The sequence below is a fragment of the Providencia zhijiangensis genome (genome assembly GCF_030315915.2).
Taxonomy (GTDB): Bacteria; Pseudomonadota; Gammaproteobacteria; order Enterobacterales; family Enterobacteriaceae; genus Providencia; species Providencia zhijiangensis.
In genome coordinates, this window is sequence record NZ_CP135990.1 from 1095756 (window position 1) to 1153426 (window position 57671).

The following is a 57671-nucleotide window of genomic DNA, read 5'->3' on the forward strand; positions in this document are numbered from 1 at the left end:
AATGGTGGTGTTAGTGACTTCTAAAGTCGCCGCCAGTGGGAAGAGGATCATTTGGAAAATGACGGGCATGATCAAAATAATTCGCGTCTGTTTTTCCTGCAATAGTGATTGCAACTCTTTCATAATTAAGGTGTAAAGACGATAAAACATATTTCACCTCAATCCAAACGGCGACGCGTTTTCAGCGCCGTTAAGCCAATGAATAATATCGCTGAAGCAATCAGCAATAAGAAATCGGTGAGTAACACCAAATAGATATCTCCCGCTAAAAATAAGGTTTGTAAGCTGCTGACAAAGTAGCGAGCGGGAATGAAGTAAGTCACTACTTGAATAAATACAGGCATACTATCAATTTCAAAAATAAACCCTGAAAGCATAATCGCTGGCAAAAAGGCTGCATTTAGCGCCACCATTGCCGCATTGAACTGATTGCGGGTAATGGTTGAAATCAGTAATCCCATCCCTAATGCGGTGGCTAAATAGAGGCTGGTTATCACAAATAAAATCAATAAAGAGCCTCGATAAGGAATATCGAGCACGAATGTCGTCACCAACATACAGAGCACCATGACGAACGACCCAAGAATTTGATAGGGCAATAATTTGGAAAGTAGTAATTCAGTACGAGTTATTTGGGTGGAAAGTAGAGCTTCCATGGTGCCTCGTTCCCATTCTCGAGCTATCACCAGCGAGGTCAAAATCGCGCCCACAACGGTCATAATGATGCTAATGGCGCCGGGAATAATAAAATGTTGGCTGAGTGCCGCTTCGTTAAACCAATAGCGCATATTGAGTTCGATAAGCGGGTCGGTGGGATAACCTTGGTTTTCACCTTGTTGGATAAGCCATGTATGCCAAACTCCTTTGGTGTAGGCTTGCACAAAATTGGCGGTATTGGGTTCACTTCCATCGGTGATCACTTGGAGCGCCGCATGTCCATCAGGGCGAGAAAGTTGCTCAGCAAAATTGACGGGGATCACCACAATGCCGCGAATTTCTCCCGCTTGCATTTTATTAATCAATAAATTGCGATTATCGCTAATGGTGGCATCAATAAAGGGGGAACCGGTAAACGTATCGACCAATTCACGAGCCGGTTGGCTTTGTTGATCCATTAGGATACCGACCCGTAATTTACTGGAGTCCAGATTGATCCCATAACCGAAAATAAACAGCAGCATCAGAGGAATAACAATGGCAATTAAGGCGCTGCTAGGGTCGCGAATTATTTGCTTACTTTCTTTCCAGCAGAGGGCTTTAAGTCTGCGCCATGAAAAACCAGAGGCGGTTGTCTTCATTGTGCCTCCCGCTGTTTATCGTAGTTGAAAATTAATTCAATAAAGGCATCTTCCATCGATGGGTTTGGATTTTCTGTGCTGGAGACCTGTTTTTTAAGCTCATCTGGAGTGCCTGCAGCAATAATTTTTCCGTGGTAAACCAACCCGATACGATCGCAATATTCAGCTTCATCCATAAAGTGGGTAGTAACCATAACGGTGACCCCCTTGTCTACCATGCCATTAATATGTAGCCAAAATTCTCGCCGAGTTAGTGGGTCAACCCCTGAAGTGGGTTCATCCAAAAACAGGATATCCGGTTCATGCATCAGTGAGCAGGCGAGGGCAAGGCGCTGCTTATAACCCAGCGGGAGTGAGTCAGTAATCTGGCTGATAATGGGCGTAAAATTAAACGCGTTAATCATCTCCTGCATTTTGGTAGCTTGCTGTTTATGATGCAAACCGTATACGCCGGAGAAAAATTTTAAGTTTTGCCCAACTTTGAGGTTGCCATAGAGGGAGAATTTTTGTGCCATATACCCAAGGTGCTGGCGGGCTTTGTTTGAACTGGTTTTTAAATCCATACCAAGCACCAGAGCTTGTCCATCCGTGGGTTTCATTAATCCACACATCATTTTAAAGGTAGTGGATTTGCCTGCACCGTTAGGCCCTAATAATCCAAAAATTTCACCCCGTTTTACTTGAAAGTTGACGGTATCCGTCGCAGCAAAATCCCCAAATTTTTTGGTCAGATTGCGGGCTTCAATGACGGTTTCATTGGGGGCGGGGGGAATTTGTGGCACGATAGCGGCGAGTTCAGAACGATGGGATGGCCCACCACCTAAAAGGTCAATAAACGCATCTTCAAAGCGCGGCTGGGCTTCAATCAGCGTTTGGTTTCCCATATTTAAGGCATTAAGTAAATTCTCTTGGGATGCGTGAGGCTTTAAAATTAAGCGAATATAGCGACCTTGGATCACGCCATCAGTGGTTTCAGGTAACACTAAGGCATTTTGCAGAATGGTACGTTTTTGCGTTGCGGGAACATCGAGTAAAAATGAGCGTCCCGCCATCTTTTGGGTGAGGTGCTCGGGTTTTCCGCTGTACAGTAACTTGCCTTCATTGAGTAGCAGCACCTCTTTGCACTGCTCAGCCTCATCCAGATACGATGTGCTCCAGAGGATCAACATTCCATCGTCAGCAAGGGTGTGTACCATTTGCCATAGTTCTCGTCTGGCAATAGGATCCACGCCGACACCCGGCTCATCCAGCAGTAAAACTTTCGGTTTACCTAATAGGGTGCAGGCGAGCCCCAATTTCTGTTTCATTCCCCCAGAAAGCTTACCGGCAAGGCGAGCGGTAAAGGGGGCTAGGCTAGTAAAGGCGAGTAATTGTTTATAGGTTTGTTGGCGCTCTACACCAATAACGCCGCGCAGATCGGCATATAAATCAAGGTTTTCTTGAACCGTTAAATCTTCATATAGGCCGAATTTTTGCGGCATATAACCGAGGTTTGCCCGCACTTCGATACTGTCTTTAATTGGGTCTAATCCCATTAAGCGGATTTGCCCTGAATCGGGTTTGAGTAGCCCAGCCAGCATGCGCATCAGCGTCGTTTTCCCTGCACCATCGGGACCGACTAGCCCCGTCACGGAGCCGCCGTGAATTTCGGTAGTTAGGCTTTCAACCGCAGGGTTATCCAGTCCAATAAAGCGTTTTTCGACGCTGTTTAACGAAATAACGCTGTTTAATGAGTGAGTATCTTGCTGAGCCATAATGCGCCCTATTGCTGAGGTGCCGCAAACTGAACGGTGACGGGCATTCCTTGACGCAGCTTATCATTAGGATCATCGACAATAATTCGTAATCGATAGACTAAGTCGGTGCGTAAATCCGGTGTTTGTACACTTTTAGGGGTAAATTCGGCAGTGGGGGAGACAAAACCAATCGTGCCATGATAAGGGGTATTGGGCTGGCTATCCGTAAAGAGTAAGACTTTACTTCCGGGAACTGCATCACCTAAGTGAGCCTCACTCACATAGGCACGTACCCAAACAGGGTGAGTTAATGTCACACTAAAAACGGTATTGCCCGCACCAATGATGGTGCCAGGTTCGATGGCACGAGTCAGGATTGTACCGTCAGATGGGGCGATAAGCTGTGTGTCTGAGAGGTCAAGCTCCGCTTGAGCAACGGCGGCTTCTGCTTGTAGCCATTCCCCTCGGGCTGCTGCTATCTCTTCTTGGCGAAATCCGCTCTGATATTGATTTAGTTTATCTTGGGACGCTTTTAGCGCCGCAAGAGTTTGATTGCGATTGTTTTTGGCATTATCTAAATCATTGGCAGAAATCAGTTTTTGAGCGGCTAAGCCTTGCTGACGTTTATAAAAGTTATCTGCATATTGCCAAGCAGCTTGGTGCTGAGCCACTTCAGATTCGACTTGCGCAATTTCTTGTGTTCGGTAGCCTTTTTCTTTGAGGGCTAACTGGGCTTTGGCGCTATCACGCAATCCTTTGGCTTTATTTAATGCGTTGATGTAAGGCGCATCATCCAATTTCCCGAGTAATTGTCCCGCAGTGACTTTCGCCCCTTCATCAACATCTAAAGAGGCGAGTTTACCATTGACTCGAAAACTAAGGTTAACGGTGCGCACATCCACATTCCCGTATAAGGCGAATGTTTTATCTTTAAGTGACTGATAATAGTAGCCCCCTGCAATGGCGGCAATCAGCATGATAATCAGTAAAATAACCAGTGCACGGCGTTTTGTGTTCATAGCTAACCTTAGTGACGGATAAAAACATTACTCAGGATTATGATTCAATTTTATCCATATATCATATCACTTTTCTGCTAGTTGGCGATGACGTAACCCCAATAATAAAATGTCGATATGCTCAATAAGAACCTGATTAATAATTTTAAATTCGTTTTCGTTGATGTGTTTCCAACCTGTTTGCCTGAGTAATGTTTCTCGCGCAATACGGAAAGAGAGGGTTTCCCCCAAAATGGCATGCGTGTGGATCAAGGTCGCTAGATTATTGGGATCCGCGCCAATATAGATGGAAATTAAGCGATTAAGCCGTGAGTGAATAGGTCCTAACGCTTGTTCGTGGATCAATCCGTATGCTTCAGTTGGGTTCAGTTGTTCGCGAGCTAGAATGCGTGAAAAGCTTAAGTTTTCTTTTTTAAGTTGAAAAAAATTGTACGAAATAATGGTTTCTTTGAATAATTCGAGCGCTTCTTCAGAATTTTGTAACTCTGCAGGTTGATTAATAAAGTTATCTATTTGAGTGATACTCTCAGCGAAACTCTCTTTGATATTGTTAGCAATTTGCTGAGCAACGGCGAGATATAAACCTTCTTTAGATCCAAAATAATAAGAAATGGCTGCGATGTTTTGCCCTGAGGCTTGGGCAATTTGGCGGGTGGTAGCCCCGTCGATGCCTTGTTCTCCATAAACATCGGCAGCGGCGAGAAGAAGTTGGAGTTTGGCGCTCTCTCCGCGTAATGTTGGCGACGAATTTGTGTTCATAAACATTCCTTTTGATTCAGAATTAAATAATTTTTAGCATGCTCTTAGTTGGCATTTATTCATTGTGCAGGATGAAAACGGATGTATCTTTAGTTTTGTGTACGTATATATACTATATAAAACAGATTTTGTATTAGTTTATTCATCAATCTAAATTAATATATTTATCACGGTCAAATGATGGTAGAATTTTTGCGTGTCGCATGGCAGTTTGCGCTTTTCTTCTATTGAATATCGAATCTTCCCCCCTAGAGCTGCCCAGTAAATTGAAGCGGTGGAGCCCGGAGTAATTAATTTGACTAGTTTTTCTGACCTCGCGTTAAACGAGGAAATCTTGCGTGCCATTAATGAATTAGGCTATGAAAGCCCTACGCCTATTCAACAACAAGCTATTCCTGCTGTTTTAGCGGGCAAAGACCTATTAGCCAGCGCTCAAACAGGTACGGGTAAAACTGCTGGTTTTACTTTACCTATTTTGCAAAAGCTGGTGGACAATCCACGCGGTAATAACCGTCGCCCTATTCGCGCATTGATTTTAACCCCGACCCGTGAACTTGCGGCTCAAGTGGCTGAAAATGTAAAAGAATATAGCCGTCATTTGAGAATTCGTTCATTTGTTGTGTTTGGTGGTGTCAGTATTAACCCGCAGATGATGAAATTGCGCGGCGGTGTGGATGTGTTGATCGCAACACCCGGTCGTTTACTGGACTTGGAACATCAAAACGCGGTGGATTTATCACAGGTTGAAGTTTTCGTCTTGGATGAAGCTGACCGAATGTTAGATATGGGCTTTATTCACGATATTCGCCGTGTAATCACGAAATTACCTAAAAAGCGCCAAAATCTCCTGTTCTCAGCGACGTTCTCCGATGAGATCAAACAGTTGGCGAGCAAGTTATTGAACAATCCGGTTTCCATTGAAGTGGCTCCACGTAACTCAGCGTCTGAGCAAGTGACGCAATATGTTCATTTAGTGGATAAAAAACGTAAAGCCGAATTGCTGTCGTTTATGATTGGCCGTGAAAACTGGCAGCAAGTGCTAGTATTTACACGCACTAAGCATGGCGCTAACCGCTTAGCTGAGCATTTAAATAAAGATGGCGTAAAAGCAGCGGCGATTCATGGCAATAAGAGCCAAGGTGCGCGTACCCGTGCTTTAGCTGATTTTAAATCAGGGGATATCCGCGTTTTAGTCGCAACAGATATCGCGGCTCGTGGCTTAGATATCGAACAACTGCCTTACGTAGTTAACTTTGAGCTACCGAATGTGGCAGAAGATTACGTTCATCGTATTGGTCGTACTGGCCGCGCAGAAGCCACGGGTATGGCGGTGTCTTTAGTGTGTATCGATGAAGCGAAACTGCTTAAAGATATCGAGAAATTATTGAAGAAATCCATCCCACAGATGGAGATCGAGGGCTACGAGCCAGACCCATCAATCAAAGCTGAGCCGATCCAAAAGCCTTCTCAGCGTAATGATCGTCGTGGTTCTGATAGCCGCCGTGGGTCTGATAACCGTCGTGGTTCGGATAATCGCCGTAGCTCTGAGGATAGCCGCGGTGAGCGCAGCAATCATTCAGGTCATAACAGTAATAAAGGCCCAAGCCGTCCTCGTCGCCAAAATGCAAATTCCGAGAAAGGTCAATCTGAATCGACTTCAGGTTCACCGTGGAAAAATGCACAGAAGCGCGTTAGACAAGGGCGTAATGATAGCTAATGCGTGTACTACTCGCCCCGATGGAAGGGGTACTCGATTCTCTGGTTCGCCGATTATTGAGTGAGGTGAACGACTACGACTTGTGCATTACTGAGTTTGTGCGAGTTGTCGATACCTTGTTGCCGGCAAAAACGTTTTATCGGTTATGTCCGGAATTGCAACAGGGTAGCCGAACGCCATCGGGAACATTAGTGCGAGTGCAGCTATTAGGGCAATATCCTGAATGGTTGGCTGAAAATGCCAACCGCGCAATTGAATTAGGCTCTTGGGGCGTCGATCTTAATTGTGGTTGTCCATCAAAAACGGTGAATGGCAGTGGTGGCGGTGCGACGTTATTGAAGCAGCCGGAGCTTATTTATCACGCAGCTAAAGCTATGCGAGCGGCTGTACCGAAAGATTTACCCGTTTCTGTGAAAGTCCGTTTGGGTTGGGATAGCAGCCAATTTGCTCATGAAATTGCAGATGCTGTACAGCAAGCCGGAGCAACCGAACTGACGGTTCATGGGCGCACCAAGGAAGATGGCTATAAAGCGGAATGTATTAACTGGCAGGCAATTGGTGAGCTTCGCCAGAAACTGTCGATTCCGGTGATTGCCAATGGCGAAATCTGGGATTATGAAAGTGCTAAACGCTGTATGGAAATCACTGGGTGCGATTCGATTATGATCGGTCGAGGTGCTTTAAATACACCGAATTTGAGTCGTGTGATCAAACACAATGTCGCGAAGATGCCTTGGGAACAGGTCGGAAAAATCCTCTTTAAATATACAGAGCTAGAAAAACTGGGCGATACAGGGCATTACCATGCGGCTCGTATTAAACAGTGGCTGAGTTATTTACGTAAAGAGTATCAGCAGGCGGATGAACTGTTTTCTCAAGTGAGAGCGTTGAAAACAGCGGAACAAATCGCCGATATTATTGCACTGCATGTGGAGCAGCTTTCTGTCGCATCACCTTAACATGATGAAATTTGCCAAAATTTGAGATTAGGTCTTTAATTACAATGTACGGTGGTGATTAATTCAAAATACTGTCATCACCGTATGTAATGATTAAAGAGTCTATATCGTGTAACAAAGTTATCGTGCTAGGAAATTTAGAGCAACAGAGATATTGGAGGCCTCAAATGGGCGTTATTGCTTGGATTATCTTTGGTTTAATCGCAGGTGTTTTAGCTAAATGGTTAATGCCTGGAACCTATCAAATGGGTTTTATCATGACGACCGTATTGGGGATCGTCGGGGCGGTTGTCGGGGGATATATCAGCACATTCTTTGGTAAAGGAAAGGTGGATGGCTTTAACTTCGGTAGTTTTATTGTTGCCGTGATCGGTGCCATTGTCGTGCTCTTCCTTGCGGGAATGTTTATTAAGTAGTGTTTTTCAAATAGCTACTATGCGGAAAAACGACTTTCAACCGCACAATCAAATATTTATTAAAGCCACCTATTATGATGTTCGCTAAATAATGAGTGGCTTTAATTTTTTAGTTTTCACATGATTCCATGAATTTATGTATTGATGATTTATCAAATGCAGTAATTTCAAATAGCTGAGTTAATAGTCTATCATCATGAAATGTATTCCAAGTGATGCAGTTATTTTCAATTAATGTAAGAGAAAATTTCACTACAGAATTATGTGTCTCAGTGTAATGATTAAAATCAATAGTACGATATGAGTATAAGTAGAAAGCCATGTTATCTAAGTTCGTTGTATTATAACATCCGAGAATGCAAAAATTTGGAGACTGGTTAATGGCTGGATGGATATCTTTTGTTTGCTCCCATTCTATTTGGCGCTTTAGGCTTTTTAAAAATACGTTAGATATGACTTTGCGTTCTGTTGGACTCATTAGTTTTTCCTCATATTTTTCTAGCTGAAATATCAATGATATTATCAAGATAATTAAGTAGAAGATTTACTTCATCTAACATATCAAAACATAGGTTAATATCTAAATCATGATGATCTTTTATTGATGTTATTTTTGTGGTTTTTCTTTTATATTGTTTTATTGATGATATTAGTTTTTTATCTTTAGAGTCAATGAATAGAATATAATGGTGTAATGATTGAATTCTACTATGTAACTTCCTTCTATGCATTTCTTCATGAAAGGTGTTTTTATTATGAACTTCTGATAAGTGTTTATAATAATCATTAAGTAGCTTAGATAGCTTTTCTTTATGAAAATAAATAGAAGCCTTACGATTAAATTTAATCGTTAATCTTGATGTTTGTAATAGAACCCATAAAGTTGCTGCTGTACCTACAAAGGTAGACAGTGTCCCTAGGTTTATTACCCAGAGTTCCCATATTGTATTCATTAATTATTAGCTCCATAAAAATAGAGTAATAGAAATTCTAATTAATTTAATTAACTTTTTATAATATTATATTTAAATAGAATAAATAAATCCCCTCATAATTAACGTTTATTTATGAGGGAATAAAAAATGATTAAGGTTCGATTGGTAACCCGTTGTCTTGCCCCCATTGCGCCCATGAACCATCATAGAGGCGCACATGTGGATTACCTAATAATACCAATGCCAGTAAAACTACGGCAGCCGTCATGCCAGAGCCACAGGTTGTGACTGTAGGTGCGGTAATATCAACACCTTGCTGCGCAAAAATAGCTTTTAACTGTTCAGGAGATTTATATTCTCCATTATCCACTAATAAATCCCAAGGCACATTTTTACTGCCTGGAATATGACCCATCCTTAAACCTGGACGAGGTTCAGGGGCTTGAGCCAGAAAACGGGCAGCTGCGCGCGCATCAATAATTTGGGTTTTACCTTCAGTGGCAACCTCTAACATTTGCTGTTGATTCAGCGCATTAGCATCTTGTCTATCTGCAATAAAGGTTTGAGCCTCGGGTGGGGTGACTTTGCCAGATTGGGTTGCGAAACCCGCTGCTTTCCAGGCGTTAATTCCGCCTGCTAAAATTTTAACCTGTTTACAGCCTAAAGTACGGAAAGTCCACCATGCACGCGGGGATGAAAATAAGTTATTTTGTGCGTAAATAATGACTTGGGTTTGATTGTTAATCCCCATAGCCCCAACAGCTTGGCTAAATGTGGTGGCATCAGGGAGCATATGGGGTAAGTCGCAGCTCTTATCGGCGACTTCATCTTGATTAAAAAATTGAGCTTGGGGAATATGCTCATCAAGGTAGCTTTGGTAGCAATCATAAGGGGCGGTAGGTGGTGGCGTAGAGACATCAAGCACAATAATATTACTGTCTGAAAGGTGTGAATTTAACCACTCTGGTGTTACAAAATAATCGTTGTACATCATAACTCACCGTCCCGTTTGATTAATAATGGATGATTACTGGATCTGATTAGGTGCAGGTAATATCGATGGCGATTGAGCCTGATTTTGCTCTATAGGTGTCGTGGAGCGGGTGTAAATATTCATCCCAGCAAGCACAATACCCCCAATAGAACTCAATGCGCATAATGCGCACAGTGCGATGACGACTTTTTTCATTTTTATTAGCCTGATTTGACACGAAGATGCCAAAGTATAACTGGATGGTGATAGCAAACAAGTTTTACGGGGTATTTTCTTGGCTCGATTTGGTGTTTTGCGAAAGGCTTTCCAGAATTTGTGTATAATGGAAATTAATACAGTAGTTTTGCGAAGGGTTTCGCAAAAGAGAAATAGGGGCTTTCCAGCCTCTTTTTTGATTGATTATCATCTCCTTTTTACTTGGTCTTCTGCGTATCTATGTCTCTGTCAAATAAAATCAAAGAACAAATAACTCAATGGTATAAGGGGTTATCTAATCAAATCGAGGGGTTCGTCTCTCGGGCACCTCAGCGGCAGATGATTGCTGAAGTGGCGAAAAATTTGTCGGATGCGCAGGGGCGTCATTTAGTTATTGAAGCACCCACAGGGGTGGGAAAAACCTTATCCTATTTGATACCAGGCATTGCGGTTGGGCGCGAAGAAGGCAAAACCTTGGTCGTGAGTACCGCCAACGTCGCCCTACAAGATCAAATATTTAGTAAGGATTTGCCATTACTGAGCAAAATTATCCCTGACTTAAAATATACAGGCGCATTTGGGCGAGCGCGTTATGTGTGCCCCCGAAATTTAGAAGCTATCTGCGCTGCGGAAGGGGAACAAATAGATTTAATGCTGTTGGTGGAAGACAAAACTGAAATTGCCAACAGCGAAGAGAGAGCGCAATGCCAGCAATTACGCAATGATTTTCATAGCTTTGCTTGGGATGGCTTGCGTGACCACCATAAAAAAGCATTTAGCGATAGTCTATGGCGTAAAGTTAGCACCGATAAGATGAACTGTCTTGGGCGTAATTGTCAGTTTTATCAACGATGTCCCTTTTTTATTGCCCGTCGTGAAATTGAAGATGCAGATGTGGTTGTTGCTAACCACGCTTTAGTGATGGCGGCAATGGAAACAGAATCGGTATTGCCGGATCCCAAAAAATTATTGTTAGTTCTTGATGAAGGGCATCACGTTCCCGATGTGGCGAGAGATGCCTTAGAAGTGGAGGGGGAAATTACGCTAGTTCAGCTTACCGCACAGGTGGATAATTTTATTCACCATGTGGGGCAGTATGTGGCGCAGTTCCGCCCTGCAAAGCCACCTAAGTTAACTAATCCCGATAAGCTACAGCAACACGCCGAAAAATTGCGAGAATGTTTCCGTGATTTTTCATTGTTAGCGAACGGGCTATTACCGGAAACATCCAAAGAGTCAGAATATTTGTTCCCAATGGGGATCTTGCCCGAGGTCATGCAGCAATGTTGCCAAGAGCTATTTAAGCTCACAGATGCATTGCGTGGGCTATCAGAGGCGATTCTTAGTGACTTAACGGAACAAACGGCAAAGCAAGATATTGTGCGTTTACACCGTTCAATTTTAGTGACAAGCCGAGCTATGGGTTATTTTGAAAATATGACCAAATTGTGGCGCTTAGCCTCACTTGATCAAAGCTCGGGTGCACCTGTTTCGAAATGGCTTAGCCGCCGTTATGAAAAAAATCAGTCCCGGATTTTTATGCATTGCGCAGGGATCCGCGTGAGTGAGCAGCTACAACATTTATTATGGAAAAATGTGCCTCATATTGTGGTGACATCGGCAACGCTTCGCTCTTTGAACAGCTATTCACGTTTTATGGAATTAACGGGGTTATCCGAAAAGAGTGATGACCGTTTTGTGACGCTCACCTCGCCATTTAATCATGTTGAGCAGGGTAAATTGGTGATCCCAAAAATGCAGCATGAGCCAACCATGGCAACTGAAGCTGAGCATTTAAAAGAGATGGCAACTTATTTTCGCCATCAATTTACCGAAAGTGACCATCGTGGGGTATTGATCTTATTTAGTAGCCAGCGAGCGATGGACGGGTTTCTTGAACATGTGAAGGATTTGCGCCTTCAACTCTTAGTGCAGGGGGATCAGCCACGCTACCGTTTAGTGGAGACGCACTGTGAACGTATTAAACAAGGGCAAAAAAGCGCGTTAATCGGCTTACAATCATTTGCGGAAGGGTTGGATTTAAAAGGGGAATTTTTAACCCAGGTGCATATTCACAAGATTGCATTTCCACCTGTGACAAACCCTGTGATTATTACTGAAGGGGACTGGCTGAAGTCCTTAAAGCGTTATCCATTCGAGGTACAAAGTTTACCTAGCGCTTCATTTAATTTGATCCAGCAAGCAGGGCGTTTGATTCGTAGTCATGAATGTTATGGTGAAATTATCATTTATGATAAACGTTTATTAACCAAAAACTATGGTAAACGTTTATTAAATTCGTTACCTATTTTCCCTATTGAACAAGCTGAAATGCCAACATCAGAGAAGTAGGACGATAAAGAAGTAGGGTGATAAATAATTGAGACCACCGAAGTGGTCTCATGGTCAATATATTGACTCTATTTTACGACACTACTCAATATTGGCTTCTAATAACCACAGGAATTTATCCAGATCGCGAGAGGCGGCGGTAAACATATCTGCGGTATTTTCATCTTCAACTTCGTCGATGGCTTTACGAATATCATTCGCAACAACGGCATATCGTTCTGCCAACGCTTTTAAATGGTCTTGTACAGAATGAATATCCAAAGGATAAGCTTCTAACGACGTGAATTTATTGACTTGCTGTGATGTTCCTGTGGCGACGCCACCCAACTGAACCGCGCGCTCAGCGAATTCATCCAAGTGCCCGATGATACTATCTCTAAAGCCATCTAACATCTCATGTACCGCGATAAAGTTACGACCGCGCATATTCCAATGGGCTTGTTTAGTGATTAAAGAGAGATCGGTGAAATGGATAACCATCATGTTTAAGATACCGATGGTTTCTAATTTAACGCTATCTTCAATATCATTACGGGTATATAAAAGTTCAGTTGAAGAGGTTTTAAATAATTTTGCAGTATTCATAGGATTTCCTCTCTTAAATATAAATTGATTCAATTATCTTGTCTGCTTATAAATATAGAGTGTAAAGCTAAGAATGTCATAAAGTAATAATCTATTACTTTAATAGGCAAGGTGATGATATTTTTTTTTGATATTTATTTAGGTTTTACCAATTGAATCTATCGGTGTGACATTTCAAATAAATGAATATTACCTTACAAGATAATGAAATAAAGAAATGAGTAAAAAAGCAAAAAGGCTAATAGAAATACCTATTAGCCTTTGATAAAAGTGAATATCACTAATTATTTACGATACTTTTTCAATCTTTGATCTGGGTACAGAAGTTGATGTTGAACCAATAGACGCGCATACAATACACAGCAGTGCTAACCACTGGGTCATGGTCAAATGTTCTTGCAGGAAGACAATGCCTAAAAACGCCCCCATACAAGGCTCTAGGCTCATTAGGGTACCGAAGGTTTTCGCTGGCAGCTTGGTTAACGCTATCATCTCCAACGTATATGGAAATGCGGTGGATAAAATGGCTACACCTAACGCGATAGGGAGAATGGCAGGATCAAACATCGCCTCAACCCCAGTTTGCATTAACCCAATAGGGAAGAAAATGAGTGCCGAAATCAATGAACCCACTGCAACGGTAGCGGCACCGTAACCCGCACCAGCGCGTTGCCCAAAGATAATATAAATCGCCCAGCAGACACCGGCACCTAAGGCATAAGCGGCACCAACCAGGTCGAGAGAGTCAATGTTATTGCCGATAGGCAGTAAGAACAGGAGCCCAGCAATCACGAGCCCAATCCATAAAAAATCGATAGGGCGGCGAGAAGAAAACATCGCAACGGCTAATGGGCCCGTAAACTCAAGTGCGACCGCAATCCCTAAAGGGATACGCTCAAGCGCTAAATAAAACAGGTAGTTCATGGTTCCGAGAGATAAACCATAAGCAAGCAGTGGCCCCAGTGAGCTTTTTCTGAAATTTAAACGCCATGGTTTAAAGATCACGCACAAAATAATCGTGGCAAGCAACAAACGTAAACCGGTAACACCTGGTGCGCCGATAAGTGGGAACAATGTTTTAGCTAAAGAGGCCCCGCTTTGGATTGACATCATTGCCAGTAATAGCAAGCCTATCGGTAATAGCGGAAAAGCACTCTTTTTAGTATCGGCAGACATGAATAAAAAACCTCAAAAAAACGTTGGGAACGTCGATAAAACCCGCACTGTGTATACAGATAAAATAGGTAAATCTAAATAATAATGGTGGTTTGTTGGGATATTTACCCTAAGCCAGCAATTGGCGTGAATTATCTCACAGAATTCATGCAGATTATATTGCTTTGTTAAGCGTAGAGAATTAGTTCTATTATTTAATATTAAATAGCGCCTAAATAATAAAATATTGTGAGTTGAGCTTCTTTGTAGGTGCCGTATAATTTTGTGCTTACAAGAATGATAAATGGAATGAAGATAGAACATGAAAAAAATTAAAAGCGTCGCGGTTTATTGTGGTTCTAGCCTAGGTGTTAACGAGATTTATCAAAAACAAGCTATTGAGTTTGCAAAAGAGCTGGTAAAACGTGATATCGCTTTAGTCTACGGTGGTGCGAGTGTTGGGTTGATGGGAACGGTTGCCGATACGGTATTATCTTTAGGTGGTAAGGCTATTGGTGTGATCCCATCCCTGCTTGAAGAGCGTGAAATCTCCCATAAAAATCTGACTGAACTGTACAAAGTTGACACCATGCATCAGCGCAAAAGCAAAATGATTGAATTAGCTGACGGTTTTGTCGCCATGCCGGGGGGGTATGGCACATTGGAAGAGTACAGTGAAGTGTTTACTTGGAGCCAAATTGGCTTACATACAAAGCCTTGCGCTCTGTTCAATATTAATAATTACTGGCAGCCTCTGATTGATATGACCAATAAAATGGCGGATGAGGGATTTTTACATGAAAAATATCGCCATATGGCGCTTGTGGAATCATCCCCAGCCAGTTTATTAGACCTGTTTGAAACCTATGTAGCGCCACCAGTAAAAACCTACGAAAAATAAATAATCATCTATTGATCCCTTTTTTCTAAATAGCTGCGTGCCAAAATCAGCACAAGATCTAAACGCGGGATTATGGCATAATGCGCGGCTATTTATACTTATCAGACTTCAAGTCGGCGAGATAAGGGCACTTAAGCTAATCTCGGGGCGACTCTACAAAGATCAATTTAAGGCATCGCAGTGTTAACAACCAACAATATCACTATGCAGTTTGGCAGTAAGCCGCTGTTTGAAAACATCTCAGTTAAATTCGGTACCGGTAACCGCTATGGTCTGATCGGTGCGAATGGTGCGGGTAAATCCACATTTATGAAAATTCTGGGTGGGGATTTAACGCCAACCGCAGGGAATGTGAGCACCACGGATCCTAACGAGCGTTTAGGTAAATTACGCCAAGACCAGTTTGCATTCGAAGAGTTCACCGTTCTAGATACCGTTATCATGGGACATGCTGAGCTTTGGGATGTAAAGCAAGAGCGTGACAGAATTTATGCGATGCCAGAAATGAGCGAAGAAGATGGCTATCGCGTTGCGGATCTCGAGGTGGCTTACGGTGAGATGGATGGCTATAGCGCGGAAGCGCGTGCGGGTGAGCTGTTATTAGGCGTCGGTATTCCGGTTGAGCAACATTATGGCCCAATGAGCGAAGTGGCGCCGGGTTGGAAACTGCGTGTGCTATTGGCTCAGGCATTGTTTGCAGACCCAGATATTCTGTTACTTGATGAACCGACGAACAACTTGGATATCGATACCATCCGTTGGTTGGAGCAAGTGCTGAATGACCGTAACTGCACCATGGTCATCATTTCCCATGATAGACACTTCTTAAATACCGTTTGTACGCACATGGCGGACTTAGACTACGGTGAGCTGCGTTTATTCCCGGGCAACTACGATGAATACATGATCGCAGCAACTCAAGCAAGAGAGCGTCTGTTATCTGATAACGCCAAGAAGAAAGCGCAAATTGCTGAATTACAATCGTTCGTCAGCCGTTTCAGTGCGAATGCATCAAAATCGAAACAAGCAACGTCTCGTGCTCGTCAAATTGATAAAATTCAATTGGATGAAGTTAAAGCTTCTAGCCGTCAAAACCCATTCATTCGTTTTGAACAAGAGAAAAAACTGTTCCGTAACGCTTTAGAATTAGAAGCGGTCACCAACGGTTATGATCAAGGTCCTCTGTTTAAAAATGTGAACCTGTTAATGGAAGTGGGTGAAAAGATGGCCGTTATCGGTGCTAACGGTATCGGTAAAACCACATTCTTAAAAACCTTAGTCGGTGAGCAACCTGCGACAAGCGGGATCGTCAAATGGTCTGAAAACCATAACATTGGTTATTATGCGCAAGACCACGCAGAAGACTTTGATACTGACCTGAACGTATTTGACTGGATGAGCCAGTGGAAAAGTGAAGGGGATGACGAGCAGGCGGTTCGTAGTATTTTAGGTCGTTTACTGTTCTCTCAAGACGATATCAAGAAAAAAGTGTCGGTCTTATCCGGTGGTGAGCAGGGTCGTATGTTATTTGGTAAGCTGATGATGCAACAGCCAAATATCTTGATTATGGATGAACCGACCAACCACTTAGATATGGAATCCATTGAATCATTGAACTTAGCGTTAGAAATGTATCAAGGAACGCTGATTTTCGTTTCTCATGACCGTGAGTTTGTGAGTTCACTGGCAACTCGTATTCTTGAGATTAAAGAAGATAAGGTTATTGATTTTAAAGGTACTTATGATGAGTACCTGAAAAGCCAAGGCGTCGTTATCTAATCTTACTTGAATCAAAAAATAGCCCCGCCGGAGTGATACCCGCGGGGCTATTTTTATTTAGCCGTTCAAAATGGCTGAACAGCCTCAAAATTAGTTTTTCTTCACAAACTCAGATTTCAGTTTCATTTGACCGAAGCCATCGATTTTACAATCGATATTGTGGTCGCCTTCCACTAAACGGATACCTTTAACACGGGTACCGATTTTCAGCATTGAAGAGCTACCTTTCACTTTAAGATCTTTGATTACGGTAACGGTATCGCCATCAGCTAATAAGTTGCCATTCGCATCTTTTACGATGAGCTCATCAATGTCAGCAACTGGCTCAGCATCATTCCATTCGTGCGCGCACTCAGGGCAGATGTACATATCGTTGTCAGTATAGGTGTATTCAGACTGACATTTTGGGCAAGGAGGTAATGACATATTTATATTCTCAGTGATGACTAACTTCTCAGTGACGATGAATGTAGTCATAGTTCAAATCAGTAGGGATAACGAGGTTCCCCGAAAGGGGGATAGTATAAGACCAAAGACAAGATAAATGAATTTTTAGGAATATTCCTAATTTTGTATCTTAAAAAATGGTGAGATAGAAAAATGGCGAGACTTAGCTCGCCATGGATAATCTTAAGAGCAAACCTCACAGTGGGGGTCTTTATTGAGTTTAAATTGGCGAAAATCCAGCGTCATCGCATCAAATAGCAGCACTTTTCCGACATTGACTTTGCCGTATTGCGCCAGCAATTTGATGGTTTCCATCGCTTCTAATGTGCCAATTGTCCCCACGAGTGGCGCCATCACGCCTGCCTCTACACATGTCAGGCTGTTTTCTCCAAACAGTCGGCTTAGGCAGTGATAGCAAGGCATTTCTTCTTCGTAGGTAAATACGGAAAGTTGCCCTTCCATACGAATCGCGGCACCCGAAACAAAAGGGATTTTGTGCTTAAAGCAGAGGCGATTAAGCTGCTCACGAATGGCTACATTATCCGTGCAATCTAAGATCACATGATGCTGTTGAACTAATTGCTCTAGCTCAGGATCATCCAATTGCGCATTAACCGTATCAATCTGGATATGGGGATTGATGGCCGCTAGCTGCGCTTTGGCTGAATCTACTTTAGGCTCACCGATAGTGGCATCGCGGTGCAGGGTTTGCCGCTGTAAGTTCGATAGGGAAACGGTATCAAAATCTACGAGGGTTAAATGCCCAACACCCGCGGCAGCGAGGTATTGCGTTGCGGCGCAACCAAGCCCACCAAGTCCAACGACCAAGACTTTACCAGCCTTCAGCTTTTCCTGCCCGTCAAAATCGAAGCCGCGTAAGATAATTTGGCGGTTATAACGCAGCATTTCCTGATCAGTCAGCTCTTGCACAGTTTTACTCACTTTTTAATAAGTAATTGAACATTTCCACATCAACCATTTCGCCTGCCGCGATTTTCCCACGCTCGCGTTCTAATACGATAAAGCAGTTTGCTTGGCTAAAAGAACTGAAAACATGTGAGCCTTGGTGCCCAGTAGTCGCCACTTGTAGTTGGCCTTGTTCATCGACGCTTAAAATACCTCGTTGGAAATCAAGGCGTCCCGGAGATTTTTTCAGCGGTGTAGTGACAGGTACTTTGAAGCGGACAGGGGCTTTCCATTGGCTATGACCACCGAGACGAGCAATTAATGGCTGAACTAACTGATAGAAAGTCAGTGCGGCAGAGACAGGATTACCCGGTAAGCCACAGAACCATGCTGAACTTAGCTTGCCGAATGCAAAAGGTTTACCTGGCTTGATGGCTAATTTCCAAAAGCCAATCTCTCCCAGTTCATCCAAAATTTGTTTGGTGTAATCCGCTTCACCGACAGAGACGCCGCCGCTGCTGATAACTAAATCAGCACATTGGTTAGCTTCAATAAAGGTTTGCTTGAGTTTTTCGGGTGAGTCGGGGATCACGCCGAAATCCAGCACTTCACAATTGAGTTTTTCTAACATTAATCGAACGGCAAAACGGTTGGTGTCATAAATTTGACCTTCAGCCAGAGGTTCGCCTACCGCTTGAAGTTCATCGCCGGTTGAGAACACGGCAACTTTCAAACGGCGCTGGACAGTAACATTCGCAATTCCGAGAGACGCTATCAATGGAAGCTGTGCGGTGGACAATAAGGTTCCCGCTGGAAATACCGCGCTACCTTGGGCAATATCTTCGCCAGCTTTACGAATATTGTTTCCTTGCTTGAAGTTTTCCGTAAAAATAATTCCTTGGTCAGTTTGCTCTGTTGCTTCTTGCATGACAACGGTATCAACGCCTTCTGGGATAGGCGCTCCTGTCATGATACGTACGCAACTACCTGCGGGTAATTTCCCTTCCATTGGGTTGCCGGCAAAGGACTTTCCAGCGACGGGCATCGGGGTTTTTCCATCCCAATCAGCAAAGCGAAAACCATAACCATCCATCGCGGAGTTATCGAACGGCGGGACATTTATAGGAGATATGAGGTCTTCGGCAATAATACGTTGGGCAGACTCAGTTAATGGGATGATTTCAGTGCTAGTGACCGTTGTGGTGTTTGAAAGTAATTTTTCTAATGCAAGCTCTAGTGAAATCAAACCGTTAGTATGACACTGGTCCATAAATCGTTACCCCTTAATCTTGTTATTGGCCTTCGAGGCTTAAAATAAATTGTTGGCGGTATTATGTCAGATATAGCGCATTGGGTGAATGAATAGAAATTGATTACTGATAGCTTTTGAGTGGATAGTTTGTGTCATTTGAGTCACGTATTGCGTTGTTTTAATAAACTCACTATTAAATAACACGATTTTTGCTAAAACAGGTCTATTAAAAAGGATAAAATAAATCATGTTATTAATCGCATTTAAATAATGAAATAGTTATTTAAATTGCAAGGAGTATTCTGGATCGAGTCGCGCGATAACCTGCAAATATTTCATGCTGTTGATAGATGTATTACTGGATTATCTGCACTTGCTGCTTTAGAGTACCGCGCACACCTGCATTTTTATAAAAATAGCGTTATACCATCTGTGGAGGATCCTATGTCATCTCTGAGTAAAGAGGCCGAATTAGTTCATGCTGCTTTGGAAGCCAGGGGGCTTGAAACCCCGTTACGTATCCAGCCAAAATCCGGAGAGGATCGTAAGCAACTGATTGAAGGGCATATGACCGAAATTATGAAGTTGCTGAACTTAGATTTAACCGATGATAGCTTGGCTGATACCCCGCGCCGTATCGCAAAAATGTATGTGGATGAGATTTTTTCAGGTCTTGACTACGCAAACTTCCCAAAAATCACATTAATTGAAAATAAAATGAATGTGGATGAAATGGTCACTGTGCGTGATATTACTCTGACCAGTACGTGTGAGCATCACTTTGTGACGATCGACGGTAAGGCGATTGTGGCATATATCCCTAAAGACAAAGTGATTGGTTTATCGAAAATCAACCGTATTGTGCAGTTTTTCTCACAGCGTCCACAAGTTCAAGAGCGTTTAACGCAACAAATTTTAGTGGCTTTGCAAACGTTGCTAGGCACCATGAATGTCGCGGTTTCTATTGATGCAGTTCACTACTGTGTGAAAGCCCGTGGTATACGTGATGCGACGAGCGCGACCACCACCACATCATTAGGTGGGCTGTTCAAGTCAAGTCAAAATACGCGTCAAGAATTCTTACGTGCGGTTCGCCATCTCTAATTTATGACCTCCACCGTTTCAGTTGCCCCTAAAAGCCGTATCGGGCAACTTGATACAGTACGTGGCATTGCCATCCTCGGTATTTTATTGCTGAATATCTTTGGATTTGCATTGCCACAAGCGGCCTATCTTAATCCTTATTACACCCCTGAAGTATCATCCTCTGATGCGGCGGTTTGGGTGTTTTTTAATCTTTTCTTTCAAGGGAAGTTTCTGGGTATTTTTTCCCTACTGTTTGGCGCTACATTAGGCTTACTAAGTTATCGCGCAATATTGTGGCAACGTAGCCGACTGATTATTTTAGCGATTATTGGATTGATTCATGGAATTGGTTTTTGGGATGGGGATATTCTTCTCGCCTATTCCTTGACGGGGCTGATTGCGATAATGGTGCTGCCGCACTATGCGGTTTCCACCTTGTTCAAAATTGCCATTTCTATCTATTTGATTGGTTTGGTTATTCTATTTGCCATTGGCAGTAATGTGGTGGATACCAGTTTTTGGCAGATCACCGTAGACCAAGCGTTTCTTGATGCTTGGCAACATCGCATTGGTGGAATGACAGGGATAGCATATCGCGCGGGTGAAGTGGCGATGATGGTTGAGTTGCTGGTGATCCAGTATGGCTGGCAACTGGTTGCAATGATGATCCTAGGAGCGCTGTTACTGAAAAATGGTTGGCTAAAAGGGCAGTTTACCGAGCAGCATTATCGCCGAATGGCCATTATATTCATCCTTCCCACCGTGGTGATTCAGTCAGTGGCTCTCTATGTTCAAAGCCTTTTCGGTTGGCGGTATTTTGATACCTCGATTATCGGCTATATCATTAATGAGCTAGCGGTACCGTTTCAGTCTTTGGGCTATATAGCGCTAGTGTATGGGTTTTGGGGGGCATTTAGCCGAAGTGTACTCGCGAAAGCATTGCAAAATGTTGGGCGGATGGCTCTGAGTAATTACTTACTTCAAACACTGATTTGTACCACCATTTTTTACCATTTGGGCTATTTTTATCAGTTTACCCGAGTGGAACTGTTAGCGTTCATTCCACCCATTTGGTGTGCCAATTTACTGTTTTCTTATTGCTGGTTGAGCTTCTTTAAGCAAGGGCCTGTGGAATGGTGTTGGCGACAACTGACAGACAAGCTGTTTTATCTTTTAAATCGCCATTCACCATCCGAACATTAATTGAGTTTGTTTAGCTCATCGGGGGTTACTGCAGGGTAGCCCTTTGTGCCATCAGGCATTTTTATTGGAGCAGGAATGGATTCTTGCTCCCCTAAAAATTTAGGTTCACGCTGGAGAATATAGAGATCGGCAAGTGCACCTAAACGGGCAAACACTTCACGTATCCGCACTTTAAACATACCTTCTGGCGTCGGTACCGCTAAACATTGGGCATCAATCCCTTTGTGCTTAGCAATGAATAGCGCTCGTTCACAATGAAAACGCTGGGTGATAATGGTGAAGTTATCGGTATCGAACACTTTTTTCGTACGAACCACGGAGTCTAAGGTTCTAAAACCAGCAAAGTCGAGCACAATTTTTGAAGCGGGTACGCCAGCTTTGATGAGGTCTTTACGCATGGCGATAGGCTCATTGTAATTGTGTGCGCCGTTGTCACCACTCAGAAGTAAGTACTTCACTTTGCCGCTGTGATAGGCATCCGCAGCACCTTTAATTCGATAGGTATAATAGAGGTTAGTGGCACCGGAGGCATAATATTTCGATGTGCCGAGAACCATCCCAACATCGCGGGCAGGCAGTTGCTCTACATCTTCATAGATATAGGGCGCGGTTTCCCAGCTGATCCAGCGGTCGAGTAAAATAACAGTGGCGAAAGCTATCCCTGCCAGTATTAATAGACCATAAAGCAGACGTTTCCTCATGTCCTCGCCTTGAATAATTAATGCCTATAATAATTAATGGTAACAATTAATAGGCTACTTGACTTAATTTCGTGACGCAAGTCGCGTAACGTAAAATCGTGTCAATATGGCTCATAATGTTTCGGTTGACGATATCGTCTAAGACAATATCGTATAAGGTAATGGTATCGAATTGAAAAACAATAAGATGCCGTATATTGGTTTATTCGTTTGGTGTTCCACCAAAACAGAGTAATGGGCTAATAGTATTCCTATCGACGGATTTTTGTTTATCAACCACATAAAATGATTTTGGATAAGTCACCACCCAAGCGTTCTCCGTTTCAGCGATCCCTTGAATATAGTCACCGTTTGTTGGGATCGGCAGAACATTATGGATATTCAATGTATTGAGGCTGGTGGTGACCAGCGGAACTTGGACCTCACTAGGATATTGTGGCAAATAGTAAGCTTGGGTTAATGCCGTATTGATGCCATATCGACCATACTGTATATCGCTATAATTTCCACACCAATGATATTCCGTGATAGGTGAGGTTGGTGCTGTGACATGAGCGAAAACAAAGCGAGTATCTGTCACCATCCAGATGGATTGGCTATCTGGTGTGAAATAAAACTCTCTAACAGAGTCATAATAATTCTCTACCGTAAACCACGGTTTTGCACTAAACGTAAGTGTTTGAGTATCTAACAGATAGGCAGCTTGGGTGACATTATCATACAGCGCTAAATATTTTTCATCGGGGGAAAGCGCGGCGGGCATTTGAATGCCGAAAGCGCCTTGATACTCTTGGCTATCAGGGAAGGTGAGTTTTTTCTCGACAGTATTATTGGCAAGGTTAATCACTGCGATACTGTTTTCTACGCCGCTTGTGACAAATGCGCGAGGGCTATTTTTCATCACATAAATTTGGCGTGGGAAAAAGTTGGTTTCAATATTAGCTTCCACTTTTTGCGTGTCGATATCAATCACACTGACGCTATTTGGTTGAAGTGAAGCAACATACAGTTTCTTTCCATCGGTGCTGAGCGAAGCCCCATAAGCACCCATTCCACGGCAGCGATTAGAGCTGCAACCCGTTTCATTTTTAGGTAATGGAAGCTGGATAGTAAATAGTAGTTTCCAATCACCATTAGCAGAAGAGTAAGCACTAACCAGGTTGGCTTCTTCATCCGTGATAAAGACTCGCTGGTGGGCATCATCACTGAGAATAAAGCTTGGTTCAATTAATTGAGGGGCTTGAACTTGAATACCAGCAACTTGCTCTTCAGATTGTGCTGCGGGAAGTGATGCAAGCTCCTTTTCGGCAGTTTTTTCCATCACTCGCTTAGCTTGCTCTGCTTTGGCTGAGTTAAGCTCTTTATCCAGTTCTTGGTAGATAAATTCACGCTCAGCAACAAGATCTTCATCAGTCGAAAATGATTGTTGGTGGATAACGAACGCTAAAATTCCTCCCATGATCAACACGACGAGTAAATCTAATACGTATTTTTTGGCAGGAATAAGAACGAAAGCAAACCCAATAATAGCACCTGCAAGCGCGCCACCAATATGAGCTGCATTATCCACCCCCGATTGCATCCCATTAATTAAGGTTAATGCAATCATGGCAATAATATTATAGAGCGGGCGCTTAAGGGTATCGCGAGCGTCTTTAGTGAGGTCAGGGTTATTGAGCTGTTTTAAGAGTTCAATCACTGATGCAGCGGCGAGACCCATAATCGCCCCAGAAGCGCCCAAACTGACTGTGATATAGACGGTATTATCATTTTGCAGCAGGCTACTCCATGACATCATATCAAAGCGACGCATTGCGCTATTTAAGGCTTCTTGATATTGCCAAGCTGCACTGACAAATGACCCAACAATCCCTGCAAATAGGTAGATAGCAAGGTAACGAAATTTGCCAAAAGCACGTTCACATTCAATACCAATAACCAGTAAGGCAAGGGTATTTAGCCCTAAATGTAACCATCCAGAATGTAGCACTATGCTTATAGGATAACGCCACCAATCACCGGTGAGAGAAAGTTGATAGACGCTTGCCCCGAAGAGCAACAAATTGTATTCCTGAGATTCAAGTGGGGCAGCAAAGTTAATTTGATAAAAATAGACACCAATATTAAGAATCGCAATAAACAGCGTGAGTGCTATCGCCCATAGGGAAAACTTGCGAATATTTTTTTGGGGCGCAGATTCAGGCGGCGTTGATTCAGGTATGGTTGGCTCTGACATGAGCGAGTCCTATGTAAACCGTTTATGTTTGCATCTTAAATAACTCTGGCGGCTATCTCAATCGCAAGTTATAGAAACGGGATACTTTCAGACAATGTTGAAATATAGAAAACAGAGAAAATAAAAAAAGAGCACCGAAGTGCTCTTTAATTTAGTAATTACAATTAGTTAGAATGAAGTTCGTTTATAGACACGATATTCTGGTTTCCAGAAATTGTGCTCAATCGCTTCATCTAATGCGCTATCTGATGTCATGGTCGCCACGCCTTGAACTTGCGCTTCTTTAGCCACTTGTTTTGCTATCACGCGGGAGACTTCTTGGATCTCAGATAACAGTGGTAATAGAGGACCTTCACCCTTTTGTGCCAGTGGTGAGCAGCTTGCTAATGCACGGCTTGCCGCCATCAACATGCCATCAGTCACACGTTTCGCTCCGGATGCAATCACGCCTAAACCAATACCAGGGAAGATATAGGAGTTGTTGCATTGTGCGATAGCAAAGACTTTGTCTTTATAAGCCACTGGTGGAAATGGGCTACCTGTTGCCACTAATGCCTGGCCTTCAGTCCAGTTGATAATATCTTCTGGGCGCGCTTCAACACGAGATGTCGGGTTAGATAATGGCATCACGATTGGGCGAGGGCAGTGCTTGTGCATCTCTTTAATGATCTCTTCGGTGAATAGACCCGCTTGACCAGAAACACCAATCAGTACTGTTGGCTTCGCATTGCGTACAACGTCTAACAGTGAAATAGAGTCACTGTTGACATCCCAATCTTGCAAGTTAGCGCTGTTTTGCGTCAATTTGCTTTGGAAATCCAGCAAGTTTGGCAGTTTGTCTGTCAGTAATCCGAAACGGTCAACCATGTAGATGCGTGCACGTGCTTCTTCATCGCTTAAACCTTCTGATTTCATCTGAGCAATAATTTGTTCTGCGATACCACAGCCTGCCGAACCTGCGCCTAAGAATGTGACGCGTTGATCGCTCAGTTTGCTGCCTGCTGCATGGCTAGCGGCAATTAAGCTACCCAGAGTCACGGAAGCGGTACCTTGAATATCATCGTTGAAGCAGCACAGCTCGTCGCGATAGCGATTTAATAATGGCATCGCATTCTTTTGTGCAAAGTCTTCAAATTGCAGCAGCACATTTGGCCAGCGGCGTTTTACGGCTTGGATAAATTCTTCAAGGAATTCATCGTATTCTTCGCCCGTAATACGTGGATGACGCCAACCCATGTACAGAGGGTCATTCAGGCGTTGTGGGTTGTTGGTACCCACATCAATAACAACTGGTAAAGTATACGCAGGGCTAATACCACCACAGGCGGTATACAGGGATAGTTTACCGATTGGAATACCCATACCACCGATACCTTGGTCACCTAAACCAAGAATACGTTCGCCATCTGTCACAACGATAACTTTTACGTTTTGTTTAGTGGCGTTTTGCAGCATGTCATCGATGTATTCACGGTTTGGATAAGAGATAAACAAACCACGCGCACGGCGATAGATATCAGAGAAATGTTCGCAAGCTTCACCCACAGTTGGCGTGTAAATGAGCGGCATCACTTCGGTTAAGTGTGCATCAATCAGGCGATAAAATAGGGTTTCGTTGGTGTCTTGAATATTACGCAGGTAGATATGCTTATCAATATCTGTTTTAAAATCAATTAATTGGCGATAAGCACGTTCAACTTGTTCTTCAATAGTTTCAACTTGTTCAGGCAGTAAACCATACAGGTTGAAATTAGCGCGTTCTTCTTCTGTAAAAGCGCTTCCTTTATTCAGTAAAGGAAATTCGAGTAAGATTGGACCAGCGTAAGGAATGTATAGGGGACGTTTTGTTTCGTGTTCATGTTCCATGAAATATCACTCTTCGGACGATTAGTAAGCAACAGTCAGGTTAGATCCTAAGCTAAACAAAAAATATGTACAGTAAATAATGCTACAAAACAGTTAAATTTTTTACTGAATATTATGGTTTATATGATAAGGAAATTATTCACCGAAGGGAATTTTAGGCGGGATTTGTTTTACCATTACAACGAGTGGATCACGCTTATTTAAGTTCGCCGATGCTTTTATCAGGATATCAATCTTTTCAACGCAGTATGTCATTTTTGCTATAGATTAAATTTATTTAACTATTAGGTGGGGGATTAATGCTAATGGCGTGGTTGGCCGCTAGATGCTGATCCTGCTAAATATATTTTTATATATCATATATTGCCGCATGTTTTTAATTCATTTAGTTTTAATTTTCTTTTTATAAAACTATAAGATTGGTGGCTTTTATGATAAGGAATTTCACGTTAATTATTTTTATGCTCTTTCTATGTGCTTGTCATGGTTCAAATGATGTAAATAAAAACAATATTATTGAAAATAGTAATTCCTATGGCGAATATCAAAATAAAGAGCCTTCTAGGTTTCTTATTGCATTACAATTTATGTACTTTTCTGAATTTAAGAAAAGTTCAAGTTTAATGAAAAATTATGATTACAAAAAACAGGATTATAGAAAGATTGTTTATGATTTTATTAGTTTAAATAAGAAGTGTTTTGATGACGGAATTGGTTATAAAGAAGCAAGTAAACTTTACTATTTTTCACTGGATAAGTTTAACATACCTCATGATGCATGGTTTTTTAGTCATATTTTTAATGCGTTGGATGAGAAGGATAGTGAGATAATATGGAAAGGATATCTATATGCAATAAATAAAGGCGGGAGAAATGAAGAAACAGCAGTATTAATGAAAATATGGTATTCAATGATTAGAGAAGCGACAAATTCATCATCAGAGAAACAAAAAGACAGTATAGCGTGGTTATCGATAGTGAGAAAAATGCCAGTGATGAATAGTATAGAAAACACAATTAGTGAGATATGGACTAAAGCTATTCTTACTAACATTATGGAGGGAGAATAATGGGGGTAATATGGCATCAAAATAAAAAATTATTGTTATGTTTTATTTTGTTATTTTTCTCCTTTCAATCTATAGGTTCGGAGCCTAAGAAAGATAGTGTATCTATTTTTAACATAATTATACTTGAATATATAAGAGTGACTATGGATGAATATAAACAACCATTGTCAAAAGAAAAAATGGATAAAGTCCATTATGAATCTGCATTGGCATATGCGAATTACTTAAAGTCTTGGTTTGAATTAAATAAAGGTGTAGAGGTTAGAACGGAAAGAATTAATTTTAACGAGGCTAAAATTATCAATGAAAATGGATTTAAAGCAGCGAATTTACCCTGCGATGCATGGTTTTTTGCTGATATTTATGATGTTTTTGATGAAAATGAACGAAACAAATTTTGGAGGGAAATGAACGCTAATTCCGAAAGGGAATCCGAGGAGAAAATATTTGTTGATTTGTGGTTTAAAATGAAGGCTGAGGCAGAAAGTACTTCAATTGAAAAACGTAAAAAAAGCCAGCGATGGTTAAAGAGAATGAGGAAAATTCCCCTAGTTATTGAAATTGAGAAAACCATGACGATGGTTGAAGATAGTTTTCGCTATAAAAAATAAGTTTTTGAAAAATTTGGAGGCGTAATATGCCAATAAAATTTATTTTTTCTATATTTATCTTGTTAATTTCAACTTTATCGATGGCTGATAATCGCCCCGGTTTTGTTTGTGGTAAATTTAACGATACAGTCATTGAAGTGCCTAGCAGCTATGTCTACTCCTTTGCAGAATATGAAGGTTATAGCTATTTTGACCCAAGGTTTCTAGAAAATAAAAAAGGTTGTGATGCAAATTTTCGAGTTTTGCCATTAATAATGAGCTGGCCTGAAATGAAGCCTTTTAATAAAAATGAAAATGGGAAAAATAAAAAACTTAGATTTTCTATAGAACCACTCGATGGTGATCCTAAAGGTTATCTTGAGTATAAACGATATATTTATATTGAAAGAGGAGAGGAAAAGATTAAAGGGGATGTTTCATATGATGAAAAGCTAAATCTATATTTCAATGAAGTAAAGATAAAGAAGATGAATAAGTATATTGATCCTGAAAATGACAAGTATGGTTATTATTGGCGAGTAAGTAATGATGAGATAAGTGATTTTTTTGATTGTTTATGGATACCTTTAGATGGCAGATATAGTCAATGTGATGGATATTTCCTGATTCCAAAACTAGGAATTAAAGTTGAAGTCATTATAAAAATTGAAGATTTAGTTATTTGGAATGAAATAAAGAGCGATGTTATTAACTTTATTTACAAGCATATAAAACGATAGGAGTTTGCATATGAATAATGAAGTCAATAGACAAGGAAGTGTAACATTAACGTGGACTGATACATCCAAAGCTTTAAAAATTTTAATTTTAACTAAAAGACCTGAATTAATGTATGAGTACTTTGCTAGTAAAGGTGACCGATATGCATTACTAGCAAATAGTGTTGTCAAAGGTGATTCTTTTTCAGGTAAATTTGCATTGAACTACTTAGAAGAAGTTATAATTGAAAATGGTCAAATATGCAATGAGGCTAAACTTGAAAAAATACGTTTTGATATGGCTTATGCTTATATATATGAACAAAGGAGTAGACTTAAAAATGGTGTTACAGAAATAACAGGTGATATTAATTATAAAGAAGCAATGGCATTTCATGAGCGTGTTTTTAAAAAATACAAATTACCTGCGGAAGCATGGACTTTACAACCTGTTTTTAATGTCATCTCTGATGAAAAGGATAGAGAGGTATACTGGCAAAAAGCGCTGGATGCTGTAGGTGATACGGAAAAGGAGGCTGAATTAAGTTTAAGCACGATGAATATTATGTTTGAAAGTTTATATGATGCGCCTGCAAATAAACAATTGCAAACCCATCGCTGGATGAGAAGAGTGATAGACATAGACAATGCAGTAGATACCGTGACATTAACTTTTAAAAAAACGTATGACTTTTTTGAATCGCCCTCACTAAAAATCGATCTTAATGAAGCACTAGCATTAGCATATGAAACGGGAAATCCATTAATTGATAGAGGAACTAATCGACTATCATTTTGGGATTTTCCATCTGAAAATATTGATAAATATTCAATACAGACTGATTGGGTTGGACAAACGGATTTTGAGCATAAAGATCGCCTTTCTGAATATTACCTTGAACGTCCCGCCTATATATTGCCAGAAACCGGATTATTTAATTCCCCATCTGCCAATTACAGTCCCAATGTTAATAAACACAATGCCATGATAGATGATGTTATCGGTAATATTCCATTTACTACTTATTCTAATAATCATGCACCAATTGAAATAACGGCTTCAGAACACCGAGGATACCCAGTGAGTGTATATAGACCAAATGATTTTCAAATAGGTGAGTGTCAAACGGATCGAACCGTTGATAGCTTAAGAGACCATATGTCTTCCATGGACCACTTATCAAGCTCGTTTGATAGAGATTTTAGGGTGCCTCAGGCCCCGAGTATGCCTGAATTTAACTACAGTGGTGGCTATAGCAGCTCATCATCCAGATTCTCATTTTAATTTTATTAACTTTTAATAACGTTTTAATAAAAACGGCGGTTATTGAAGTTAATAAACTCACAATAACCGCCGTCTTAATTTTGAATATTTAATTTTTTCAATTAAAAATGGTTTAAATGAAATAGTATTTAAATGGATTCATCCAAATAAACACGTTCCACTTTTTGGCAACCTAACGCGTGCAAGGTATTTTCTGTTGTACACCACTGCTGCACCGTTGCATTTTGTTTTTCTACTAATACCGCTTGTTCGATGGCGTGAATATCTTTACCCGCTAAATTCACCATAATCAGCGCCGCTTGCAATGGTGGTAAGCTCGGGTTGAACGCAGCATTTTCAGCGTAACGACCTGTAAACAGCGAGCCATCTTTTAACTGCACAGCAATACCGGAGTGAGATTCGCTGTATGGTGCGTGAGATTGGTTCGCAGCTTCAACCGCAGCAGATAACAATCTATCGCGACTTTGGTTTTGATAACCGTGGTCCACATTATCGAGTAGTAAAGTGGTGATATTCAGATCCGATGGACCGAATGAATCAGGCAAATAATCATGAAGTGTAGCTGCTTGGCGTTTTGGTAAATGCACCATGATATTACCGCCTTCACGCAGCTCATTCATAAACTGTCGGCAGTGACCGCAAGGCGTGTAGTTGACGGTAATAGAGGTTAATTGCTTTTCGCCTTTTAGCCAAGCATGGGTAATGGCACATTGTTCAGCATGGATAGTTTGACCAATCGAAACATGGTTAAATTCCATATTTGCGCCGAAATAGAGATTACCGCTGATTCCGCAAGCGATTGCGCCTACATTAAAGCGAGAAATTGGTGTAACAGCGTAAGCCGCTGCGAAAGGTAATAATGAAAAAGCGAGTTCACTGTCCGTGCATCCACTCTCAGCTTTAATTTGCTTTACTTGCTCAGCGGTTAACATGGCTGAGAAATCAGGTTTGTTCATAATAGGCTTTAGGACAGACTGTAACTTTTCTGGAAGTTCGGCCCAAGCGGCCTTGAATCTTGAATGCATGAGTAACCCTCCCTATTTAATTGTTTTCATTCTATTCAATTAATAGGGTGATTGGATGTGATCGCGATCACTTCATGAGTGCAATCAATGAAACAAATTCATTAAATGAGAGATGTATCTCAAGTTTTTACACTGAAATTTGCATAAGAGAGGTAAATAACCTCTCTTATTGATTCAGTTTAGCTAAATAAGTGAAGAATAACAGGGAAGATAAAAGGCGCAATTAACGAGGTGATCACCCCGCAGGTCATTAACGCTAATGAACTGTAAGCCCCTTCAATATAGTTAACTTCCGCACAACGCGCAGTTCCCAAAGCGTGAGAAGCGGTACCCATCGCCAAGCCTCGTGATGCATGGGTGCGAATACGCAAAACATCAAATAGGCTATGACCGAACATCGCCCCTAAAATCCCGACAAAAAGGACGCAAGCTGCACTAATTGCTGGGATGCCTCCGACTGAATCGGCAACTGCCATGGCTATCGGTGTTGTCACTGATTTAGGTAATATTGAACCTGCAATATCCGGTGTTGCTCCTAGCCACAGTGCAATAGTCGCGCCCGTAAACATCGCCACAATACTGCCAGCAAAACAGATACTAAATAGGGATTTCCATTGCGCTCTAATCTGGTGCATTTGTTCGTAAAGCGGAAAGGCGAGGGCGACGACGGCCGGCTGCAATAAATCATTGAGTATTTTACTGCCCGCAAAATAGTGCTCATAAGAGGTGTTCGTCAGGATCAGTAGCGGAATAATAATCGCGATAGTTAACAATAATGGGTTCAGAATGGGCAATTTGCACTTAATTGACAGCGCTCTTGCCAAATAGAAAACAACGATAGTTAATGGCAGTGACCACCAAATATGTTCTAACATCACTCTTTCCCCTTGGTTTTATCATTATTGATGGTTGAAGATATGGGTTCTTCAGGAGGAAGAGGAACTTCATCAGGCTTCACACCCACAATCGGGCGCTCTTTATGGATATAGTTTGAGCTGACCGCGACAACAATCATGACAATAAGCGTACTGGCAATACAAGAGACGACAATCGGGATCATCTGTTGGCTGAGTAAATCATAATAATTCATAATCCCTACACCGATGGGAACGAATAAAATCGTCATGTTTTTCAGCAGGATACTACATCCAGGTTTTGCCCAGTGAGCAGGGACTATTTGCAATGCTAGCAAGACAAACAACAGCAACATACCGACAATACTGCCGGGAATGGAAAAAGGAAGCAGTTTGGAAATCACATTTCCGATGATCAGGCAGAGGTAAAGTATTGCGAAGGCTCGCAAATATTGCCATCCGGTATTCAATACTTGTTTTAATGACATGGGACTTGTCCTATTACTCGACAGGCATTCATCATACAATTAACTTGGAAATTGTGCCAGAGATCACAAATAAAAACCCATAAAAAAACGGAGCTCACTAAAGTGGCTCCGTTTCGTACTGATATGGCCTAAGTTTGTTGCTCAATTTTTCGAGCGACAATCAATGACTTATTTAACTTGCATACCCGGCTGTGCACCATTATCTGGGCTCAGTAGGTAAATATCTTTACCACCAGGGCCTGCTGCCATCACCATACCTTCAGAGATACCAAAGCGCATTTTACGTGGGGCAAGGTTTGCCACCATCACGGTTAAACGACCTTCCAAGACTTTTGGATCTGGGTAGGCACTACGGATGCCAGAGAATACTTGGCGAGTTTCACCACCGATATCTAACTGTAATTTCAGCAGCTTATCTGAACCTTCAACAAATTCTGCTTGTTTGATCAGCGCAATGCGCAGGTCAATTTTAGCGAAATCATCAAAAGTGATGGTTTCTTGAATTGGGTCATCTGCCAGAGGGCCTGTCAGTTGCTTCGCTGGCTGAGCACTTTGCTTTGACGCTTCTACCATCGCTTCCGCTTTCGCTAATTCGATACGGTTGAATAGTGCTTTAAATGGCGCTACGTCGTGATTCAGTAATGGCGTGTTGATGGAATCCCACGTTAATTCAACTTTCAGGAACTCTTCCACGCGCTTAGTTAAGCTTGGCAGAATTGGTTTCAAGTAAGTCATTAATACGCGGAACAGGTTGATACCCATCGAGCAGATATCTTGTAGCTCTTGGTCTTTACCTTCTTGTTTCGCAACGACCCAAGGTGCTTTCTCATCCACATAGCGGTTTGCAATATCCGCTAATGCCATAATTTCACGCACGGCTTTACCGTATTCACGATTAGTGAAATCGTCACCGATCACTTTTGCCGCATCAACAAATTGTTGGTATAGCGCTGGTTCCGCTAAGTTTGCGGATAATTTTCCAGCGAAACGTTTAGCAATAAAGCCTGCGTTACGTGATGCTAAGTTCACCACTTTGTTTACGATATCGCTGTTCACACGCTGTACGAAATCTTCTAAATTCAAGTCGATATCGTCGATGCGTGAAGAGAGTTTCGCTGCATAGTAATAACGTAGGCAGTCAGCATCGAAATGGTCTAAGTAAGCGCGAGCAGTAATAAATGTGCCGCGAGACTTAGACATTTTTGCACCATTAACGGTGACATAACCGTGAACAAACAGGTTAGTTGGTTTACGGTAGTTGCTGCCTTCTAACATGGCTGGCCAGAATAGGCTGTGGAAATAGACGATATCTTTGCCGATAAAGTGGTAAAGATCCGCTTTAGAATCTTTATTCCAGAATTCATCAAAGTTTAAATCGCTGCGTTTGTCACACAGGTTTTTAAACGAGCCCATATAGCCGATTGGCGCATCCAGCCAAACGTAGAAATATTTACCCGGTGCATCTGGAATTTCAAAGCCGAAATACGGGGAATCACGGGTGATATCCCACTGCTGTAAGCCAGATTCAAACCATTCTTGCATTTTGTTAGCCACTTGCTCTTGCAGTGCGCCAGAGCGAGTCCATGCTTGCAGCATGTCGCTAAATGCAGGTAAATCAAAGAAAAAGTGTTCAGTTTCACGGATAACTGGCGTTGCACCTGAAACCACTGAGCGTGGGTTAATCAGGTCAGTTGGGCTATAAGTTGCGCTACAAACTTCACAGTTATCGCCGTATTGGTCTTCCGCTTTACATTTCGGGCAAGTACCTTTGACGAAACGGTCTGGCAGGAACATGCCTTTTTCTGGGTCGTAAAGCTGTGAAATGGTTTTGTTTTTAATAAAACCATTGCTTTTTAATTTGCCGTAAATCAGTTCAGATAACTGTTTGTTCTCTTCGCTATGGGTTGAGTGGTAGTTATCGTAGCTAATCTGGAAGCCTGCAAAATCGTCCTGATGCTCTTGGTTCATTGCAGCGATCATTTCTTCAGGCGTGATGCATAATTGCTGAGCTTTTAGCATGATCGGTGTTCCGTGCGCGTCGTCAGCACAGATGAAATGAACCTCTTTGCCGCGCATTCGCTGATAACGGACCCAAATATCAGCCTGAATGTGCTCCAGAATATGACCGAGATGGATTGAACCGTTAGCATATGGTAACGCACAGGTTACCAGTAATTTATTCGCGACTTGAGACATAGTAACTTTCTTACTTCCATTATTAATAAAGGGTCTTTGATGTTAACCGATCAATAAAAATGTCGCTAGGGCAATAAAATATTAATCGGCAATTATTAGGAAAAAACGCTAGGTGGAAACAAATTTTTACTGTTTGTGGTTTTTCATTCGCTAGGCGGTCACTATTTTTTTCGTTCTCTGCTATCATGCAACGTAGTCAAAAATGTGTAGTTACAAAAAAGAAAATAAAGGAGCCGGGATGAACGATAAATCCCCCGAGCAGAACAAACCAGAACTGCTGACTGAACAAGTCTCCACTGTTTTGGCTTCATTTACACACCCAACTCTCAAGCGCAATCTGATTTCAATCAAAGCATTGCATCGTTGTGCGCTGTTGGACAATGTGTTGCATGTCGAATTAGTTATGCCATTTGTCTGGAAAGGCCCATTCCAAACGCTGATCAGCGAAAAAACGGCTGAATTAAAGCAATTGACGGGTGCTCACGCCGTAGAATGGAAATTACGCCACGATATTACCACTCTGAAGCGTGCCAATGATTTACCAGGCATCAACGGTGTACGTAATATTCTTGCGGTGAGTTCAGGTAAAGGTGGTGTGGGTAAATCCAGTACTTCCGTGAACTTAGCGTTAGCGTTAGCGCAAGAAGGCGCAAAAGTCGGTATCCTCGACGCGGATATCTACGGTCCTTCAATTCCGAATATGCTGGGAACGACACTGGAGCGCCCAACGTCTCCAGATGGTCAGCATATGGCACCGATTATGGCGTATGGCTTAGCTACTAACTCCATTGGTTACTTAGTCACTGACGACAACGCGATGGTATGGCGTGGTCCAATGGCGAGTAAAGCTTTGATGCAGATGCTGCAAGATACGCTATGGCCAGATCTGGACTATCTCGTTATCGATATGCCACCGGGAACGGGTGATATCCAACTGACTCTGTCACAAAATATTCCAGTGACAGGTGCAGTGGTTGTGACCACCCCGCAAGATATTGCCTTAGTAGATGCGATGAAAGGGATTGTCATGTTCAAAAAAGTGAACGTGCCAGTGCTGGGTGTTGTTGAAAACATGAGCGCACATATTTGTAGTAATTGTGGTCATGTGGAGCCTATTTTCGGTACCGGTGGTGCAGAAAAATTGGCTGAGAAATACAACACTAAACTGCTAGGTCAGGTTCCGCTGCATATTTCATTACGTGAAGACTTAGACCGTGGTCAGCCAACCGTAATGCGCGACCCTGAAGGCGAGTTCGCTGATATCTATCGCGAAATTGCGTCTAACATCTCTGCATTGATGTATTGGGAAGGGGATAAGATCCCGACGGAGATCTCTTTCCGCGCCGTGTAATTAAATGGCATCGATAAAGGCTATTTGGTCAGTAATGACTAAGTAGCCTTTTTTATTGCCATAAAATCCGATTCTTTGATTGTTCTGATTTCTTCTCAAACTGTTCCTTTATTGTTGTAGGCTGCGTAGAATGACGCATAAGTGAATTTCCTAGCCTGAAAATTAACGATATAGAAAATTCAGTCTTTATTCCGTTGGCGAATGCCTAAAAGGTGATTATGAAATTTTTAATTTTTATTGTCGTATTGGTGCTGATTGTTATTTATTTTTATAACCGCATCGTTGCATTACGTGAAGCAGTCGTTTCTAGTGAAACTGAGATTTCTGTTCAATTAGATCGCCGCGGTAAAGTTTTTGATAGCTTACTGGCTACGGTCAAAAAATATTTAAGTCATGAAACAGAAGTCTTCACTAAAATTACAGAGCTCAGAAGCCAAGCACAAAATGCGACGGGGGATAAAGCTCGTGAAGCGGAAGATGCACTTTCTAAAATGGTCAGTAGTGGTGCTATCAATGTGGCAGTTGAAGCGTATCCAGAGTTAAAATCCGATGCGATCATGGCAAATTTACAAGAAGAGATCGTCTCTTCTGAAAACAAACTCTCTTTTGCTAAACGTGGCTATAACCGTTCATTAGAAACTTATAATGCGTATATCGCTTCTATGCCTGCTGCATTAATTGTTGGCATTATTCCTAGCTTGAAAATTAATAAAGAATATTGGCGTTTAGACGAAGCAGACATCAAAACTGAAGAGTCTCGCCGTATTAATTTCGATTAAATGGATGTTGCCATTGGCAGGGTTTTATTATGGATTTTAGAAACGTTATACGTAAAAACAATATCCGTACTCGGTTAGTTGTGTTGAGTTATATTGTGTTGATGCTAGTGATAGGTTCGCTTGCGGATACCGCAACCCATCCAGATGAGAGAATGGATTTTACCTCGAACCTGATAGCATTTGCGACATTACAACAACTGCCTGTGGCAACCTTTATTATTCTTGGTCTGACATTTCTAGGTTTACTTTATATTCATTTCTTTGGGCATAAATTGATGCTTGCAGGAATGAATGCGAAGGAAATCACCCAAGAAGGGGCTTCAACCCCGGAAGAAAGACAGCTATTCAATATTTTGGAAGAGCTGAGCTTAAGTGCGACATTAGGTTATGTACCGCGCCTGTATATTTTAGATACTGACGAACCTAATGCATTTGCGGCTGGCTGGAATTCTCGTAATGCTTTAGTCGGCGTCACGCGTGGTTTATTACAAACGCTAAATCGCCAAGAAGTTCAAGCGGTAATGGCCCATGAAGTGGGGCATATTATCCATGGTGATTCAAAATTAACGCTGTATGTGGGGATTTTAGCGAATGTTATTTTGACGGTAACGAACGTTTTTGCTCAAGTGTTTATTCGCTCAGCAGGACGCAGCCGCAATAATTCAGCGAATAAAGCACAAACCATTTTATTATTGATGAATATCGTGTTGCCAATCATTACCAAAGTACTCTATTTTTATTTATCGCGTACCCGTGAATATATGGCGGATGCGGCAGCGGTGGATTTAACCTCTGATAACCAAGCAATGATCAGTGCCTTGAAGAAAATTTCAGGGGATCATCAAAAGCATGATTATGATGATGAAAGCACCGGACAGGCATACAGACAGGCGGCATATATTTTTAACAAGGGTGATTCTGTATTTTCAACGCATCCTTCCATAGAGAACCGAATTGCGGCTTTGGAAGGGCGTAAACAGTTTTAAACTTAGCGTGAAGCTTGCGCTTTGAAGAATAAAAAATTGGGTGCGTTTTTTTTATCAGTCTTTGACGAGATAGACTGGTACAGTGCACCATTACACCCTATAATTCCCGCCAACCATAACACTATGATGTTATGCACTTCATTTCTAAAATTTTTAACCAGGTTACCATTTTATGACTGACACATCGCATCACTGTACCATTGTAGGTATATCGGGCGCTTCTGCATCTGGCAAAAGCCTAATTGCAAGCACCTTATATCGGGAGTTAAGAGAAAAGGTTGGTGATCATAATATCGGTGTTATTCCAGAAGACTGTTACTATAAAGATCAAACAGATATTCCAATGGAAGAACGACTCAAAGTGAATTACGACCATCCAAATTCCATGGATCACAGTTTACTTTATGAACATCTCAAAGCACTGAAAAGTGGTCAAGCCGTCGAAATTCCTCAGTATGACTATGTCGCTCATACTCGCAAACAGCAAACCGTCAGTTTTAAACCAAAAAAGGTCATTATTATTGAAGGTATCCTATTATTAACAGATAAGCGTTTACGCGAAGAGATGGATTTCTCTATTTTTGTTGATACACCGCTGGATATCTGCTTAATGCGCCGTATCAAACGTGATGTTAATGAAAGAGGAAGAACATTAGACTCGGTTATTGAGCAGTACAATAAAACGGTTCGTCCAATGTTCTTACAATTTATTGAACCATCGAAGCAATATGCCGATATTATCGTACCTCGTGGCGGTAAAAACCGTGTGGCGATTGATATTTTGAAAGCGAAAATTGGTGAATTCTGTCAGGACTGATAGCATCAAATATCACCAGCGATAAGCTGCCATGAATATATAAAATAATGAAGGGGGAAAGTGATCATGCGTCTTTGTGACCGCGATATAATTCAGTGGATGGATGAAGGTCGACTTGTTATTAGCCCACGTCCACCGATTGAACGGATCAACGGAGCGACTGCGGATGTTCGTCTTGGGAACCAATTTCGTGTTTTTCGTGGACATACTGCGGCATTTATTGATCTCAGTGGACCAAAAGATGAAGTCAATGCGGCATTAGACCGTGTGATGAGCGATGAAATTGTTCTTAAAGATGACGAGCCTTTCTTCCTTCACCCTGGTGAATTGGCTCTGGCGGTTACGCTAGAATCCGTCACACTACCCGATAATTTAGTTGGTTGGTTAGATGGCCGTTCTTCACTAGCAAGACTTGGATTAATGGTCCACGTCACAGCCCACCGGATTGATCCAGGCTGGCGCGGCCAAATTGTGTTAGAGTTTTATAACTCAGGTAAGTTACCTTTAGCATTACGTCCAGGCATGGTAATTGGTGCGCTAAGCTTTGAGCCGCTATCCGGCAGTGCAGACAGACCTTATAACAGCCGACAAGATGCAAAGTATAAAAACCAACAAGGTGCTGTTGGTAGCCGTATTAGTCAAGACTAATACAGCAAGATAGCGAACGGCCTCTTCTATGGAGTTTGAAGAGGTCTGCAATCGCTAGCGTCAAGGAATGACAGGCGAAAGATGTGACAAATAAAGTAAAAGAGAGGGATGCATGAAACGGTTTTTAACGACGCTGATTATTTTACTTGTGGTGGTAGTAGCGGGGCTAACAGCTTTAGTGATGTTAGTGAATCCGAATGATTTTAGAGGCTACCTCGTTCAACAAGTTGAGAAAAAAAGTGGTTACCAACTTGATTTCAAAGGTGATATGCGTTGGCATGTATGGCCAACACTGAGCATCATTACTGGCCCAGTCTCAGTCACAGCACCTAACGCCAGCCAGCCTGTTTTAAGTGCTGAAAATATGCGCTTAGATGTGGATTTATGGCCGTTAATCTCCCATCGATTATCTGTTGAACAAATTGTCATTGATGGCGCAGTCATTCGCAAAACACCTGAAAGTGAACCCATTGCGACGGTTAACACCCCAGTTGCCCCCGGCGGCAGCCAAGTACCTGCTGACACAACAGATAAAAGCCAATGGTTACTCGATATCAGCAAAATTGATATCACGAATAGCTTAGTTATCTGGCAAACATCAAAAGATGAATACAACCTACGCAATATTAATCTGTCACTGAAAAAAAGTGATGATAAACAAGTTGCGATGAAATTCAGCGGTAATTTAAATAAAAACCAACAAGAATTTAATTTTGATATTAAATCAGATATCGATTTATCTAAATTATCTCAGCAGGTAAGTGGAAAAATCACGCAATTTGATTACCAACTCAGTGGTGTTGATTTACCAGAAAATGGTATTAGTGGAAAAATCACCTCAGATTTCCTGTATACAAAAGCTAACTCAGGGGAGATTAGTCTTGAAAATCTCGCCATTCAGGCAAATGACAGCCAATTAGCAGGCACCATCAGTATCAATTTAACCGATATTCCTGATGTAACGGTGAATTTATCCTCGCCTACTTTGAATCTCGATACGTTAATTGGGCAAGCTCCCGCTCCCGGCAAATCAAATACAGTCAGTGCAGCTTCAGAAAATACCGTCAGTAATAATGAGCGTGTAGGAGTCAAACCAGTGATTTCTGGTTCCAACATGCAGAAGTATGATTTAACGGGGCTGAACGGGTTTACCGCCCAATTTAATGTCTCAATGGATACGCTGATTTACCGCGGTATGTCGATGACCGGGGTAAAAATTAAGGGTGATAACCAAACACCACGTTTAACCATTTCTCAGTTAGAGGGTAATGCGTTCGGTGGGCAATTCTCACTGCCTGTCACCATTAACTACAGCGCTATTCCTGCGCAGGTTTCGGCAAAACCTGTATTTAATAATATTAATCTTACTCCGGTATTAAAGGCATTTAGTATGCCTGAAAAACTGAGCGGGATTATCTCATTAAATGCCGCATTATCCGGTATTGGCTACGATGATTATGCGGTTAAAAATCAGTGGCAAGGGCCGGTTAATTTTGAACTACGGAGCGCTAAGTTGGCGGATTTAAATATTCCGCAATTGATCCAACAATCGGTGTCCCGTTTCACTAATAAAATCAATATGCCAACAGATACCAACAGTTTCACAGAAGTGGATTTATTCACCGTGTCGGGATATCTCAATAAAGGCAATATGAATATTTCCGCTCTTAAAGCAACGTCTTCACTGCTGAGTATTACTGGGCAGGGGCGTGTGAATATTCCAAAAGAAACTATCGATGTTAATTTAGGCGTAAATATTCTCGGCGGATGGACTGGTGACTCTCGTTTAGTTCAGCAGTTGCGTAATATGAATATTCCACTGCGTATTTACGGTGGTTGGAATAACTTACAGTATCAATTGGATGTGGAAAAATTACTGCGTAATGAGCTACGAACTCAAGCTAAAGAAGCTATTGGTAGCTTTTTGAAAAAAGAAGAAAATAAAGGGCTAAATGATTTGTTAAATGCGTTGTAATTTGGATGATATAGAGCCGCTCGAAAATGAGCGGTTCTATATTTATAGACACAATAATAAAATTATTTATGTCCGTACTCCTCGTAATCTTTCGCTCTGACTGCCGCGATATCTCTATCTATTTTAGTATTGTTACTGCGATGTTCGTTATGAGATACATCCTCGAGCAATACTTTACTTTCAATTGTGTTAATTTTGTTTTTGCTTACTAAAATTGCATCATTCAGTTTTGTGAGCGTTTCTTGTTTTGAATGGTGATGCTTATATGAAGAGCTATCTAATTTGTCTTGATATGCTTGGATTGAACTTGCAAGTTTTGTTAGCTGTTTTTTGATGCTTGTAGGATCTTTTTTCCATGATGGCGTACGGCTATCCATCAAGCTATCAACTTGTGACTTAATAGATGTTAAAGCGTCTGAAATATTACTCTTCAGGGTTTTAATGTCTTTCAGATGAACGGTTTTTTTGTCCGTAGTTACCTGTGGATGTTGGGTTGAATCATTATTGACGCTCTTGGTTGAACGTGCAAATTCAGTGACATCGCCTTTAGGGTCGGTCGTACTCATACGGCGAAGTTGAACCGCCGGAGTATGATTAGTTGTGATCGCCTTCATGATGGATGCTCTCATTAAAAGTTAATTATTAAACTATTTAAATTATTCAATGGGCGAATGATTTTTTCTTTAAAAAAACGCGGTTACATTTGAGTAAGATGCATTTCCCCTCATTACGGGCAAAAAAATACCGGCTCAATATTAAGATAAAGGCCGGTATTTAGATTGTATTAATCGTGACTAGTTTTAGTCACACATTGTCTTAATCACACATTGTCTTAATCACACATTGTCTTAAGCCAGATTAGTCATCCACATAATCGTAGCCATCGCCCACAGGTGCAGGTGGTGTAATCAAGACTTTATTAACGCGATGGCTATTTACCTCAAGAGGTTGGAAAATACAGCCATTGATTTCGACTTGCTCACCCACTTCAGGAACGCGTTGTAAATGTTCCATTAAAAGACCGGCAATGGTTTCATACTCACGCTTATCATCCAGCTCCATTGGGATATACATAATTAAATCTTCCAGTGGCATAAAGCCATTGGCAATCCATGTACCATCATCCAATTTTTGAATGTCATGGCGGGAGTCATTTTCTTCGTCGCCAACCGGTAAATTACCTGCGATAGTTTCCATTACGTCTGTTAATGTCACGATACCTTCGACTGAACCAAATTCGTCCACAACGAAAGCAAAGTGTGTATGAGCTTTTCGGAACTGTTCTAACGCTTTTAACAGTGATAAACCTTCAGGGAAGATAAGTGGCTGGGTGACCAGCGCACGTAAATTCAGTTGTTCACCACTAAGTTGCTGTTTGACGAGATCTAAGACATACACCACACCAATTGGGTCATCGCCGATACTTTCATCAACCACAACAAAACGTGAGTGTGGATTTTTCTCCATCAATTCAATCAGTTCAGATGAGGATTTATTGATATCCAGATAATCTACGTCATGGCGGGACGTCATAATACTTTCGACGTTGCGTTGCGCCATACCCAATACACGAGCAATCATTAAGCGCTCTTGTGGGTCAAATACAGATTGATTATCGGAGATTAAATCAGAGGTTCTTGCGTCTAATTCACCACGCTCAGTTTTGCCACTTAAAATACGTAAGACAGCCTCTGCGGTACGTTCACGTAGAGGACGGCTACCTTTTAAGAATTTACGGCGGTTAAACTGCGCAAACTGGTTGAGCATCTCTATCATGATAGAGAAACCAATTGCCGCATACAGATAACCTTTTGGAATGGCGTAACCAAAACCTTCAGCCACAAGGCTGAAACCAATCATCAGCAAGAAGCTTAAACATAAAATGACGATGGTTGGGTGCGCATTAACGAAGCTAGTCAGTGGTTTACTTGCCCAGATCATTAACATCATGGCGATAGTCACCGCTGCAACCATAACGCCGATATGGTCAACCATACCGACCGCAGTGATCACGGAGTCCAATGAGAACACCGCATCTAATACGATAATTTGCGCGACAACCGCCCAGAAATTGGAGGTTTTACGTTGATTGTTGGTATGCTCGTCCTTTCCTTCTAACCGCTCATTTAGCTCCATAGTGGCTTTAAACAAGAGGAATATCCCCCCGATAAGCATTATCAGGTCTCTGGCGCTAAATGGATGCTCAAATAGAGTTAGGATAGGTTGGGTCAGCGTGATCAACCATGAAAGGCTGAATAATAGAATGATACGCATTACCAGGGCACACGTTAACCCTGTGATACGAGCTCTATCACGCAGTTTAGCTGGGAGTTTATCGGCCAGAATGGCGATAAAAACGAGGTTATCAATACCAAGAACGATTTCAAGAACGATTAGGGTAGCTAAACCCGCCCAAATCGAAGGATCTGCGATCCATTCCATACAGTTTGTTTTACCTTCTGATATGACGGCTTATACCGACTGGTGAATAATGAGGTTTGTTGACCTAAATATCAATAAAAATTCATTCAAGTAGCGTGATATTTGACAAAAAATGATTCGATTGGTTTATCGATTGCATCAATAACTACCATGGAGCAGCATCCTGAGTTAACATGTGATCCCGTTAACAGAATGTCAGCACAATCGAGGCTGACTTGGTCCTAATCAGACAGGAGTTTTTCATGTCAAAGCAGCAGATTGGTGTTGTCGGAATGGCGGTCATGGGTCGCAACTTAGCCCTGAACATCGAAAGTCGCGGTTACTCAGTATCTATTTTTAACCGTTCAAAAGATAAAACTGATGAAGTCATTGCCGAAAATCCAGGGAAAAAATTAGTTCCCAACTACACGATTGAAGAGTTTGTCGACTCTCTGGAAAAACCACGCCGCATCCTGTTGATGGTTAAAGCGGGTGAAGCAACGGACAAAACCATTGCTGCATTAACGCCACATTTAGACAAGGGCGACATTTTAATCGACGGTGGTAATACCCTGTATAAAGACACAATCCGTCGTAATCGCGAACTGTCAGAACAAGGATTCAACTTCATCGGTACAGGTGTTTCCGGTGGTGAAGAAGGCGCACTGAAAGGCCCTTCAATCATGCCTGGTGGACAAAAAGAAGCATACGAATTAGTTGCCCCAATCTTAAAAGAGATTGCAGCGAAAGCGGAAGGCGAACCGTGTGTAACTTACATCGGTCCAGACGGAGCTGGTCATTATGTGAAAATGGTTCACAACGGTATCGAATACGGTGACATGCAATTAATCGCTGAAGCTTACTCTTTATTAAAAGGTTCTCTGAACCTGAGCAATGAAGAGCTGGCGGAAACGTTCTCTGAGTGGAACCAAGGCGAACTGAGCAGCTACCTGATTGAAATTACAGCGGATATCTTCAAGAAAAAAGATGAAGAAGGTAAATATCTGGTAGATGTCATTTTAGATGAAGCGGCTAACAAAGGTACCGGGAAATGGACTAGCCAAAGTGCTTTAGATCTTGGCATCCCACTGACTTTGATCACTGAATCTGTCTTTGCGCGTTATATCTCTTTCCTGAAAGACCAACGTGTTGCTGCATCTAAAGTTTTAACGGGTCCAGTACTGAAAACCGTTGAAGGTGATAAAAAAGTCTTTATCGAGAAAGTACGCCGTGCACTTTACTTAGGTAAAATCGTTTCTTACGCTCAAGGCTTCCAACAATTGAAAGCAGCGTCAGATGAATACAACTGGGATCTGAACTACGGCGAAATCGCGAAAATCTTCCGTGCTGGCTGTATCATCCGTGCGCAGTTCCTGCAAAAAATCACTGATGCATACAATGACAATGCGCAGATCGCAAACTTACTGTTAGCACCTTACTTCAAGCAAATCGCAGATGAGTACCAACAAGCTCTGCGTGATGTTGTCTGCTATGGCGTGCAAAACGGTATCCCAACACCAACATTCTCAGCGGCTATTTCTTACTACGATAGCTACCGCTCAGCGGTACTGCCTGCGAACTTAATTCAAGCGCAGCGTGACTACTTTGGTGCTCATACTTATAAACGTACTGATAAAGAAGGCGTTTTCCACACTGAGTGGATGGAATAAAGATAAACCGTTAGGTTATCTTCCATAAGTGAAAAAGGTGCTCAATTGAGCGCCTTTTTTATTTCTAGCTTTTTATACACTTTCAGACTTCGAGTATTTCTTTCCTCACGCTTTTCCCGTTGAATACTCTGACAAAAAATAGACTAAAAAAACAAAGTAGGTATTCCACAGCATGAAAGCCAAAATAATTATTCTTACAGTATTCGGCATTATTTTTACTTTATCTTGTGCCTTTATATCCGGCATCGTGCTTTCTATGAACAAAGAGCCTAGTTCTGAGCTCCGCCATAATGGTGAGAAGCTCGGCTACAGTATTTACACCATTTATAATGATAAAGTGTATGCGAGTGTTCCAAGTAATGGCGATTATCTGATAGAGAATGCAGACCCTTCTAGCTTTGCGTTATTACCTGAAAGTTCGCGTTATGAGCAGCAAGTGGCATTAGATAAAAATCATGTTTATTGTGGAAATTTAGCAATCCCTGCATTTAATCCTAACAGCGTGATAATCGTGGGGAATGACTATTTTACCGATGGAAATCAGACCGTATATTGCTCAATGGGCTCAGTAAGAAATTATGAGCTTTCAACAATGGATGAATTATTTCAGTCTTGGTTATATGGTTGGGATTTAGGGAGTAAACCGCAAACCTATATTTATCCGATGAAGCCACTTCCCGCATCATCGACGCCATATCAAGCATTATTATCACGTTATTTGGCAACTGACGGGCAGCGTGTTTTTTATAAAGGCGAATATATGCCGGATGCTGATCCTGCGACCTTACAGGATATTGGTACGGTACAAGATGATAACTCTGTACGAGATAGCCTTCATTTTTATCGTGATAATCGGAACGTCTATTATGACCAATATAAATTGCCAATAAAGAGTCATTCTGGTTTATACAGCTTGATATTGGATGGGTTATTTCAAGAAGGTTATTTGATTGATCCGCAATCTGGCAATGTGGCGATGAATGATATTTTATTTCCTGAGCAACATGCTCCTTACCAGCTAATAAGCCGTAATGGCCAGCATGTGAATCAAGCGTTATTTCTCTCTAAGGATGGCGTATTTTTCTATCATAGAGAAAAAGAAACTATTGTTCGCGCGGGAGCGAATCCATTTATTGACGGTGAATTAAAAGAAATTGCGCCTTTAGTGTTCACTCATAATAACCAAACGTATTATCTACAGGATTCCGAGATTTGGGGAACCAATAAAAATCCGGGGTTAATTTCACGGAGTACAAAAATTTATCGTTTCAATGAGACGAATAGCGCACCATGGGAAAAGGTGGGTGATTTAGATAATCGCAGATTTGGCCAGGTATGGAAAAAAGGGGATGAATATTATTATTTTGATAATTTAGGCTCCACTCAATTAATTCGATATACCATTTATCGGATCGATAACCAGCGTACCGTGTACCGTTTATTGAACGAAAAGTTATTACCAAGAGATATTCGTGTCTTGATTGATAATGATGATTTACAGCCGATAAGAGGCACCGAAGTGGTTCATGCAATTACCAAGTATCGATAAGATTCGATATCTATACAGAAATTCTGATATTATCGATAGCCATTTTCGAAATCGCTATCGATAACTCACCTGCTCAGAATCGGTCATATGCATAAATTTCTCGCTTTATTATTACTTTTAGTCCTATTAGGGCCTCTTGGGATAGATCTGTATTTACCGACTATTCCAGCTATAGCTAAAGATTTAGGGAGTAGCGAGTCTATAATCCAATCGACCATCGGATTATTTATTTTAGTCTTAGGGATTGGACAGCTAATTTCTGGGCCATTAGTCGATAGATTTGGTCGTAAGCCTATCGCTATCATTGGGTTAGCTATTTATCTAGCTGGCTCCATTGTGGCCGCATTTTCAACGACGGCAGGGTTATTTATTGCTTCCCGGCTGTTACAAGGAGTGGCTGTGTGCTGCACCTCTGTAGTGGCATTTAGTTGTGTCCGTGACCGTATGAATGGCACAGAAGCCGCGAGAGCATTTGGTTTTTTAAACGGAACACTTAATATTGTGCCCGCCTTGGCGCCTTTATTAGGGGGATTGCTGGCGGAAGCATGGGGATGGCGAGCGCCATTTTGGTTCTTGGCGATTTACGCTGTGGCAATTTTCTTGCTGATTCTATTTTTCCTACCAGAAACGCGCCCAGTCAGTTTACTGCAGGTTAAAAAGCTTCAATTTAAGAGCTATTTTCGAATTTTAACCAGCGAGCATTTTTTGATTTTTGCATTGGTAAATGCCGGCGCAATGGGCATGGCACTGACGTATGTCTCTCTAGCCCCTAGCGTATTAATGGGGGATGCTAAGCTATCGCCTCTCGCATTTTCGATTGTCTTTGGTGTTAATGGTTTCTGGATCATGCTGGCGAGTTATATCGCGAATTACTGCATTCGAAAAATGGGGCGTCCAGCATGTTTATCAATCGGTAGTGTCATGATGGCACTTGGTTGCATCGGCTTATTATTCGGTTTGATGGTACTTTCACCTGAAATGCAAACCCATTGGTTAGTGTATATGTTGCCGGTTGCCTGTGCGTGTACAGGGCTTGCCTTTATGATGGGCACGGCGACAAGCTATGCGTTAGAGCCATTTGGCAATGAAGCTGGGGCGGCATCAGCCCTCGTGGGGTTTGTGCAAATGGCGGGTGGTGCTGTATTAGGGTTATGTGCAATTGCGTTACCGATAGCACCGAAATTGTCCCTTGCTCTAGTGATGCTAGCGGGATGTATTTTCGGATTAATTGCAAGAAAAACCAGTATAAAACGCGCTGCCATAATAGAGAAAATAGAGTAATCGTTATGGTTAATAATCCATTATTAAAGCAGCCGAGGATCGGTTAGCGGTGATGTAGTGTGAACGCAATTACATCACCATAGAATGCGTTCTATGGTAATAAAATACTGATTTAAAGGTTATTTACCATGAAAAATAAACATTGGTCGAAAACGCAGTTATTACATGAAGTTGTTAAAAATCCCAATATCCATCTTAAAGGACGCCACAGTTATTATAGTGATTGTTGGGATGGCGGTTTTGAACAGTCTGTCGTGCGTTATTTACAAGGCGATGAACAGAGCCGAGATTGGCAATTAGCTTGGGATATCGACCAACTTTATATTGGCGATTATGTGTGTATTGGGGCGGAAGCCGTTATTTTGATGGGGGGAAATCATACCCATCGATTAGATTGGTTCTGTTTGTACCCTTTTCTTGAATATATTGAAGAGGCCTATATTGGTAAAGGTGATACCATTATTGGCGATGGCGTTTGGATTGGAATGCGGGCATTTATTATGCCGGGCGTTCAAATAGGGGAAGGTGCGGTGATTGCGGCAAACAGTGTCGTGGTTAAAGATGTGGCGCCTTACACCATTGTTGGTGGTAACCCTGCAAAGCCAATTAATACGCGCTTTTCCCCTGATGTAATCGAGCAATTATTAGCGTTGAAGATCTATGAATGGCATTGTAGTGGTTTAATAAATTTGGCCACCTGAACAGAGGTGATATGCTCACCTCAGAACAACACAGGTGCCTTAATGAAAAAACGAAATTTCAGTGCAGAATTCAGACGTGAATCAGCCCAGCTGGTTGTGGATCAGAACTATACAGTTGCAGATGCCGCGAAAGCCATGAATGTCGGGCTTTCCACCTTGACGCGGTGGGTAAAGCAATTACGGGACGAACGGGCAGGCAAAACACCGAAAGCATCCCCTATCACGCCGGAACAAATTGAGATACGTGAGCTGAAGAAAAAAATTCAACGTATTGAAATGGAAAACGAAATATTAAAAAAGGCTACCGCGCTCTTGATGTCAGACTCCCTGAACAGGTCTCGGTGATCGGGAAACTCAGAGCGCATTATCCTGTGGCCACTCTTTGCTGCGTGTTCGGAGTTCACCGCAGCAGCTATAGATACCGGGAAAACCGGCCTGACAATCCGGACGGCAGGAGAGCCGTATTACGTAGTCAGGTTCAGGAGCTGCACGGCCTCAGTCATGGCTCAGCAGGTGCAAGAAGTATCGCTGTAATGGCAACACACAGGGGCTTCCGGATGGGACGATGGCTTGCCGGACGGCTAATGAAGGAGATGGGGCTGGTGAGCTGTCAGCAGCCTGTTCACCGGTATAAACGTGGCGGTCATGAACACATTGCTATCCCGAACCACCTTGAGCGACAGTTCGCAGTGACAGAGCCCAATCAGGTATGGTGCGGCGACGTAACGTATATCTGGACCGGTAAACGCTGGGCATACCTGGCCGTTGTACTCGACCTGTTCGCAAGGAAACCCGTGGGCTGGGCAATGTCATTTTCTCCGGACAGCAAACTGACAACCAAAGCGCTGAAAATGGCATGGGAAATACGAAATAAGCCATCCGGGCTCATGTTCCACAGTGATCAGGGTAGCCACTATACAAGCAGGCAGTTCCGACAGTTACTGTGGCGATACCGGATAAAACAAAGTATGAGTAGGCGTGGTAACTGCTGGGATAACAGCCCGATGGAGCGCTTCTTCAGAAGTCTGAAAAATGAGTGGGTGCCGGTGACCGGCTACATCAGCTTCAGTGAAGCAGCCCATGCAATAACGGATTATATCGTCGGGTATTACAGCGAAGTCAGGCCGCATGAATATAACGGTGGATTACCACCAAACGAATCAGAAAACCAATACCGGAAAAACTCTAAAACCGTGGCCAATTTTAGTTGACCACTACACATGAAGATAAATTCGAAGCATTGAAAGTGTTTATTTGCAATTCGGATTTTCAGGCCTTAAGAGAGGCTAGCGAGCAGTATGACGAAACTTATTAATCGGGAATAGTGCTTAAAATCTTTTTTTTCAATTTGAAGGGTTATCGCTCGATAGCCCTTTTTAGGATTAATTACCCATCATTTTGTGACAACCTTGGCTTATTTATTACCATAATACGAGTACGTTAATTAGGCAGTAAAATGTTAGGTTTGCTCATGCAGTATCAAACTCATGCAGTTTTAATTTGAGTCAACGCCTATGAAGAAATTAACTTGTCGTATTTTTCATTTATTGGCTTCTCATCGTTGTATTTTGTTGTTTCCCATTATTAGTAGCTGTTTTTCCTCTTTTCTTTATGCATCCTCGGAAAAAGCGGTCGCATATCCTGCACCGATTAATATTAGTCAGATTGAAATCAAATATAATGATCAACTGGATTACCCTGAGATAATTGGCAACATCACGAATGTTTCAAATGTTGTTTTATATCAGACCTATATTAGATTTGAGCTACTGAAGGATGGCGTGTTTATTGGGGAAACAAACCATAGAGTGACGAGCTCAATTAAGCCAAAACAAACGGTAAATTTTATTGTTACTATTCCAGATTATGATGTTATACCCAATGAGCAGATTGTTGTTGAAACCATCGCTGCCTATTATTTGGATAAACCGCGTTGAGTGTCATTTAGGAGCCAGCTGATGATGGTGGCTCCTAATCAATCAGTGTGATGAGTTATTCATCATTTGTGCGAATAAACTCGACTAAAGTGGGTGAAGCGATACGCTGGTAATCTTGGGTATTGAGAATAATTGAGCGTTCTAGGCTCCCCGCATTAAATGCGAGTTCATCAAAGCGGGTGAACAGGTAGGGATCAGCGATAAGCTTCAACGATGGATGAAAGCTAAATGGCGGGATAGCGCCGAAAACACAATGGGTGAGTTCATCGACTTCCTTTGGGCTAGCTAATGAGGCTCGAGTACCGCCAATGGCTTTGGCAATCTTACCTAAATCCGCTTGTTGATCAGCAGGTAAGATGGCTAAAACATGCTGGCGAATGCCATTTCCTTTCACATGACAGACTAATCCTTTGGCGCCTTGACCTAGCTGTGTGCCGCGGATTTTTGCCACTTCTTCAGATTTCCCCGCAGTTGGATGTTCCATCACGCGATATTTTGCATTTTGGCTATTCAGTAATTGGGTTAATTGTGTAAAAACGTCATTGTCAGACACAATGAGCTCCTTCAAAAGTCCACATCAAATGAAGGGAATGATAGCAAGTTCAGAGAGAGAAACAATGACGAGAGAAGAAAGTAAGGGCAGCTATCATAAAATAGTTACCCTTAAGCTAGTTACTGATGACGCTCTTTCAAACGCTTGATAATGGCGGTTAAATCAAGGTCTTGATCTTGAAGTAAAACCATTAAGTGATACATCAAATCGGCGGCTTCGTTGGTTAATTCTTCACGGTCATTAACCGTGGCAGCGAGTGCGGTTTCAACGCCTTCTTCACCCACTTTTTGTGCAATACGCTTGGTGCCGCTAGCATACAAACGGGCAGTATATGAACTTTCTGGCGAGGCATTTTTACGCTCTTTCAGTAAGGTTTCTAATTCATATAAAAAACCCCATTCGCTTTGAGCCGGCGCAAAGCAGCTGGTGGTACCGTTATGGCAGGTTGGGCCATCAGGCAGAGCCATGGCAAGCAGCGTATCGTTATCGCAGTCAGCAACAATATCCACCAAATTCAGAAAATTGTTGGAGGTTTCCCCTTTAGTCCACAAACGTTGTTTGGTGCGAGAGAAAAAGGTGACTTTACGGCTCTCTAAAGTAACTTTCAGCGCTTCTTGGTTCATATAACCCAACATGAGAACATCACCAGAAATAGCGTGCTGAACGATGACGGGCATCAGGTTATCGACTTTTTGCCATGCAAGCTGATTACATTGTTCTGTGGTTAACATACTCTTATTTGAACTCCATTTTCTGCTAAGTACTGCTTTAAGTCACCGATGTTAATAATCTGCTTGTGGAACACCGAAGCGGCTAAAGCGCCATCGACGCCAGCGTCAGTAAAGGCGTCTAGGAAGTGGATTTTTTCCCCTGCGCCGCCGGAGGCGATCAGTGGGACTTGGCACACTTCACGAACTTTTTTCAGTTGTACCAGATCGTAACCTTGGCGTACACCGTCTTGGTTCATCATATTGAGCACAATTTCTCCGGCGCCACGCTGCTGAACTTCTTTCACCCAATCAAGGGTTTTCCAGCGAGTTTGGGTGGTGCGTTTTTCATCGCCAGTGAATTGATAAACCAAATATTCATTGGTTTGGGCATCAAACCACGTGTCAATACCGACCACAATACACTGAACGCCAAAGCGATCAGCCAAGCGGCTAATCAGTGTAGGGTCGGACAGTGCAGGGGAGTTGATAGAAATTTTATCCGCCCCAAAAGAGAGGATTTGCGCGGCGTCCTCGACACTTTTGATCCCACCCGCAACGCAGAATGGAATATCAATCACTTCCGCCACTTTGGCGACCCAGCTTTTATCAACAACACGACCGTCAGACGAGGCGGTAATATCATAGAAAACTAATTCGTCAGCCCCTTCTTGGGCATAGCGTTGAGCCAGTGGGACTATATCACCGATGATTTCATGATTGCGAAATTGAACCCCTTTAACCACTTGTCCGTCACGGACATCCAAACAAGGAATTATGCGTTTTGCCAGCATTGGATTGCCTCCGTTACGGTAAATTTGCCTTCTAATAGTGCGCGACCCACAATTACGCCTGCTGCGCCAGAAGCTGGTAGTGCGGCGATATCGTTTAAATTACCAATTCCACCAGAAGCTTGTACCTCTATATCAGGGAATTTTTGGCTGATTTCGCGGTATAAATCCACATTGGAGCCCGCCAGCGTGCCATCTTTGGAAATATCGGTACACAGCACATGCTTTAAGCCATAAGGGCGATATATTTCAATGGCTTGCTCAAGGGATAAGTTTGAATTTTCTTGCCAACCACTAATGGCAATTTCTTTGATGCCTTGAGTATTAATACGCACATCCAGTGCTAGTACGATAGCGTCGCCACCATAACGTTGAAACCACGTTTTGACTAACTCTGGTTGGGTCACTGCCGTCGATCCAATCACCACGCGAGTCGCACCTGCATCTAGCAGCGCTTTGACATCTTCTTCAGTACGAATTCCCCCCCCAACTTGCACAGGAACAGTAACGCCTGCCAACAGTTTTTTCAGCAGAGGAATTTGGCGTTTCTGAGGGTCTTTAGCGCCAGTTAAATCCACTAAGTGCAGCAGTTTTGCCCCTTGCTTTTCATAATCTTGTAAGCGAGGAAGTGGGTCGGTGCCATAGTCTGTTTGTTTGGCGTAGTCCCCTTGATGTAAACGCACCACGGTGCCATCAATTAAATCTAATGCTGGTATGATCATGGTTTTTACATCTCCAAGAAATTTTGGATCAAGCGAGCACCCGCAGCACCCGAACGTTCTGGGTGGAACTGCACACCATAGTAATTATCTTTATTCACTGCACTACTAAACAGGTTGCCATATTGTGTTTGCGCGATGGTGTTGGCGGAAATAGGCATTGAATAGCTGTGGACGAAATAAAAATAGGCATCGTCGCTGATCCCCTTAAACAGGGGATTGCCCGCGAGTGCTTTCACTTGATTCCAGCCGCTGTGAGGGACAGGTAAGCCGTTTGCATCCATTTTGCGTACGGGGCTGTCGATTAACCCCAACAGTGGAATTTCTGTTTGACCTTCTTCACTGATACTGCCGAGTAATTGCATCCCCAAGCAGATACCTAAAACGGGTTGAGTTAGCGCTTTAATTAAAGGGATAAGTTCACGCTCAGCCAGTTTTTCCATAGCGGCGCTGGCAGTGCCAACTCCCGGCAGAAAAACTTTGTCTGCTTGTAAAATGGTGTTGGTGTCGCGGCTCACAGTCGGCTCATAACCTAGGCGTTTAACGGCATAGGCGACGGACGCTAAGTTTGCGCAGCCAGTATCGAGGATCACAACCTTCATTACAGAACTCCTTTAGAACTAGGCAAGGTATCTCCTTCAACACGGATAGCTTGGCGTAAGGTACGACCAAAAACTTTGAACAGGCTTTCCGCTTTGTGGTGATCGTTTTTCCCTTTCGTTTTCAGGTGTAGCGTGCAGCCCATCGCGTAGGATAACGAACTGAAGAAGTGCTCGATCATTTCAGTGTTTAGGTCACCTACGCGCTGATATTTAAATTCTGCTTTATATTCAAGGTGTGGACGCCCCGAAATATCCAGCGCACAGCGTGCTTGGCATTCGTCCATCGGTAATACGAAACCGAAACGGGCAATGCCGCGTTTATCACCAAGTGCGACGCGCAGCGCTTCGCCGAGTGCTAGGCCTGTATCTTCCACAGTGTGGTGATCATCAATGAACAGGTCGCCATTAACTTCAATGCGTAAGCGGAAGCCGCCGTGAGTCGCGATTTGGTCTAGCATGTGGTCAAAGAAGCCAACGCCTGTGTTGATTTTGCTGCCGCCTTCTTGGTCAAGCCACACTTCTACTTGGATGTTGGTCTCTTTGGTTACGCGTTCGACTAAGGCATAGCGGTTACGTTTAGTGAGTTGGTTGGTGATGGTATTCCAATCCAGCTCTTTGGTGCTGTAGCGTAGCCCTTTGATGCCCATATTTTGAGCGAGCTGAATATCTGTCTCGCGGTCGCCGATGACATAGCTGTTTTCGATATCGAGAACACCGCCGTTGAGGTAGCTTTCCACCAGCTTGGTTTTTGGCTTGCGACAGTCGCAATTGTCTGCAGGCATATGTGGACAAATCAACACGTCATCAAAACGGATGCCTTGAGATTCAAACACTTGCATCATTAAATTGTGAGGCGGATCAAAATCTTCTGTCGGGAAGCTCTTGGTGCCTAAACCGTCTTGGTTGGTGATCATCACTAAGCGATAATTGGCTTTTTGCAGTGCTAATAGGCTTGGAATGACATCATTTTCAAAGGCAAGCTTACTGAGGCTATCCACTTGATAATCTGTCGGTGGTTCGGTAATTAATGTTCCATCACGGTCGATAAAAAGAATTTTCTGGCTCATGACTATTTCCTAATTAGCAAAGTGCTTTAATCGCTTCAATAACACGGACGTTTTCAATTTCGGTACCAATGGTGATACGCAGGCAGTTGATTAGCCCCGGTTGCTTGCTTTGGTCGCGTAAAATAATGCCTTGATCCCACAGAGCTTTAAACACTTTAGCGCCGTCGGTAAAACGCACCAAAATATAGTTGGTTTCACTTGGGTAGACGGTTTCGACAACCGATAAGTCACGCAAAGCTTCTGAAAGCGCAATACGATTTTCGCGAATTTCTAACACGCGTTTTTTCATGGTGGCGATGCCATCAGCATTCAGAGCTTTTTCCGCTATCAGCGCCACAGGGGTAGAGAGCGGATAAGGGGCGATGACTTTTAGTAAGACTTCAATCACTTCAGGGGATGCCAAGGTAAATCCACAGCGTAACCCTGCTAGTGCAAATGCCTTTGATAAGGTTCTTAAAATCACTAGGTTCGGGTATTTGGCAAGCCAGCTCGCGACGCTGAATTCTGGGCAAAATTCAATATAAGCTTCATCGATCACCACCAGCGCGCGGCCTGCAGCCATTTCTAATACTTCCAGCAGCGCTTGATTATCGATGATGTTGCCCGTTGGGTTATTTGGGCTACAGATGTAAATCAGTTTGGTATTCGATAAGTTTTCGCGGATAGCGGTGACATTCAGAGACCAGTCGGGTAACGACAGAATTTTTTTCTGTTCTACACCAAAGGTTTCTGCACTGACGCTGTACATGCCATAGGTTGGCGGGCAGAACATCACTGCGTCTTTACCGGGCTCGCAAAATGCACGGATTAATAATTCGATAGATTCATCAGCACCACGGCACACTAAGACTTGTTCAGGTGATAACCCTGCATAGGCCGCATAGTTGTTAATCACGCCAGCAGGTTGCGCCTCTGGGTAACGATTAAGATTACGTTCAATAAACTGATAATCCGGTGCTGTTGGGTATTCGTTGGCATTGAGCCATACATCCCCATTTCCCCCAAGACGACGGGCGGACATATACGGGGTCATTACTTTTACATTTTCGCGTGCAAGGCTGGCTGCGTTAAACGTCTGGCTCATGGTTCACTCCTGATTTTGTTTTTTTAGTTCGGTGACTCGTAAGGTAACGGCGTTTTTGTGGGCAGTCAGCTGCTCCGCTTGTGCCAAAGTTTCTATGGTGTTGGCTAATCCTAGTAACCCTTGAGCCGACAGTTTTTGTACCGTCATTCGCTTCATAAAATCGGCTAAGCCAAGGCTTGAATAGGTTGATGTGTAACCATAAGTTGGTAATACGTGGTTGGTGCCGGAAGCGTAATCCCCCGCGGATTCTGGCGACCAATCCCCAACAAACACCGATCCTGCACTGGTGATAGATTCCACCAAATCATCGGCATTGCGAGTTTGCAGAATTAAGTGTTCAGGCCCATAGCGGTTGCTGATTTCAACACATTGGTTGATAGAGTCCGCGATGATCACACGGCTTGCACTGAGGGCTTCACGCGCAATAGATGCACGAGATAATACCGCAAGCTGCTTTTCAGTCTCTTCAATGACACGCTGAGCAAACTCTGCGTTATCGGTGAGCAAAATCACTTGAGAATCTGGCCCGTGTTCCGCTTGAGATAATAAATCCGATGCCGTAAACGCAGGGTTTGCTTGGCTATCGGCAATCACCAACACTTCAGATGGCCCTGCTGGCATATCAATGGCCGCACCTTGGTAGCTTTGGCTAACTTGGCGTTTGGCTTCCGTGACATAGGCATTGCCAGGTCCAAAAATTTTATCAACGCTCGGAATGCTTTGGGTACCAAATGCCATCGCAGCAATGGCTTGGGCGCCACCGACTTGGAAAATGTCAGTGATACCGCACAGTTTGGCTGCATATAAAATTTCGTCTGCAATCGGTGGCGGTGAGCAGAGAATAATGTTGCGGCATCCGGCGATATTCGCAGGCGTTCCCAACATCATGACCGTAGAGAGCAACGGTGCGGAGCCACCGGGAATATACAGCCCGACAGAATCAATCGGGCGGGTCACTTGTTGGCACACCACGCCTGCTTGAGTTTCAACGGTGATCGGCGCAGGTTTTTGGGCTTCATGGAAGCGGCGAATATTGCCAATCGCTGTGTTCATTGCCGCTTTAATGTCATCGCCAAGGCGAGCTTGGGCTTCATCAACGGCTTCTTGTGAAACACGAACAGAGGTAATGTCTGTTTTATCAAAACGTTGGCTCAGGGCGATGAGGGCCGCATCTCCCTCTGTACGCACTTGGTCAATAATTTGACTGACTGCGGCGCTAATGTTGCCAGAGGCGGCAATAGCAGGGCGCATCAGTAAAGCTTCTTGCTGCTCTTCAAGGCAGTCTGACCAGCGAATTGGTTGATTGAAT

At 42.5% G+C, this 57671-nt stretch carries 55 protein-coding genes and 1 pseudogene (2 of these 56 cut by a window edge); 24 read left to right on the forward strand and 32 right to left on the reverse strand.

Going from position 1 to position 57671, the window contains the following annotated elements; genetic code table 11:
* The 5 genes from QS795_RS04930 to QS795_RS04950 form a co-directional block, all read right to left on the reverse strand.
* A protein-coding gene (locus tag QS795_RS04930) for an ABC transporter permease (RefSeq protein WP_286270204.1) crosses the window boundary here: on the reverse strand, nucleotides 1-150 show its 5' portion. 957 nt of this gene lie to the left of the window's left edge; 150 of the gene's 1107 nt are visible here — the first part of the coding sequence; its start codon is at nucleotides 148-150; its stop codon lies off the left edge, out of view.
* An 8-nt stretch (nucleotides 151-158) separates the two neighbouring features.
* A complete protein-coding gene (locus QS795_RS04935; protein ID WP_318626979.1) occupies nucleotides 159-1298 on the reverse strand; it encodes an ABC transporter permease in 1140 nt (379 codons plus the stop codon).
* A complete protein-coding gene (locus QS795_RS04940; protein ID WP_318626980.1) occupies nucleotides 1295-3052 on the reverse strand; it encodes an ATP-binding cassette domain-containing protein in 1758 nt (585 codons plus the stop codon). The genes QS795_RS04935 and QS795_RS04940 overlap by 4 nt, the downstream gene beginning before the upstream one ends.
* An 8-nt stretch (nucleotides 3053-3060) precedes the next feature.
* Complete coding sequence (gene hlyD, locus QS795_RS04945; protein WP_286270209.1) at nucleotides 3061-4053, reverse strand: secretion protein HlyD; 993 nt, start codon at nucleotides 4051-4053, stop codon at nucleotides 3061-3063.
* A 66-nt stretch (nucleotides 4054-4119) separates the two neighbouring features.
* Nucleotides 4120-4818 carry a CerR family C-terminal domain-containing protein gene (locus QS795_RS04950; RefSeq protein ID WP_154604372.1) on the reverse strand — a complete coding sequence of 233 codons (699 nt, stop codon included), beginning with the start codon at nucleotides 4816-4818 and terminating at the stop codon, nucleotides 4120-4122.
* A 289-nt stretch (nucleotides 4819-5107) separates the two neighbouring features.
* Between QS795_RS04950 and rhlE the strand changes: the two genes are divergently transcribed.
* From rhlE to QS795_RS04965, 3 genes are all read left to right on the forward strand, one after another.
* Complete coding sequence (gene rhlE, locus QS795_RS04955; protein WP_286270212.1) at nucleotides 5108-6529, forward strand: ATP-dependent RNA helicase RhlE; 1422 nt, start codon at nucleotides 5108-5110, stop codon at nucleotides 6527-6529.
* Entirely contained in the window at nucleotides 6529-7488 is a 960-nt protein-coding gene (gene dusC, locus QS795_RS04960) for a tRNA dihydrouridine(16) synthase DusC (protein WP_286270214.1), read from the forward strand. Before rhlE ends, dusC begins: the two co-directional genes overlap by 1 nt.
* A 167-nt stretch (nucleotides 7489-7655) precedes the next feature.
* On the forward strand, nucleotides 7656-7904 hold the full coding sequence (locus QS795_RS04965) for a GlsB/YeaQ/YmgE family stress response membrane protein (RefSeq protein ID WP_006660163.1): 249 nt from the start codon (nucleotides 7656-7658) through the stop codon (nucleotides 7902-7904).
* A 109-nt stretch (nucleotides 7905-8013) separates the two neighbouring features.
* Here QS795_RS04965 and QS795_RS04970 read toward each other — a convergent pair whose 3' ends face one another.
* The 4 genes from QS795_RS04970 to QS795_RS04985 form a co-directional block, all read right to left on the reverse strand.
* The gene (locus QS795_RS04970; RefSeq protein WP_154604369.1) at nucleotides 8014-8382 is read right to left on the reverse strand and encodes a hypothetical protein; all 369 of its coding nucleotides are present in this window, start codon (nucleotides 8380-8382) and stop codon (nucleotides 8014-8016) included.
* 10 nt (nucleotides 8383-8392) lie between these two features.
* Nucleotides 8393-8857, reverse strand: coding sequence for a hypothetical protein (locus tag QS795_RS04975; RefSeq protein WP_154638990.1), 465 nt, complete (start codon nucleotides 8855-8857; stop codon nucleotides 8393-8395).
* Between the two features lie 133 nt (nucleotides 8858-8990).
* A complete protein-coding gene (gene sseA / locus QS795_RS04980) occupies nucleotides 8991-9830 on the reverse strand; it encodes a 3-mercaptopyruvate sulfurtransferase (RefSeq protein WP_286270276.1) in 840 nt (279 codons plus the stop codon).
* A gap of 36 nt (nucleotides 9831-9866) precedes the next feature.
* Complete coding sequence (locus QS795_RS04985; RefSeq protein WP_165906914.1) at nucleotides 9867-10028, reverse strand: hypothetical protein; 162 nt, start codon at nucleotides 10026-10028, stop codon at nucleotides 9867-9869.
* A gap of 240 nt (nucleotides 10029-10268) precedes the next feature.
* On the opposite strand from QS795_RS04985, the gene dinG reads away from it, so the two are divergent.
* Nucleotides 10269-12380 carry an ATP-dependent DNA helicase DinG gene (gene dinG / locus QS795_RS04990; protein WP_286270218.1) on the forward strand — a complete coding sequence of 704 codons (2112 nt, stop codon included), beginning with the start codon at nucleotides 10269-10271 and terminating at the stop codon, nucleotides 12378-12380.
* An 81-nt stretch (nucleotides 12381-12461) separates the two neighbouring features.
* Here dinG and dps read toward each other — a convergent pair whose 3' ends face one another.
* Both dps and rhtA read right to left on the reverse strand, forming a co-directional pair.
* Nucleotides 12462-12965 (reverse strand): DNA starvation/stationary phase protection protein Dps, encoded by a 504-nt coding sequence (gene dps, locus QS795_RS04995; RefSeq protein ID WP_286270219.1) that lies wholly within the window; start codon nucleotides 12963-12965, stop codon nucleotides 12462-12464.
* Between the two features lie 288 nt (nucleotides 12966-13253).
* Nucleotides 13254-14141, reverse strand: a complete 888-nt coding sequence (gene rhtA / locus QS795_RS05000) for a threonine/homoserine exporter RhtA (RefSeq protein WP_286270221.1) — start codon at nucleotides 14139-14141, stop codon at nucleotides 13254-13256.
* 301 nt (nucleotides 14142-14442) lie between these two features.
* On the opposite strand from rhtA, the gene QS795_RS05005 reads away from it, so the two are divergent.
* Both QS795_RS05005 and QS795_RS05010 read left to right on the forward strand, forming a co-directional pair.
* The gene (locus tag QS795_RS05005) at nucleotides 14443-15021 is read left to right on the forward strand and encodes an LOG family protein (RefSeq protein WP_286270222.1); all 579 of its coding nucleotides are present in this window, start codon (nucleotides 14443-14445) and stop codon (nucleotides 15019-15021) included.
* A gap of 204 nt (nucleotides 15022-15225) precedes the next feature.
* On the forward strand, nucleotides 15226-16800 hold the full coding sequence (locus QS795_RS05010) for an ABC-F family ATPase (RefSeq protein ID WP_154604456.1): 1575 nt from the start codon (nucleotides 15226-15228) through the stop codon (nucleotides 16798-16800).
* A gap of 90 nt (nucleotides 16801-16890) precedes the next feature.
* Here the strand turns inward: QS795_RS05010 and QS795_RS05015 are convergent, their stop codons facing one another.
* The 3 genes from QS795_RS05015 to moeA all read right to left on the reverse strand — a co-directional run bounded on the left by QS795_RS05015 (nucleotide 16891) and on the right by moeA (nucleotide 19423).
* Nucleotides 16891-17226, reverse strand: coding sequence for a zinc ribbon domain-containing protein YjdM (locus tag QS795_RS05015; protein WP_006662278.1), 336 nt, complete (start codon nucleotides 17224-17226; stop codon nucleotides 16891-16893).
* Between the two features lie 204 nt (nucleotides 17227-17430).
* Nucleotides 17431-18153, reverse strand: coding sequence for a molybdopterin-synthase adenylyltransferase MoeB (gene moeB / locus QS795_RS05020; RefSeq protein WP_318627174.1), 723 nt, complete (start codon nucleotides 18151-18153; stop codon nucleotides 17431-17433).
* Between the two features lie 28 nt (nucleotides 18154-18181).
* Nucleotides 18182-19423: a molybdopterin molybdotransferase MoeA gene (gene moeA, locus QS795_RS05025; RefSeq protein WP_286270227.1), complete on the reverse strand. Its 1242-nt coding sequence runs from the start codon at nucleotides 19421-19423 to the stop codon at nucleotides 18182-18184.
* Between the two features lie 426 nt (nucleotides 19424-19849).
* Between moeA and folE the strand changes: the two genes are divergently transcribed.
* Nucleotides 19850-20509: a GTP cyclohydrolase I FolE gene (gene folE, locus QS795_RS05030; RefSeq protein WP_036949713.1), complete on the forward strand. Its 660-nt coding sequence runs from the start codon at nucleotides 19850-19852 to the stop codon at nucleotides 20507-20509.
* A 3-nt stretch (nucleotides 20510-20512) separates the two neighbouring features.
* Entirely contained in the window at nucleotides 20513-21694 is a 1182-nt protein-coding gene (yeiB, locus tag QS795_RS05035) for a DUF418 domain-containing protein YeiB (RefSeq protein WP_286270229.1), read from the forward strand.
* Here the strand turns inward: yeiB and sanA are convergent.
* The 4 genes and pseudogenes from sanA to QS795_RS05050 all read right to left on the reverse strand — a co-directional run bounded on the left by sanA (nucleotide 21691) and on the right by QS795_RS05050 (nucleotide 26497).
* Nucleotides 21691-22395, reverse strand: coding sequence for an outer membrane permeability protein SanA (gene sanA / locus QS795_RS05040; RefSeq protein ID WP_036949704.1), 705 nt, complete (start codon nucleotides 22393-22395; stop codon nucleotides 21691-21693). The genes yeiB and sanA overlap by 4 nt on opposite strands.
* Before the next feature lie 202 nt (nucleotides 22396-22597).
* Nucleotides 22598-23716, reverse strand: coding sequence for a YncE family protein (locus QS795_RS17495; RefSeq protein WP_418055375.1), 1119 nt, complete (start codon nucleotides 23714-23716; stop codon nucleotides 22598-22600).
* Nucleotides 23717-23740: 24 nt separating this feature from the next.
* Nucleotides 23741-24631, reverse strand: a pseudogene (locus QS795_RS05045) (rhomboid family intramembrane serine protease); the annotation flags it as partial.
* A 168-nt stretch (nucleotides 24632-24799) separates the two neighbouring features.
* Nucleotides 24800-26497 carry an NAD-dependent malic enzyme gene (locus QS795_RS05050; RefSeq protein ID WP_154604360.1) on the reverse strand — a complete coding sequence of 566 codons (1698 nt, stop codon included), beginning with the start codon at nucleotides 26495-26497 and terminating at the stop codon, nucleotides 24800-24802.
* Between the two features lie 431 nt (nucleotides 26498-26928).
* Between QS795_RS05050 and QS795_RS05055 the strand changes: the two genes are divergently transcribed.
* From QS795_RS05055 to QS795_RS05070, 4 genes are all read left to right on the forward strand, one after another.
* Nucleotides 26929-27567 carry a hypothetical protein gene (locus tag QS795_RS05055; RefSeq protein WP_286270233.1) on the forward strand — a complete coding sequence of 213 codons (639 nt, stop codon included), beginning with the start codon at nucleotides 26929-26931 and terminating at the stop codon, nucleotides 27565-27567.
* 143 nt (nucleotides 27568-27710) lie between these two features.
* Entirely contained in the window at nucleotides 27711-28178 is a 468-nt protein-coding gene (locus tag QS795_RS05060) for a hypothetical protein (protein WP_230082505.1), read from the forward strand.
* Between the two features lie 26 nt (nucleotides 28179-28204).
* Nucleotides 28205-28897 carry a hypothetical protein gene (locus tag QS795_RS05065; protein WP_286270234.1) on the forward strand — a complete coding sequence of 231 codons (693 nt, stop codon included), beginning with the start codon at nucleotides 28205-28207 and terminating at the stop codon, nucleotides 28895-28897.
* Nucleotides 28898-28907: 10 nt separating this feature from the next.
* A complete protein-coding gene (locus QS795_RS05070; RefSeq protein WP_286270235.1) occupies nucleotides 28908-30161 on the forward strand; it encodes a serine protease in 1254 nt (417 codons plus the stop codon).
* A 128-nt stretch (nucleotides 30162-30289) separates the two neighbouring features.
* Here the strand turns inward: QS795_RS05070 and cdd are convergent, their stop codons facing one another.
* From cdd to metG, 4 genes are all read right to left on the reverse strand, one after another.
* Complete coding sequence (gene cdd, locus QS795_RS05075; RefSeq protein ID WP_286270237.1) at nucleotides 30290-31186, reverse strand: cytidine deaminase; 897 nt, start codon at nucleotides 31184-31186, stop codon at nucleotides 30290-30292.
* A 179-nt stretch (nucleotides 31187-31365) separates the two neighbouring features.
* Nucleotides 31366-32061: a CidB/LrgB family autolysis modulator gene (locus QS795_RS05080; protein WP_036949690.1), complete on the reverse strand. Its 696-nt coding sequence runs from the start codon at nucleotides 32059-32061 to the stop codon at nucleotides 31366-31368.
* On the reverse strand, nucleotides 32061-32528 hold the full coding sequence (locus tag QS795_RS05085) for a CidA/LrgA family protein (protein WP_154604356.1): 468 nt from the start codon (nucleotides 32526-32528) through the stop codon (nucleotides 32061-32063). Before QS795_RS05085 ends, QS795_RS05080 begins: the two co-directional genes overlap by 1 nt.
* Before the next feature lie 168 nt (nucleotides 32529-32696).
* Entirely contained in the window at nucleotides 32697-34724 is a 2028-nt protein-coding gene (gene metG / locus QS795_RS05090; protein WP_286270240.1) for a methionine--tRNA ligase, read from the reverse strand.
* 238 nt (nucleotides 34725-34962) lie between these two features.
* Here metG and apbC point away from each other — a divergent pair, with 238 nt between their 5' ends.
* The 6 genes from apbC (at nucleotide 34963) to asmA (ending at nucleotide 41280) form a co-directional block, all read left to right on the forward strand.
* Nucleotides 34963-36075, forward strand: coding sequence for an iron-sulfur cluster carrier protein ApbC (gene apbC / locus QS795_RS05095; protein WP_006662269.1), 1113 nt, complete (start codon nucleotides 34963-34965; stop codon nucleotides 36073-36075).
* A gap of 218 nt (nucleotides 36076-36293) precedes the next feature.
* The gene (locus tag QS795_RS05100) at nucleotides 36294-36854 is read left to right on the forward strand and encodes a LemA family protein (RefSeq protein ID WP_006660137.1); all 561 of its coding nucleotides are present in this window, start codon (nucleotides 36294-36296) and stop codon (nucleotides 36852-36854) included.
* A gap of 29 nt (nucleotides 36855-36883) precedes the next feature.
* Nucleotides 36884-37840: a zinc metalloprotease HtpX gene (htpX, locus tag QS795_RS05105; RefSeq protein WP_286270244.1), complete on the forward strand. Its 957-nt coding sequence runs from the start codon at nucleotides 36884-36886 to the stop codon at nucleotides 37838-37840.
* Nucleotides 37841-38012: 172 nt separating this feature from the next.
* Nucleotides 38013-38657: a uridine kinase gene (gene udk / locus QS795_RS05110; protein WP_154604353.1), complete on the forward strand. Its 645-nt coding sequence runs from the start codon at nucleotides 38013-38015 to the stop codon at nucleotides 38655-38657.
* Between the two features lie 66 nt (nucleotides 38658-38723).
* On the forward strand, nucleotides 38724-39305 hold the full coding sequence (gene dcd, locus QS795_RS05115; protein ID WP_036949679.1) for a dCTP deaminase: 582 nt from the start codon (nucleotides 38724-38726) through the stop codon (nucleotides 39303-39305).
* Nucleotides 39306-39417: 112 nt separating this feature from the next.
* On the forward strand, nucleotides 39418-41280 hold the full coding sequence (gene asmA, locus QS795_RS05120; protein ID WP_286270247.1) for an outer membrane assembly protein AsmA: 1863 nt from the start codon (nucleotides 39418-39420) through the stop codon (nucleotides 41278-41280).
* Between the two features lie 62 nt (nucleotides 41281-41342).
* Here the strand turns inward: asmA and QS795_RS05125 are convergent, their stop codons facing one another.
* Together QS795_RS05125 and QS795_RS05130 are read right to left on the reverse strand one after the other, a co-directional pair.
* Nucleotides 41343-41894, reverse strand: coding sequence for a hypothetical protein (locus QS795_RS05125; protein WP_286270250.1), 552 nt, complete (start codon nucleotides 41892-41894; stop codon nucleotides 41343-41345).
* 244 nt (nucleotides 41895-42138) lie between these two features.
* A complete protein-coding gene (locus tag QS795_RS05130) occupies nucleotides 42139-43722 on the reverse strand; it encodes a TerC family protein (RefSeq protein ID WP_154604349.1) in 1584 nt (527 codons plus the stop codon).
* Between the two features lie 242 nt (nucleotides 43723-43964).
* Here QS795_RS05130 and gndA point away from each other — a divergent pair, with 242 nt between their 5' ends.
* The 6 genes from gndA to QS795_RS05160 all read left to right on the forward strand — a co-directional run bounded on the left by gndA (nucleotide 43965) and on the right by QS795_RS05160 (nucleotide 50839).
* Nucleotides 43965-45371 (forward strand): NADP-dependent phosphogluconate dehydrogenase, encoded by a 1407-nt coding sequence (gene gndA / locus QS795_RS05135; protein WP_108478980.1) that lies wholly within the window; start codon nucleotides 43965-43967, stop codon nucleotides 45369-45371.
* Nucleotides 45372-45543: 172 nt separating this feature from the next.
* Nucleotides 45544-46920 (forward strand): DKNYY domain-containing protein, encoded by a 1377-nt coding sequence (locus QS795_RS05140; RefSeq protein WP_286270253.1) that lies wholly within the window; start codon nucleotides 45544-45546, stop codon nucleotides 46918-46920.
* Between the two features lie 87 nt (nucleotides 46921-47007).
* On the forward strand, nucleotides 47008-48201 hold the full coding sequence (locus QS795_RS05145; RefSeq protein WP_154604347.1) for a multidrug effflux MFS transporter: 1194 nt from the start codon (nucleotides 47008-47010) through the stop codon (nucleotides 48199-48201).
* Between the two features lie 128 nt (nucleotides 48202-48329).
* Nucleotides 48330-48902, forward strand: a complete 573-nt coding sequence (locus QS795_RS05150) for a CatB-related O-acetyltransferase (RefSeq protein WP_318626984.1) — start codon at nucleotides 48330-48332, stop codon at nucleotides 48900-48902.
* 42 nt (nucleotides 48903-48944) lie between these two features.
* Nucleotides 48945-50113 (forward strand): IS3 family transposase gene (locus QS795_RS05155; protein ID WP_166685554.1). Its coding sequence is split into 2 segments (ribosomal slippage): nucleotides 48945-49194 and nucleotides 49194-50113, totalling 1170 coding nucleotides; the frame shifts between segments, so codons are not numbered across the junction.
* Nucleotides 50114-50416: 303 nt separating this feature from the next.
* Entirely contained in the window at nucleotides 50417-50839 is a 423-nt protein-coding gene (locus QS795_RS05160; protein WP_154604345.1) for an FxLYD domain-containing protein, read from the forward strand.
* A 55-nt stretch (nucleotides 50840-50894) separates the two neighbouring features.
* Here the strand turns inward: QS795_RS05160 and QS795_RS05165 are convergent, their stop codons facing one another.
* The 8 genes from QS795_RS05165 to hisD all read right to left on the reverse strand — a co-directional run.
* A complete protein-coding gene (locus QS795_RS05165) occupies nucleotides 50895-51323 on the reverse strand; it encodes a YbaK/prolyl-tRNA synthetase associated domain-containing protein (RefSeq protein ID WP_230089182.1) in 429 nt (142 codons plus the stop codon).
* A 188-nt stretch (nucleotides 51324-51511) separates the two neighbouring features.
* Complete coding sequence (gene hisIE / locus QS795_RS05170) at nucleotides 51512-52123, reverse strand: bifunctional phosphoribosyl-AMP cyclohydrolase/phosphoribosyl-ATP diphosphatase HisIE (protein ID WP_154604343.1); 612 nt, start codon at nucleotides 52121-52123, stop codon at nucleotides 51512-51514.
* Nucleotides 52117-52893 (reverse strand): imidazole glycerol phosphate synthase subunit HisF, encoded by a 777-nt coding sequence (gene hisF / locus QS795_RS05175; protein WP_154604342.1) that lies wholly within the window; start codon nucleotides 52891-52893, stop codon nucleotides 52117-52119. The genes hisIE and hisF overlap by 7 nt, the downstream gene beginning before the upstream one ends.
* A complete protein-coding gene (gene hisA / locus QS795_RS05180; protein ID WP_286272178.1) occupies nucleotides 52875-53612 on the reverse strand; it encodes a 1-(5-phosphoribosyl)-5-[(5-phosphoribosylamino)methylideneamino]imidazole-4-carboxamide isomerase in 738 nt (245 codons plus the stop codon). The genes hisF and hisA overlap by 19 nt, the downstream gene beginning before the upstream one ends.
* 5 nt (nucleotides 53613-53617) lie before the next feature.
* Nucleotides 53618-54211 carry an imidazole glycerol phosphate synthase subunit HisH gene (gene hisH / locus QS795_RS05185; protein WP_154604340.1) on the reverse strand — a complete coding sequence of 198 codons (594 nt, stop codon included), beginning with the start codon at nucleotides 54209-54211 and terminating at the stop codon, nucleotides 53618-53620.
* Nucleotides 54211-55278, reverse strand: coding sequence for a bifunctional histidinol-phosphatase/imidazoleglycerol-phosphate dehydratase HisB (gene hisB / locus QS795_RS05190; RefSeq protein WP_286272182.1), 1068 nt, complete (start codon nucleotides 55276-55278; stop codon nucleotides 54211-54213). Before hisB ends, hisH begins: the two co-directional genes overlap by 1 nt.
* 13 nt (nucleotides 55279-55291) lie before the next feature.
* Nucleotides 55292-56362, reverse strand: a complete 1071-nt coding sequence (gene hisC, locus QS795_RS05195; RefSeq protein ID WP_154638976.1) for a histidinol-phosphate transaminase — start codon at nucleotides 56360-56362, stop codon at nucleotides 55292-55294.
* Nucleotides 56363-56365: 3 nt separating this feature from the next.
* Nucleotides 56366-57671 carry the 3' portion of a histidinol dehydrogenase gene (hisD, locus tag QS795_RS05200; RefSeq protein ID WP_318626988.1) on the reverse strand. It continues 11 nt past the right edge of the window, so the window shows 1306 of its 1317 coding nt (coding positions 12-1317); its start codon lies beyond the right edge, outside the window — the gene reads right to left on this strand; it ends in the stop codon at nucleotides 56366-56368.

What these genes read in the sequence shown, in the direction of transcription:
- htpX (WP_286270244.1), top strand. Translation starts at nt 36,884, where the DNA reads ATGGATTTTAGAAACGTTATACGTAAAAACAATATCCGTACTCGGTTA.
- apbC (WP_006662269.1), top strand. Translation starts at nt 34,963, where the DNA reads ATGAACGATAAATCCCCCGAGCAGAACAAACCAGAACTGCTGACTGAA.
- hisF (WP_154604342.1), bottom strand. Translation starts at nt 52,893, where the DNA reads ATGCTGGCAAAACGCATAATTCCTTGTTTGGATGTCCGTGACGGACAA.
- dcd (WP_036949679.1), top strand. Translation starts at nt 38,724, where the DNA reads ATGCGTCTTTGTGACCGCGATATAATTCAGTGGATGGATGAAGGTCGA.
- QS795_RS04935 (WP_318626979.1), bottom strand. Translation starts at nt 1,298, where the DNA reads ATGAAGACAACCGCCTCTGGTTTTTCATGGCGCAGACTTAAAGCCCTC.
- QS795_RS05060 (WP_230082505.1), top strand. Translation starts at nt 27,711, where the DNA reads ATGGATGAATATAAACAACCATTGTCAAAAGAAAAAATGGATAAAGTC.
- folE (WP_036949713.1), top strand. Translation starts at nt 19,850, where the DNA reads ATGTCATCTCTGAGTAAAGAGGCCGAATTAGTTCATGCTGCTTTGGAA.
- QS795_RS04950 (WP_154604372.1), bottom strand. Translation starts at nt 4,818, where the DNA reads ATGTTTATGAACACAAATTCGTCGCCAACATTACGCGGAGAGAGCGCC.
- cdd (WP_286270237.1), bottom strand. Translation starts at nt 31,186, where the DNA reads ATGCATTCAAGATTCAAGGCCGCTTGGGCCGAACTTCCAGAAAAGTTA.
- hisC (WP_154638976.1), bottom strand. Translation starts at nt 56,362, where the DNA reads ATGAGCCAGACGTTTAACGCAGCCAGCCTTGCACGCGAAAATGTAAAA.
- dinG (WP_286270218.1), top strand. Translation starts at nt 10,269, where the DNA reads ATGTCTCTGTCAAATAAAATCAAAGAACAAATAACTCAATGGTATAAG.
- QS795_RS05065 (WP_286270234.1), top strand. Translation starts at nt 28,205, where the DNA reads ATGCCAATAAAATTTATTTTTTCTATATTTATCTTGTTAATTTCAACT.
- hlyD (WP_286270209.1), bottom strand. Translation starts at nt 4,053, where the DNA reads ATGAACACAAAACGCCGTGCACTGGTTATTTTACTGATTATCATGCTG.
- QS795_RS04975 (WP_154638990.1), bottom strand. Translation starts at nt 8,857, where the DNA reads ATGAATACAATATGGGAACTCTGGGTAATAAACCTAGGGACACTGTCT.
- QS795_RS05140 (WP_286270253.1), top strand. Translation starts at nt 45,544, where the DNA reads ATGAAAGCCAAAATAATTATTCTTACAGTATTCGGCATTATTTTTACT.
- QS795_RS05150 (WP_318626984.1), top strand. Translation starts at nt 48,330, where the DNA reads ATGAAAAATAAACATTGGTCGAAAACGCAGTTATTACATGAAGTTGTT.
- hisIE (WP_154604343.1), bottom strand. Translation starts at nt 52,123, where the DNA reads ATGTTAACCACAGAACAATGTAATCAGCTTGCATGGCAAAAAGTCGAT.
- sseA (WP_286270276.1), bottom strand. Translation starts at nt 9,830, where the DNA reads ATGTACAACGATTATTTTGTAACACCAGAGTGGTTAAATTCACACCTT.
- QS795_RS04965 (WP_006660163.1), top strand. Translation starts at nt 7,656, where the DNA reads ATGGGCGTTATTGCTTGGATTATCTTTGGTTTAATCGCAGGTGTTTTA.
- QS795_RS04940 (WP_318626980.1), bottom strand. Translation starts at nt 3,052, where the DNA reads ATGGCTCAGCAAGATACTCACTCATTAAACAGCGTTATTTCGTTAAAC.
- dps (WP_286270219.1), bottom strand. Translation starts at nt 12,965, where the DNA reads ATGAATACTGCAAAATTATTTAAAACCTCTTCAACTGAACTTTTATAT.
- QS795_RS05050 (WP_154604360.1), bottom strand. Translation starts at nt 26,497, where the DNA reads ATGGAACATGAACACGAAACAAAACGTCCCCTATACATTCCTTACGCT.
- hisB (WP_286272182.1), bottom strand. Translation starts at nt 55,278, where the DNA reads ATGAGCCAGAAAATTCTTTTTATCGACCGTGATGGAACATTAATTACC.
- QS795_RS05085 (WP_154604356.1), bottom strand. Translation starts at nt 32,528, where the DNA reads ATGTCATTAAAACAAGTATTGAATACCGGATGGCAATATTTGCGAGCC.
- asmA (WP_286270247.1), top strand. Translation starts at nt 39,418, where the DNA reads ATGAAACGGTTTTTAACGACGCTGATTATTTTACTTGTGGTGGTAGTA.
- dusC (WP_286270214.1), top strand. Translation starts at nt 6,529, where the DNA reads ATGCGTGTACTACTCGCCCCGATGGAAGGGGTACTCGATTCTCTGGTT.
- QS795_RS05130 (WP_154604349.1), bottom strand. Translation starts at nt 43,722, where the DNA reads ATGGAATGGATCGCAGATCCTTCGATTTGGGCGGGTTTAGCTACCCTA.
- QS795_RS05100 (WP_006660137.1), top strand. Translation starts at nt 36,294, where the DNA reads ATGAAATTTTTAATTTTTATTGTCGTATTGGTGCTGATTGTTATTTAT.
- metG (WP_286270240.1), bottom strand. Translation starts at nt 34,724, where the DNA reads ATGTCTCAAGTCGCGAATAAATTACTGGTAACCTGTGCGTTACCATAT.
- QS795_RS04985 (WP_165906914.1), bottom strand. Translation starts at nt 10,028, where the DNA reads ATGAAAAAAGTCGTCATCGCACTGTGCGCATTATGCGCATTGAGTTCT.
- QS795_RS05165 (WP_230089182.1), bottom strand. Translation starts at nt 51,323, where the DNA reads ATGGAACATCCAACTGCGGGGAAATCTGAAGAAGTGGCAAAAATCCGC.
- moeB (WP_318627174.1), bottom strand. Translation starts at nt 18,153, where the DNA reads ATGCTGCGTTATAACCGCCAAATTATCTTACGCGGCTTCGATTTTGAC.
- QS795_RS05005 (WP_286270222.1), top strand. Translation starts at nt 14,443, where the DNA reads ATGAAAAAAATTAAAAGCGTCGCGGTTTATTGTGGTTCTAGCCTAGGT.
- gndA (WP_108478980.1), top strand. Translation starts at nt 43,965, where the DNA reads ATGTCAAAGCAGCAGATTGGTGTTGTCGGAATGGCGGTCATGGGTCGC.
- QS795_RS05070 (WP_286270235.1), top strand. Translation starts at nt 28,908, where the DNA reads ATGAATAATGAAGTCAATAGACAAGGAAGTGTAACATTAACGTGGACT.
- QS795_RS05160 (WP_154604345.1), top strand. Translation starts at nt 50,417, where the DNA reads ATGAAGAAATTAACTTGTCGTATTTTTCATTTATTGGCTTCTCATCGT.
- QS795_RS05015 (WP_006662278.1), bottom strand. Translation starts at nt 17,226, where the DNA reads ATGTCATTACCTCCTTGCCCAAAATGTCAGTCTGAATACACCTATACT.
- hisA (WP_286272178.1), bottom strand. Translation starts at nt 53,612, where the DNA reads ATGATCATACCAGCATTAGATTTAATTGATGGCACCGTGGTGCGTTTA.
- QS795_RS04970 (WP_154604369.1), bottom strand. Translation starts at nt 8,382, where the DNA reads ATGAGTCCAACAGAACGCAAAGTCATATCTAACGTATTTTTAAAAAGC.
- rhtA (WP_286270221.1), bottom strand. Translation starts at nt 14,141, where the DNA reads ATGTCTGCCGATACTAAAAAGAGTGCTTTTCCGCTATTACCGATAGGC.
- yeiB (WP_286270229.1), top strand. Translation starts at nt 20,513, where the DNA reads ATGACCTCCACCGTTTCAGTTGCCCCTAAAAGCCGTATCGGGCAACTT.
- sanA (WP_036949704.1), bottom strand. Translation starts at nt 22,395, where the DNA reads ATGAGGAAACGTCTGCTTTATGGTCTATTAATACTGGCAGGGATAGCT.
- QS795_RS05055 (WP_286270233.1), top strand. Translation starts at nt 26,929, where the DNA reads ATGATAAGGAATTTCACGTTAATTATTTTTATGCTCTTTCTATGTGCT.
- QS795_RS05080 (WP_036949690.1), bottom strand. Translation starts at nt 32,061, where the DNA reads ATGTTAGAACATATTTGGTGGTCACTGCCATTAACTATCGTTGTTTTC.
- hisH (WP_154604340.1), bottom strand. Translation starts at nt 54,211, where the DNA reads ATGAAGGTTGTGATCCTCGATACTGGCTGCGCAAACTTAGCGTCCGTC.
- QS795_RS17495 (WP_418055375.1), bottom strand. Translation starts at nt 23,716, where the DNA reads ATGGAAAAAACTGCCGAAAAGGAGCTTGCATCACTTCCCGCAGCACAA.
- QS795_RS05010 (WP_154604456.1), top strand. Translation starts at nt 15,226, where the DNA reads ATGCAGTTTGGCAGTAAGCCGCTGTTTGAAAACATCTCAGTTAAATTC.
- moeA (WP_286270227.1), bottom strand. Translation starts at nt 19,423, where the DNA reads ATGGACCAGTGTCATACTAACGGTTTGATTTCACTAGAGCTTGCATTA.
- udk (WP_154604353.1), top strand. Translation starts at nt 38,013, where the DNA reads ATGACTGACACATCGCATCACTGTACCATTGTAGGTATATCGGGCGCT.
- QS795_RS05125 (WP_286270250.1), bottom strand. Translation starts at nt 41,894, where the DNA reads ATGAAGGCGATCACAACTAATCATACTCCGGCGGTTCAACTTCGCCGT.
- QS795_RS05145 (WP_154604347.1), top strand. Translation starts at nt 47,008, where the DNA reads ATGCATAAATTTCTCGCTTTATTATTACTTTTAGTCCTATTAGGGCCT.